The 54780-nt window shown below is 69.7% G+C and carries 40 protein-coding genes and 1 pseudogene; 23 read left to right on the top strand and 18 right to left on the bottom strand.

Annotation, left to right across the window (positions count from 1 at the left end; translation table 11 throughout):
- From B0W88_RS35280 to B0W88_RS02215, 3 genes and pseudogenes are all read right to left on the bottom strand, one after another.
- Positions 1-162 (bottom strand): catalase (locus B0W88_RS35280; protein WP_369973837.1); only part of this gene is annotated, 162 nt, incomplete at its 3' end.
- Positions 162-347, bottom strand: a pseudogene (locus tag B0W88_RS35275) (catalase); the annotation flags it as partial. The pseudogene B0W88_RS35275 and the gene B0W88_RS35280, both read right to left, overlap by 1 nt.
- An 857-nt stretch (positions 348-1204) precedes the next feature.
- Positions 1205-2152 (bottom strand): AraC family transcriptional regulator, encoded by a 948-nt coding sequence (locus B0W88_RS02215; RefSeq protein ID WP_198937745.1) that lies wholly within the window; start codon positions 2150-2152, stop codon positions 1205-1207.
- Between the two features lie 65 nt (positions 2153-2217).
- Here B0W88_RS02215 and B0W88_RS02210 point away from each other — a divergent pair, with 65 nt between their 5' ends.
- The 5 genes from B0W88_RS02210 to B0W88_RS02190 are packed head-to-tail and all read left to right on the top strand — an operon-like array spanning position 2218 to position 9814.
- Positions 2218-3006 (top strand): ThuA domain-containing protein, encoded by a 789-nt coding sequence (locus B0W88_RS02210; protein ID WP_077033018.1) that lies wholly within the window; start codon positions 2218-2220, stop codon positions 3004-3006.
- Positions 3003-4043, top strand: a complete 1041-nt coding sequence (locus B0W88_RS02205) for a Gfo/Idh/MocA family protein (protein WP_077033013.1) — start codon at positions 3003-3005, stop codon at positions 4041-4043. Before B0W88_RS02210 ends, B0W88_RS02205 begins: the two co-directional genes overlap by 4 nt.
- Positions 4040-5209 (top strand): MFS transporter, encoded by a 1170-nt coding sequence (locus tag B0W88_RS02200; RefSeq protein ID WP_233151597.1) that lies wholly within the window; start codon positions 4040-4042, stop codon positions 5207-5209. The genes B0W88_RS02205 and B0W88_RS02200 overlap by 4 nt, the downstream gene beginning before the upstream one ends.
- A 47-nt stretch (positions 5210-5256) precedes the next feature.
- Positions 5257-8457, top strand: coding sequence for a glycoside hydrolase family 15 protein (locus B0W88_RS02195; protein ID WP_077033012.1), 3201 nt, complete (start codon positions 5257-5259; stop codon positions 8455-8457).
- 4 nt (positions 8458-8461) lie between these two features.
- Entirely contained in the window at positions 8462-9814 is a 1353-nt protein-coding gene (locus B0W88_RS02190) for an MATE family efflux transporter (RefSeq protein ID WP_077033011.1), read from the top strand.
- 13 nt (positions 9815-9827) lie between these two features.
- On the opposite strand, the gene B0W88_RS32790 is transcribed toward B0W88_RS02190, so the two are convergent.
- From B0W88_RS32790 to B0W88_RS02180, 3 genes are all read right to left on the bottom strand, one after another.
- Positions 9828-10106 carry a hypothetical protein gene (locus B0W88_RS32790; protein WP_144006546.1) on the bottom strand — a complete coding sequence of 93 codons (279 nt, stop codon included), beginning with the start codon at positions 10104-10106 and terminating at the stop codon, positions 9828-9830.
- Between the two features lie 117 nt (positions 10107-10223).
- The gene (locus B0W88_RS02185) at positions 10224-11216 is read right to left on the bottom strand and encodes an HD-GYP domain-containing protein (RefSeq protein WP_077033010.1); all 993 of its coding nucleotides are present in this window, start codon (positions 11214-11216) and stop codon (positions 10224-10226) included.
- Complete coding sequence (locus tag B0W88_RS02180) at positions 11213-14191, bottom strand: MHYT domain-containing protein (RefSeq protein ID WP_083748511.1); 2979 nt, start codon at positions 14189-14191, stop codon at positions 11213-11215. Before B0W88_RS02180 ends, B0W88_RS02185 begins: the two co-directional genes overlap by 4 nt.
- A gap of 227 nt (positions 14192-14418) precedes the next feature.
- Here B0W88_RS02180 and B0W88_RS02175 point away from each other — a divergent pair, with 227 nt between their 5' ends.
- The 16 genes from B0W88_RS02175 (at position 14419) to B0W88_RS02100 (ending at position 36551) form a co-directional block, all read left to right on the top strand.
- A complete protein-coding gene (locus B0W88_RS02175) occupies positions 14419-15447 on the top strand; it encodes a substrate-binding domain-containing protein (protein WP_077033009.1) in 1029 nt (342 codons plus the stop codon).
- Between the two features lie 135 nt (positions 15448-15582).
- Positions 15583-16833 (top strand): ABC transporter substrate-binding protein, encoded by a 1251-nt coding sequence (locus tag B0W88_RS02170; RefSeq protein WP_077033008.1) that lies wholly within the window; start codon positions 15583-15585, stop codon positions 16831-16833.
- Between the two features lie 86 nt (positions 16834-16919).
- Positions 16920-17834, top strand: a complete 915-nt coding sequence (locus B0W88_RS02165) for a carbohydrate ABC transporter permease (RefSeq protein ID WP_077033007.1) — start codon at positions 16920-16922, stop codon at positions 17832-17834.
- Positions 17831-18682, top strand: a complete 852-nt coding sequence (locus B0W88_RS02160; RefSeq protein ID WP_198937744.1) for a carbohydrate ABC transporter permease — start codon at positions 17831-17833, stop codon at positions 18680-18682. Before B0W88_RS02165 ends, B0W88_RS02160 begins: the two co-directional genes overlap by 4 nt.
- Positions 18683-18965: 283 nt before the next feature.
- A complete protein-coding gene (locus B0W88_RS02155) occupies positions 18966-20603 on the top strand; it encodes an alpha-glucosidase family protein (RefSeq protein WP_077033005.1) in 1638 nt (545 codons plus the stop codon).
- A 5-nt stretch (positions 20604-20608) separates the two neighbouring features.
- Complete coding sequence (locus tag B0W88_RS02150; RefSeq protein ID WP_077033004.1) at positions 20609-22321, top strand: alpha-glucosidase family protein; 1713 nt, start codon at positions 20609-20611, stop codon at positions 22319-22321.
- Positions 22322-22373: 52 nt separating this feature from the next.
- Positions 22374-23510 carry an ABC transporter ATP-binding protein gene (locus B0W88_RS02145; RefSeq protein WP_077033003.1) on the top strand — a complete coding sequence of 379 codons (1137 nt, stop codon included), beginning with the start codon at positions 22374-22376 and terminating at the stop codon, positions 23508-23510.
- A 13-nt stretch (positions 23511-23523) separates the two neighbouring features.
- The gene (glgB, locus tag B0W88_RS02140; RefSeq protein WP_077033002.1) at positions 23524-25698 is read left to right on the top strand and encodes a 1,4-alpha-glucan branching protein GlgB; all 2175 of its coding nucleotides are present in this window, start codon (positions 23524-23526) and stop codon (positions 25696-25698) included.
- 11 nt (positions 25699-25709) lie between these two features.
- Positions 25710-26972 carry a glucose-1-phosphate adenylyltransferase gene (gene glgC / locus B0W88_RS02135; protein ID WP_077033001.1) on the top strand — a complete coding sequence of 421 codons (1263 nt, stop codon included), beginning with the start codon at positions 25710-25712 and terminating at the stop codon, positions 26970-26972.
- Complete coding sequence (gene glgA, locus B0W88_RS02130; RefSeq protein ID WP_077033000.1) at positions 26969-28417, top strand: glycogen synthase GlgA; 1449 nt, start codon at positions 26969-26971, stop codon at positions 28415-28417. The genes glgC and glgA overlap by 4 nt, the downstream gene beginning before the upstream one ends.
- A 38-nt stretch (positions 28418-28455) precedes the next feature.
- Positions 28456-30048: an alpha-D-glucose phosphate-specific phosphoglucomutase gene (locus B0W88_RS02125; protein WP_083748513.1), complete on the top strand. Its 1593-nt coding sequence runs from the start codon at positions 28456-28458 to the stop codon at positions 30046-30048.
- 2 nt (positions 30049-30050) lie between these two features.
- On the top strand, positions 30051-30650 hold the full coding sequence (locus B0W88_RS02120; protein WP_077032999.1) for a hypothetical protein: 600 nt from the start codon (positions 30051-30053) through the stop codon (positions 30648-30650).
- 46 nt (positions 30651-30696) lie between these two features.
- Positions 30697-32781, top strand: a complete 2085-nt coding sequence (gene glgX, locus B0W88_RS02115; protein ID WP_077032998.1) for a glycogen debranching protein GlgX — start codon at positions 30697-30699, stop codon at positions 32779-32781.
- Positions 32782-32832: 51 nt separating this feature from the next.
- On the top strand, positions 32833-33420 hold the full coding sequence (locus B0W88_RS02110; protein ID WP_077032997.1) for a biliverdin-producing heme oxygenase: 588 nt from the start codon (positions 32833-32835) through the stop codon (positions 33418-33420).
- Positions 33417-35579, top strand: a complete 2163-nt coding sequence (locus B0W88_RS02105) for a GAF domain-containing protein (RefSeq protein WP_077032996.1) — start codon at positions 33417-33419, stop codon at positions 35577-35579. Before B0W88_RS02110 ends, B0W88_RS02105 begins: the two co-directional genes overlap by 4 nt.
- A gap of 123 nt (positions 35580-35702) precedes the next feature.
- The gene (locus tag B0W88_RS02100) at positions 35703-36551 is read left to right on the top strand and encodes a diguanylate cyclase (RefSeq protein ID WP_077032995.1); all 849 of its coding nucleotides are present in this window, start codon (positions 35703-35705) and stop codon (positions 36549-36551) included.
- Between the two features lie 71 nt (positions 36552-36622).
- On the opposite strand, the gene B0W88_RS02095 is transcribed toward B0W88_RS02100, so the two are convergent.
- From B0W88_RS02095 to B0W88_RS02085, 3 genes are all read right to left on the bottom strand, one after another.
- On the bottom strand, positions 36623-37462 hold the full coding sequence (locus B0W88_RS02095; protein WP_077032994.1) for a diguanylate cyclase domain-containing protein: 840 nt from the start codon (positions 37460-37462) through the stop codon (positions 36623-36625).
- A gap of 137 nt (positions 37463-37599) precedes the next feature.
- Entirely contained in the window at positions 37600-38235 is a 636-nt protein-coding gene (locus B0W88_RS02090; RefSeq protein WP_077032993.1) for a response regulator transcription factor, read from the bottom strand.
- Positions 38232-39620 carry a CHASE3 domain-containing protein gene (locus B0W88_RS02085; RefSeq protein WP_158080778.1) on the bottom strand — a complete coding sequence of 463 codons (1389 nt, stop codon included), beginning with the start codon at positions 39618-39620 and terminating at the stop codon, positions 38232-38234. Before B0W88_RS02085 ends, B0W88_RS02090 begins: the two co-directional genes overlap by 4 nt.
- A 455-nt stretch (positions 39621-40075) precedes the next feature.
- Between B0W88_RS02085 and B0W88_RS02080 the strand changes: the two genes are divergently transcribed.
- Positions 40076-40546: an Lrp/AsnC family transcriptional regulator gene (locus tag B0W88_RS02080; RefSeq protein ID WP_077032991.1), complete on the top strand. Its 471-nt coding sequence runs from the start codon at positions 40076-40078 to the stop codon at positions 40544-40546.
- 1 nt (position 40547) lies between these two features.
- Here the strand turns inward: B0W88_RS02080 and B0W88_RS02075 are convergent, their stop codons facing one another.
- A complete protein-coding gene (locus tag B0W88_RS02075) occupies positions 40548-42602 on the bottom strand; it encodes an ATP-dependent helicase (RefSeq protein WP_369973836.1) in 2055 nt (684 codons plus the stop codon).
- 50 nt (positions 42603-42652) lie between these two features.
- On the opposite strand from B0W88_RS02075, the gene B0W88_RS02070 reads away from it, so the two are divergent.
- Positions 42653-43597, top strand: coding sequence for a DUF72 domain-containing protein (locus B0W88_RS02070; protein ID WP_077032989.1), 945 nt, complete (start codon positions 42653-42655; stop codon positions 43595-43597).
- On the opposite strand, the gene B0W88_RS02065 is transcribed toward B0W88_RS02070, so the two are convergent.
- From B0W88_RS02065 to B0W88_RS02030, 8 genes are all read right to left on the bottom strand, one after another.
- Positions 43594-45645: a prolyl oligopeptidase family protein gene (locus tag B0W88_RS02065; protein WP_077032988.1), complete on the bottom strand. Its 2052-nt coding sequence runs from the start codon at positions 45643-45645 to the stop codon at positions 43594-43596. The two genes, B0W88_RS02070 and B0W88_RS02065, sit on opposite strands and share 4 nt — an antisense overlap.
- A gap of 11 nt (positions 45646-45656) precedes the next feature.
- On the bottom strand, positions 45657-46520 hold the full coding sequence (locus tag B0W88_RS02060; protein WP_144006544.1) for a hypothetical protein: 864 nt from the start codon (positions 46518-46520) through the stop codon (positions 45657-45659).
- A 16-nt stretch (positions 46521-46536) separates the two neighbouring features.
- Positions 46537-46866 (bottom strand): co-chaperone YbbN, encoded by a 330-nt coding sequence (locus B0W88_RS02055; RefSeq protein WP_077032986.1) that lies wholly within the window; start codon positions 46864-46866, stop codon positions 46537-46539.
- Positions 46867-46905: 39 nt separating this feature from the next.
- Complete coding sequence (locus B0W88_RS02050) at positions 46906-48606, bottom strand: ABC transporter ATP-binding protein/permease (protein WP_083748508.1); 1701 nt, start codon at positions 48604-48606, stop codon at positions 46906-46908.
- An 18-nt stretch (positions 48607-48624) separates the two neighbouring features.
- Positions 48625-50940 (bottom strand): TonB-dependent receptor, encoded by a 2316-nt coding sequence (locus B0W88_RS02045; RefSeq protein WP_077032985.1) that lies wholly within the window; start codon positions 50938-50940, stop codon positions 48625-48627.
- A 134-nt stretch (positions 50941-51074) separates the two neighbouring features.
- Positions 51075-52079 carry a FecR domain-containing protein gene (locus B0W88_RS02040; protein WP_077032984.1) on the bottom strand — a complete coding sequence of 335 codons (1005 nt, stop codon included), beginning with the start codon at positions 52077-52079 and terminating at the stop codon, positions 51075-51077.
- Complete coding sequence (locus B0W88_RS02035) at positions 52076-52651, bottom strand: RNA polymerase sigma factor (protein ID WP_077032983.1); 576 nt, start codon at positions 52649-52651, stop codon at positions 52076-52078. The genes B0W88_RS02040 and B0W88_RS02035 overlap by 4 nt, the downstream gene beginning before the upstream one ends.
- A gap of 78 nt (positions 52652-52729) precedes the next feature.
- Positions 52730-54736 carry a M3 family metallopeptidase gene (locus tag B0W88_RS02030; RefSeq protein ID WP_198937743.1) on the bottom strand — a complete coding sequence of 669 codons (2007 nt, stop codon included), beginning with the start codon at positions 54734-54736 and terminating at the stop codon, positions 52730-52732.
- Positions 54737-54780 lie beyond the last annotated feature (44 nt).

Here is a 54780-nt window from a genome sequence, read left to right as displayed (position 1 = left end):
GATCAGCGGCATCGACGACACCCTCGTCCGGCGCCGCGCCAGCCGCCTGCAGCAAGGGTCGTTCGAGAAATCGATGGCCAGCTCCCATTCGGGGAAATTGCCGGCCGTTATCGCCTGGAACAGGTCGCGGCGCTGGAAGTCCGGGTCGGCGCCGGCCAGCACGTTGTTGCCGACCCGATCCCAGTTGCCCTCCCGAACACCGGCGTGCGCACGCCGGGCTCGGTGAGGAGCCTCGCGGTGGCGACTTCGGCGAGCGGGTCAGTCGGCGCGAAGAAGCCATGGGCCGCCGTGCCGCGTCCATGGACGATGCGCTCGGGGATGTGCTCATGGTCGAAGTGGGTGAGTCGGTGGAAGAAGCCGGCTTGCGGGCCATCGTGCGGTACTCCTTGCTTGCTGCCGGGCGGAGCCGCCATCCTCGGGCGGCGCCGCCACGGCGGGTGTCGGAAGGCTCGCCAAGGCGCCGTAGGAGAAGCTGCTGCATTTCGTGGCAATGCAGGGAATGCCCTGCAGAAACAGCCACTTGCGACGCTTGTGGGGCGCTTGCGCACGAACTTGTCCACAGATCGCAGGGACAAATACCGAACGATATGCCTGCCTCATTTGTAGGCAATCCAGAAAATCACTTTATCAATCAAAAGCTTGTGCGTGTTTTTGAAAGCTGCTCCACGGACTTGTCCACATCAGGGGTGGATATACCCGGCTTCAAGCGCCTGCTGCATATTTAGGCAATGCAGAGAATCAGTTTTAAAATCAATGATTTGTAGAATCTTTTGAAAGCTTCTTCACGGAGATTTCCACAGCCGGCGGGGATAGATCGATGCTCGCAAGCTGTTGAAAAGCAGCGGGTGCCGCATCCGCCGGAAGTCGTGATTTCACCTTTTTAATCATGAGCTTGTGAACGTTTTCTCCAGCTTTCCCAAGGGCTTGTGCACAAGTGCTGTGGATGGAGAGCGAGCCTCGAAGCAAGAAATATCCCGTGCGCGCGGCCTGCCACATTTGGAGGCATGGTAGATAAATAACAATTGAATCATTGACTTGCGCAAGCTTTATAAAGCTTCTTCACGGACTTGCCCACAGCAGGCGGGGATAGTTCCGGCGACGCTGCCGCAATTCGCGGCAGGGACGCTTTTCCCTGTCGAATCATGGGCTTGCGGGGGCCGTCAGCAGCTTGCCCACCCGCTTGTCCACAGCCCCGCTGGATAACTCAGCCAGCCGCCACTTCGCGCCACTGCTGCGGCGTCACGCCATGGTGCTGGCGGAACACGCGAATGAAGTAGTTGTGCGCGGAGAAGCCGCAGGCCCAGGCCACCTCCTTGCCGGCCAGCGAGGTCTCGCGCAGCAGCCGCGCCGCCCGCTCGATGCGCAGGCGGTTGATGCAGGCCAGCAGGTTCTCGCCACTGCTCTGGCGGAAGACCTGGGAGAGGTGGTCCGGGCTGCAGCCGGACTGCTCGGCCAGGCGGGCCACGCTCAGGGCCTGGTCGCCCAGCTGGTTCTGGATCAGCACGCGCAGCCGGGTCACCAGCGCCGGCTCGGCCGGGGCGTCGTCGGGCGGCGCGGCCAGCACGTCCAGCAGGCCGGCCACCGCGGCGGCCACCAGCGCCCGGCCCTGCGCCGGCGCCCAGGGCGTGCCGGCACCGCCGGCCGAGCAGGCATCGAACAGCAGGTCGTGGATGCGCGCGGCCTTCGGGTGGTCGCCGGCCTGCAGGTGGGCCACGCCCGGGCGGCCGGGCTCGATCTCGCGCGCCAGGTGGCAACTGACCCGGGGCCCTTCGGCAAAGGCGACGATGTTGGCGAAGGCCTCGCCGCGCTTCGCGCCGACCCATTCGTCATGGCGCAGCTGCGGCGGCACGACCAGGGCCTCGCCGGCCTTCAGCCGCAACTGCTGGCCGGGGAAAGTGAAGTCGGTCCAGCCTTCGAGCTGCAGGAACAGCTCCGGCGAGAGATGGAAATGCCCTTCGCCGCGCGCCACCGGCGCGCTCAGGGTCTGCGGCAGGTGCAGCCGCAACGAGCCATCGGCAGCGGCCGCCAGGAAGCCCGCCAGACCTTCGCGCAGGTGCGCCGCGTCGCCTGGCCGCTCCGCCTCGGGCTGCACGGAACAGGGCCGGGTGTCGGCCTCTTCGGTGTGTTCACGGAGATCCCGGATTTTTGCCATCGTTACCGTCTTTCTGACATTGGCTTCGCTTCATCGCCCATGCGCAGCATCCTATGCTGCTGCCCATGAACTCAAAGATTTCTGTCATCGTCTGGAACGAATTCCAGCACGAACGCCAAAGCCCCGCCATCGCCGCGATCTATCCGGACGGCATGCACCAGGTGATCGCCCAGGCGCTGCGCGTCGGCGACGCCGAGCTGGACGTCGGCACCGCCACGCTGGACCAGCCCGAGCACGGCCTGAGCGAGGAACGCCTCGCAGGCTGCGACGTGCTCGTCTGGTGGGGCCACAAGGCGCACGAGCAGGTCAGCGACGAGATCGTCGAGCGGGTGCAGAAGCGGGTGCTCGAAGGCATGGGCCTGATCGTGCTGCACTCGGGCCACTTCTCGAAGATCTTCCGCCGCATGATGGGCACGAACTGCTCGCTGAAGTGGCGCGAGGCGGACGAGAAGGAACGGGTCTGGGTGGTCGAGCCCTCGCACCCGATCGCCGCCGGCCTGGGCGAATACTTCGAGCTGCCGTATGAAGAGATGTATGGCGAGCGCTTCGACATCCCCAAGCCGGAGAGCACCGTCTTCATCTCCTGGTTCGAGGGCGGCGAGGTGTTCCGCTCGGGCTGCACCTGGGAGCGTGGCCATGGGCGCATCTTCTACTTCCGCCCCGGCCACGAGGCCTACCCGACCTACTACGACGCGAACGTGCAGCGGGTGCTGAACAACGCGGTGCGCTGGGCCGCGCCGCGGGTGCAGATCGTGGACAGCTGCCCCAACGCACAGCCGCTGGAGAAGCTCGGGAAAAAGGAGCTGAACTTCGCCAAGGTCGGCATCGTGCAGAGCGTGAAGGACGTCCAATGACGGCCCGCCTCAAGGTCGGCGTCGTCGGCCTCGGCATGGGCCGCGCCCATATCGAAGGCTGGAAGGAGCATCCGCAGGTCGACCTGCTCGCCATCGTCGACCCGGACCCGAAGCGCCTGGCCGAGATCGGCGACAAGTACGGCATCGAGGGCCGCTACGCCAGCCTCGAGGCGATGCTGGCCGCCCACAGGCTCGACGCGGTGAGCATCGTCACGCCCAACAAGTTCCACCGCGAGCAGACGCTGGCCGCGCTGGAGGCCGGCTGCCATGTGCTGTGCGAGAAGCCGATGGCGATGTCCGCCGCCGAAGGCCGCGAGATGCTGGCCGCCGCCGGGAAGGCCGGCAAGCGCCTGATGATCAATTTCTCCTACCGCTTCTCCGCCCAGTCGCGCGCGCTGAAGGCGCAGGTGGATGCCGGCGTGTTCGGCGACTTCTACTTCGGCCGCAGCGTCTGGCACCGCCGGCGCGGCATGCCGGGCTTCGGCGGCTGGTTCGGCACCAAGGCGCTGTCCGGCGGCGGGCCGCTGATCGACCTGGGCGTGCACCGCCTGGATCTGGCGTTATGGCTGATGGGCTACCCGAAGCCGACCTGGGTGATGGGCGCCACCTACGACCCGATCGCCCGCGCCGCCGCCGACAAGGCCGGCAAGACCTACGACGTCGAAGACCTGGCCGCCGCCTTCATCCGCTTCGACAACGGCGCCACGCTGGCGCTGGAAGCCTCCTGGGCCGCCAACATCCAGGAGGCCGAGCTGATGGAGACTCGCCTGCTCGGCACCAAGGCCGGCCTGCTGCAGAAGAACCTCGACGAGGGCTACGTCTTCGACGCCCACATCTTCACCGAGCAGCACGGCGCGCAGTTCGACATGCACCTGAACCCGCCGGCCGCCAAGGCGCCCTCGGCGATGTTCGACTATGCGGACGCGATCCTGAATGGCAAGCCGCATCCGGCGCCGGGCGAGCAGGGCCTGCTCGTGATGGAGATCCTCGATGCGATCTACGAGAGCGCGCGCAGCGGCGCGCCGGTGAAGGTATGAGCACCACGACGATGAGCGCCGGCCCGGCGCCGCACACGCTCTCCCGCGCCCGCTGGGCCAGCCGCACGCAGTTCGCCGCCCTGGGTGTCTTCGGCGGCGTCTGGGGCGTGCACATCCCCTCGGTGAAGCAGCAGTTCGAGCTGAGCGAGAGCGGCCTGTCGATGGTGCTGCTGTCGATCGCCTGCGGGGCGGTGCTGTCGCTGTTCTTCGCCGGCCGGGTGATCGGCCAGCTCGGCGCGCGGCGGGCGACGATGCTCGCCTCCGCCATCATGGGCCTGCTGCTCGCGGCCATCCTGCACTGGCCGGGCCTGGCCTGGGTGCTGCCGGCCGGCATCGTCTTCGGCGCGGCAATGAGCCTGTTCGACGTGGCGATCAATGCCGACGGCACGGCGCTGGAAGCAGCCAGCGGCAAGGCCGTCATGGGCAGCCTGCACGGTTCCTTCAGCCTCGGCGGCATGGCCGGCGCGGCGCTGGCGGCCGCGATGCTGCGCGCGGACATCGCGCCGGAGTGGCAGCTGGCCGGCACGGCGCTGGCCGTCGTCGCCATCGTCTGGAACGCCGCGCGCAGCATGCTCGACGCGCATCCGCCGGCATCCAGTGACGAACCCGAGGCCCATTTCGCCTGGCCGCGCGGCACGCTGCTGGTGATCGGCCTCTTGATCTTCAGTGGCATGACCGCCGAGGGCGTGATGTACGACTGGAGCGTTCTGTACCTGAAGCAGGAACTGGCCATGCCGCAGGACGCCGCGGGCCTGGGCTTCGCGGTCTTCTCGGCGGCCATGGCCGCGGCCCGCTTCGGCGGCGACGCGCTGCGCGCCCGCCATCCCGAACACCTGCTGCTGCGCAATGGCGCGCTGCTGGCGGCGGTGGCCATGGCGGCCGTGCTGCTGATCGGCCAGCCCTGGGTGGCGCTGGCGGGCTATGCCTGCGTGGGCGTGGGCCTGGCGCTGTGCGTGCCCATCCTGTTCAACGCGGCGACGCGGGTGCCGGGCGTCAGCCGGGCGGCGGCCATCGCCTCGGTCTCGTCGATCGGCTACTCGGGCTTCCTGATCGGCCCGCCGCTGATCGGCTTCGTGGCCCACCATGCCTCGCTGACGGCGGCGCTGGGCCTGGTGGTGGTGGCCGCAGGGGCATTGGCATTGGGAGCGAGGCGCGCTTCTTGCTGAGGGATGGCGACATGGCGCCCCGTGCGCGCCAGACGCTAGAGTCAGCCATGCTCGCCCCTTTTCCCCTCCATGCCGACGTCGCCCGCCTGGCGGCGTTCGAAGCCCAGGTCCGCGACATCATCCTGGCCCGCCAGGACCCGCACACCGGCCTGCTGCCGGCCAGCACCGCGATCACCGTCCACGGCGACTACACCCACGCCTGGGTGCGCGACAACGTCTACAGCATCCAGGCCGTCTGGGCGCTGGCCCTGGCCTGGCGGCGCGCGGGCGCAGAGGGTGGGCGCGAGCGGGCGCAGCCGCTGGAGAACGCGGTCGAGAAGCTGATGCGCGGCCTGCTGGCAGCCATGATGCGCCAGGCCCACAAGGTCGAGCGCTTCAAGCACACGCAGAACCCGCTGGACGCGCTGCACGCCAAGTACGACACGCGCCGTGGCGAGGTGGTGGTCGGCGACAACGAATGGGGCCACCTGCAGCTGGACGCCACCGCCGTCTTCCTGCTGATGGTGGCGCAGATGAGCGCCTCGGGCCTCACCATCGTCGAGACGGCCAGCGAGCAGGCCTTCGTGCAGAACCTGGTGCACTACCTGGCCAAGGCCTGGCGCACGCCGGACTACGGCATCTGGGAGCGCGGCCACAAGCGCAACGAGGGCGTGGCCGAGCTGAACGCCAGCTCGCTGGGCATGGCCAAGGCGGCGCTGGAGGCGATCGACGGCTTCGATCCCCTGGCCGATTCCACCGGGCAGGCGCAGCCGGTGCTCGTCGTCGGCGACGACGTGGCGCGCGCCCGCGAGGCGCTGGCCGCGCTGCTGCCGCGCGAGTCGGAATCGAAGGAGACCGACGCGGCGCTGCTCTCGGTCATCGGCTTCCCGGCCTATGCGGTGGACGACGCCAAGCTCGCCGAACGCACCCGCGCCGACATCCTCGCCAAGCTCGGCGGCCACTACGGCTGCAAGCGCTTCCTGCGCGACGGCCACCAGACCATGGTCGAGGACCATGCGCGGCTGCACTACGAGCCGGGCGAGCTGACCCAGTTCGCCGACATCGAGTCCGAGTGGCCGCTGTTCTTCTGCTACCTGCTGGTCGACGCCGCGATGCGCGGCGACACCGCCGAGGCCGCCCGGTGGCGCGACAAGCTCGAGAACCTCATGGTGGAACGGGACGGCCAGCGCCTGCTGCCCGAGCTCTACTACGTGCCCCGCGAAGCGGTGGAAGCCGAGCGCGCCGCGCCAGGCAGCCAGACGCGCCTGCCCAACGACAACGTGCCGCTGGTGTGGGCGCAGAGCCTGTACATCGTCGGCGCGCTGCTGCAGGAAGGCCTGCTGACCCCGGGCGACCTGGACCCGCTGGGCCGGCGCTTCAGCTTCCCGCGCCAGACCCGCGTGCAGCTGGTGCTGCTGGCCGCGGACGAACTGACCCGCTCGCGCATGGCCGCCCACGGCGTGGCCGCGCAGACGCCCGAGCAGCTGGGCGCCGTGCGCGTGCGCGAGGCCCAGCAGCTGGCCAGCCTGCTGCATGGCCTGGGCCGCTGCGACGCACTAGGCCTGACCGGCCGGCCGCTGCACCGCCTCGGCAGCATCGCCACCGCGCGGCTGTACTGGCGCGCCGGCGATGCCGGGCCCTCGCTGGTGCTGTCTCCCTTGTTCTGGCGGCGCAATGCCTATTTCGCGCTGGACAACCGCCTGCTGGCCGACGAGGTGGCCAGCGAGATCGCCACGCTGCGCCGCCAGTGGCAGGGGGTGGGCCAGCCGGTGTTCGCGCTGCTCCTCACCGCCCGCATGCTGGACGCGCCCGGCAGCGACGCGCTGCTGGCGCGTCTCGCGAAGCTGGCGGCCGACCCCGGCGTGCAGGCTGGCCCGCTGCAGCAGCTGATGCCGCAGATCAGCGCCAGCCGGCTCGACGGCCACGACGACTGGCCGCCGCTTCCGTGCAATGACCCCACGCCGGCGATCGAGCACCCGCCCGAATGGGAGGAGGCCGCCACCCGCCCGCTGTGGGCCGAGCGCGCCGCCGCGCTGGCGAGCACCCTGCACGCCAACCCCGACACCGAGGCGATCCGCCGCCAGGCCGAGCGCAGCCGCAACCCCTACGAGCAGATCGAGATCGTCGCGATGCTGATGCGCCGGGCCGAGCTGACGCAGGACCACGAGCTGCAGGTGGCGATGCAGCAGCTGGCCCGCGCCATCCATGCCCGCGCCAGCCGCGAGGGCCGCTGGGGCGTGATCCGCCGCGCCGCCGGCCTGCTGGACCTGCACGACCTGGGACTGGAAGACGCGGTGGCCGAGCTGGTGGCCCACGGCAAGCGGGTGGCGCTGGGCCGCGCCTACAGCGCCGCTGCCGTCGTCACCCGGCCGCTGGCAAATAACGAGTTACTTGAGCGCATCCGCCAGTTCGGCGGCGACGACCCGCGTGGCCGCGTGCTGATCGAGGAGACCGTGCTGCTGATGGGCATGCTGATCAAGGCCGAGCCGGGCCTGTTCGACGGCACGCTGACGCTGCGGCCCTGGCAGTCGCTGCGGCTGCTGTCGGGCTGGCTGGCGCGCGAGCACGAGCTGAACCCCTCGCGCGCCTTCGACATGCTGCACGACCTGAGCCCGCACGCGATCCTCGGCCGGCTGCAGGAGGTGATGCGGCGCGAGCAGGAGATGAACTCCAACATGATGCGGCTGCAGACGCTGCACACGGTGGACAGCACCGGCGCGATCGCCCGTGTCGATTTCCCTTCGCATCTCGACCCGCAGCTGGATGCCGACCAGGGCGGCTGGCTCGGCTGGCGCGAGATGGCCGGCGTGATGGGCCGCGTGCCGGAGGATTTCCACGAGCGCATCAGCGACCTGCTGTCCCACTGCGCGGGCCTGGTGATCGGCGACCAGCTCGACGGCGCCAACCGCGTGGACAGCGCGCTGGCCCTGGCCGACAACACCCGCGGCGAGCACGGCTTCGCGCTGCAGGTGGACGAGCGCCTGTCGAAGATCCATGCCCCCGAATACCGGCAGCTGAACATCGAGGCGCTGGCCGCGCTGCAGGCGATCGTCAACGCCAACCCCGAGCTGAAGATCGACGGCGCGCTGGTGCTGGACGTGCTGATCGGCCACGCGGTGCGCATCGGCTGGGAGCAGTCCTCGGACCACAGCCAGCCCTACACAGAGCAGGTCCCGCAGGCCTGGGCGGCGTTCTACGCGAGCCCGCCGCACCGGGTGGCGAACCTGGTGATGGCGGCGGTGCTGTACCTTTTGGAAGTGCCTCAGTGACACCATGAACCCGCGCGTCCGCCTGAACCCGATCGCCGGGCCCATCCTCGGCGAATTCCTGCTGACGATGACCGTCGCGCTGGCCGGCCTCTGGCTGGCCTCGCACGAGTCCGATGCCGCCGGCGGCGCCTTCGGCATGGTGGCGCAGATGCAGGAGACGATGTACGTCGTGTTCCGCGTGCTGGCGATCGGCCTGGGCGTGGTGATCACGCAGGCGCTGGGCGGCGGGCAGGTGGACGGCGCGCGCCGGACCGCGCTCGGCGCGCTGGGTGCGAGCACCTGGGCCGGGCTGGTGGTCGTCTCGGCCCTGCTGCTGGGGGATGACGCCGCGCTCGATGCCTTGAACGCGCCGGCCGAGGTGCAGCAGCTCGCCGGCCCCTTCCTGATGATGCTGGCGCCGGCCATGCTGCTGGACGCCTACAACCTCAGCATGGCCGCGATCCTGCGTGCCCATCTGCATGCGCGCGAGTCGCTGCGGGTGATGGTGGTGATGCACGCCACCCACCTGGCGCTGGCCTTCGTGCTGATGCGCGGCATCGGGCCCTGGGACGGCTGGGGCCTGAACGGTTATGCGGTGGCGATGGTCATCAGCCGGGCGATCGGCCTGGTGCTGCACCTGGCGCTTTGGAAGCGCCTGATGGCGCTGAAGCCGGTGCGGCGCGACTGGGTCGTGGTGCACTGGCGGCTGGTGCTGCCGGTGCTGCGCATCGGCGGGCCCGGCGCGGTGGTGGAGGTGGTCTACCGCTCGATGTTCATGGTCTCGCTGGCCAGCACCGCGCGGCTGGGCGTGGAGGCGCTGGCCACCCACGCCTACACGCTGCAGATCCTCAAGTACGTGCTGCTGACCAGCAACTCGATCGGCTGGGCCACCGAGATCATGGTGGGCCGCATGATCGGCGCCGGCCGGCTGAAGGAGGCCGACCGGCTGGTCCGCAAGAGCGTGCGCAACGGCGTGCTCGCCTCCGGCAGCCTGGCCCTGGCCTGCGCGCTGGCCGCGCCCTGGCTGCTGCGCGCCTTCACCAAGGACCCGGCCATCATCCACGCGGCCCAGCTGCTGCTGTGGCTGTCGGTGCTGCTGGAGACCGGCCGCGTCTTCAACCTGGTGCTCAACGGCGCGCTGCGCGCCACCGGCGACGCGATCTTCCCCGCCCTCTCCTGCATCGCCTCGCTGCTGCTGGTGCTGGGCCTGGGCTCGTTCTGGATGGGCCGCTGGTGGGGCCTGCCGGGCATCTGGCTGGTCTATGCCAGCGATGAATGGATCCGGGGCATGCTGATCCTGTGGCGCTGGTTGAAGCGGGGGTGGCTGGCGCAGGCGCGGAGTACGCAGCGGCGGATACGCGGCAGTAGCGCGAGTTGACTCGTTGGCCTGTCTACTTGGGATCTGCAGCCTTGAGGATGCGTCGACGGGCAGCAGCAAAGTAGCCGTGGTTGGCGGCCGCTACAAGAGGTGAACCTGCGCCGGCAAACACCAAGTCTCGAAGCTGACGGCGCGGCTTGGCGGATGGAGGAAGGTCCTGCGGCCCCGGTGCCGGGATGCCGTTGTCGCGCGCGGAGCTGCTCAGCGGGGTCTTGAGCTTGGGCATGACGAACTCGAACTGCTGGGGAGGCTTCCGCTTGCCATTGGCGCTGGCGTCGAGCAACCAAATCATGGCCGGAGCCGCCTGGCATTCCGGGCCGAGCGCCGGGCCGCCGCAAGCATCGGCGTCCCCTCGGGGACCGACTGCGCCAGCGCGTTCAGCGCCGCAGGACTGGGCGAGGGGTCAACTTCAATCTGCTTCGAGGAACCTTCCTCGCACCTCGATGATCTCCGGCATCCTCTCCAGGAACAGCTCCACCAGCCGCGGGTCGAAATGCTTGCCGGCTTGGCTGCGTAGCTGTTCGCACGCATCCTCGACGCTCCACGCGCCCTTGTAGGGGCGCACGCTCGTGAGCGCGTCGAACACGTCGGCAATGGCGACGATGCGGGCCTCGATCGGGATGTCCTCGCCGGCCAGGCCGTTGGGGTAGCCGCTGCCGTCCCACTTCTCGTGGTGGGCCACGGCGATGCTGCGCGCCATGGCCAGCAGGCCGCTCTGGTGGGCGCCCAGGATCTCGGCGCCGATCAGCGGGTGGCGGCGCATGATGTCCCACTCGCGCTCGTCGAGCTTGCCGGGCTTCTGCAGCACCGCGTCGGGGATGCCGATCTTGCCGACGTCGTGCATCGGCGCCGCATGCATCAGGTCTTCGGCCTCGGCCTCGCCGAAACCGGCGGCCAGGGCCAGGATGCGCGAGTAGTGGCTCATGCGCAGCACATGCCAGCCGGTCTCGTTGTCCTTGTACTCGGCGGCGCGGCCCAGGCACAGCACGATCTCCAGCCGCGTCTGGCGCAGCGACTCGACCCGCACCAGCTGCAGGTGGGTGCGCACGCGGGCCCGCACGATGGCCGGGCTGATCGGCTTGCCGATGTAGTCGACCGCGCCGGCCTCGAAGCCCTGGGTCTCGTCCTGCACGTCGGCCAGCGCGGTGACGAAGATGACCGGGATGGCCGCCGTCGCCGCCTGGGCCTTCAGCGTGCGGCAGACGTCCAGGCCCGACAGGCCCGGCATCATCACGTCCAGCAGGATCAGCTGCGGTGCTTCGGTCCTGGCCAGTTCCAGCGCCTTGTGGCCGTCGCGGGCGTAGAGCAGCCGGTAGTCCTCCTGCAGCACCTGGCGCAGCACCTGCAGGTTGGCGGGCTCGTCGTCGACGAGCAGCAGCGTGGGGCGCTTGTCGGCGCTCATTGTTTCAGGGCCTGCAGCGCCTGGCGGGCTGCATCGAAGTCGAACTGGTCGAGCGCATCGACCATCGGTGCGCAGCGTGCATTGCCGATGCGCTGGACCAGCTCGGCCAGGGCCGAATCATCCAGTTCGCCGCGGCTCAGCGCCCTGTCGATCCGCTCCAGCAGGGCCGGCGGCACCGCCGTGTCGCCGGCCGGAAGATCCGACATCAGCGGCGCCGGCGCCGTCGCGGCGGCGCGGGACAGTTCGGTGATCTCCTCCAGCACCTCGCCCAGCGCGGCGGCCAGGGCTTCGCCGGCGCGCAGCGCCTCGTCATGGCGGCCCTGGCGCAGCAGGTCCTCGACCGGCTTGCTGGCCTCCAGCAGGCGCGGCAGGGCCAGGCTGCCGGCCACGCCGCGCCAGCGATGCACCAGCGAGCGCGCATCCAGCCATTCGCCGCTGCGCAGCAGGGCCAGCAGGCGCGGGCCGCCCTGGGCCTGCTCCTCGGCAAAGCGCCGCAGCGCGCGGCGCCAGGCGCTGGCGTTGCCCCACAGGCGGATGCCGTGGGCGAAGTCCAGCGCGGTGTTGTGGTGCTCCCCGTCGTCGCCGCGGGCGCGGGACGGCGCGGGAGCGCTGTTGTTCGTCGCCAGCCCCAGCACGCGGGCGATCTCGGCGCGCAGCAGCGCCGCCTCGATCGGCTTGGTGGCAAAGCCGTCCATGCCGGCGGCCAGCGCGGCCTGGCGGTCTTCCTCCAGCACGCTGGCGGTCAGCGCGATCACCGGCGTGCGCATGCGGGTGTGGCTCAGCTCGAACTGGCGGATGCGCCGCGTGGCGCCCAGGCCGTCCAGCTCGGGCATGTGCACGTCCATCAGCACGACGTCGAAGTCTTCCCCGCAGAACACCTGCAGCGCCTCGATGCCATTGGCAGCCAGGCGCACCTGGTGTCCGTCGCGGCCCAGCATCAGTTGCAGCAGCTCGCCGTTCTGCGCCACGTCGTCGGCGACGAGGATGCGCAGCGGCGGCAGCACCATCAGCTCGCCTTCCTCGGCGATGGCCACCGCCTCGCCGGCCGGCAGCGGCAGCCAGATGTGGAAGGTGCTGCCCACGCCGAGTTCGCTCTCGACCGTGATGCGCCCGCCCATGCGCTCGACCAGCTGGCGCGAGATCGTCGTGCCGAGGCCCGTGCCGCCGAAGCGGCGGGTGGTGGACGCGTCGGCCTGAGCGAAGGCGTCGAAGATGCGGTCCAGCCGGTCGGCGGCGATGCCGATGCCGGTGTCGATCACGCGCAGGTGGACCTGCTCCTCGTCCATGTGGACGGACAGCGTGACCGCGCCGGTCTCGGTGAACTTGATCGCATTGCCGACCATGTTGACCAGCACCTGCTGGATGCGCAGCGGGTCGCCCTTGAAGAAGCGGGGCTCGCTGTCCGGATAGTCCAGCTGCAGGGCCAGCCCCTTGCGCTGGGCGCCCAGGCGCAGCGAGTTGAAGGTCTGCTCGCAGACCGCGTGCAGCGAGAAGTCGAGCCGCTCCAGCTCGATCGCACCCTTCTCCAGCTTGGCGGTGTCCAGGATGTCGTTGAGCAGGCCCAGCAGCGAGCGGGCAGAGCCGCGCACGGTGCTCAGGTGCTTGCGCTGCAGCTCGGAGAGCGTGGTGTCCAGCAGCAGCTCGGTGAAGCCGAGGATGGCATTCATCGGCGTGCGGATCTCGTGGCTCATGTTCGCCAGGAAGGCGCCCTTGGCGGCCACTGCCGCCTCGGCGCTTTCCTTGGCGGCCGTCAGCTGCTGCTGCAGGCGCTTGGCCTCGCTGATGTCGACGATCACGCCGTCGATGAAGCGGGCCACGCCCTGCGCATCGCGCGCGCCGCGGCCGGTCTCGGAGACCCAGCGCTCGCCGCCGTCGCGGCGCAGCAGCCGGTATTCGATCGAGTAGGACTCGTTGGCGGCGACGGCCGCGTGGATGGCGCCATTGACGCGATCGCGGTCGTCCAGGTGGACCAGGTCCCCGCAGTGGATGACGCCGGACAGGAAGTCCTCCGCCGGCCAGCCGGACAGCGTCTGCATCGCCTCGCTGACCAGCACCATGCTCCACTTCTCGTCGATGCGGCAGCGGAAGGTCACGCCGGGGCTGTTGGCGATCAGGCTGCGGTACTGCTCCTCGCGCTCGCCCAGCGCCAGCATCAGGTTCTGGATGCGTTCCTTCTCCTTGCCGAGCTCGCGGTTCAGCGTGCGATAGCGCAGCAGGCCGTTGGCGCCGGCGGTCAGCAGGCTGATGGTCAGCGTCACCATCGTGATCGCCAGGGCCATGTAGCCGTTGCGGTCGACCCGGTCGATGCAGAGTTCGTCCGGCGCGCCGACGAAGCGGGCCGCGCCCATCGCCGTGTAATGCATGCCGGCGATCGCGCAGCCCATCACCAGGCCGCCCAGCAGCACCGCCGTCAGCCGCGACACCCGATGCTCGAGCCCGAAGCGCACCCACAGCGCCAGCATCGCCAGCAGCACCGCCACGACGATCGAGGCGGCGAACCACCAGGGGTCGTAGCGCAGCTGCGCCGTCAGCTCCATCGCCGCCATGCCGGTGTAGTGCATCGCGCCGATGCCGGCGCCCACCAGCACGCCGCCCAGCACCCACAGCGGCCGGCCCAGCGTGCCGCGCGAGATCAGGTTCAGCGCCACCCAGGAGGCCAGCACGGCGGGCAGCATCGAGGCCACGGTGATGCCGGTGCTGAAGTCGACGTGGGTGCACAGGTTGAAGGCCAGCATGCCGATGAAGTGCATGGCCCACACGCCGCCGCCCATTGCGAGGGCGCCACTGAACAGCGTGACCTGGCGCAGCCGGATCACGTCGATCGAGCGCGCCATGCCGGCCAGCTGCAGCGCCAGCGCGGAGGTCATCGTGGCCACGAGGACCGAGAGCGCGACCAACCAGGGCTGGTACTGGGCGATCAGCAGCGCGGTCGGGCTGCCGTCACGGAAGAGGAAATATTGGGTCAGGAAAGACACGGCGAGGGGCTTGCAGGGGCCAATCACCCTGCCGAAATGTCAAGTGCCGACATCTTGCCGCGTGTGGTGGATATTCCCCTCATTCTTGGGTGTAACCGTCCCTGAAATGCGCTGCTTTTTAACGAAGCTAGGGGCTTGACCGTGCGGCAATCGCACGACTTCCAAAACGCATTGGAAGACTGCCACAATCGCTCGCCTCACCGGCAGACATCTCCGAGAAGAACAAGATGGCCATCGACCTGAAGCAGCTGGCCGCGCAGCTGAAGCTCTCCCCGACGACGGTGAGCCGCGCGCTGAACGGCTATTCGGACGTCAGCGAAGCGACGCGCGAGCGCGTGGCCGCCGCCGCCAAGGCCGCCGGCTACGAGCCCAGCCCGGCCGCGCGGCGCCTGGCCACCGGGCGGGCCGACGCGGTGGGCATCGTCTACCCGGTCGAGGCCGACTTCATGGGCAACCCGCTGTTCCTGGAGATGATCGGCGGCGTGTCGGACCGGCTCGACGGCGCCGGCTACGACGTGCTGCTGGCCGTGGCCCGCAAGAAGACCGAGCTGCGCACCTACGAGCGCCTGGTCAAGGGCCGCCGGGTGGACGGGCTGATCGTCGCCCACACCCGCGTCGCCGACGAGCGCATCGACTACCTGCGGGGCACCCGCATGCCCTTCATCGGCTACGGCCGCACCGGCGACTGCGACGACTTCCCCTGGCTGGACTTCGACAACGAGGCCTGCACGCGGCTGGCGATGGCCGAGCTGACCGCCCGCGGCCACCGCCGCATCGCCTACATCCACTCGCCGCTGAACCTGAACTTCGCCCAGCAGCGCTACGACGGCTACCTGAAGGCGATGCAGCTGGCCGGCCTGACACCTAACCCCGAGCATGTGCTGACCGGCGGCCACGACCGCCGCGGCGGCTACGAGGCCACCAGGCGGCTGCTGGCGATGGACGCGCAGCGGCCCACCGCCATCCTGGTGGACAGCAACCTCTGCGGCGTCGGCGTCGTGCGGGCGCTGTTGCAGGCCGGCGTGGCGATCGGCAGCGAGATGTCGGTGATCGTCATCGACGGCCTGCCCACCGACACGCCGCTGTACGACCAGGACATCGCCGCCATCGCCCAGCCCACCGCGCACGCCTCCGGCTGGACCATGGCCGACATGCTGCTGAAGATGATCGAGGGCAAGCCGCTGGAGGAACCGCACGTGCTGCGCCAGCCGCAGTTCGTCAACGGCCGCTCGCTGGGTCTCGCGCCGGCCGGCTGAAAGCAAGTTAAAGGGAAAACCCCAATACTTCACATCCCCCTTGTCCGTAAAGTCCAAAGCGCTTTTGATCATCACCAAAGCGCTGTGGAACAGACAAACAAATCGTCCACGGCACGAACCTACGGAGACAAGACGATGAAAGCCCGCTTCCTCACCCCCCTCGCTGCCGGCCTGCTGCTGGCTGGTTTCAGCACCGCCCACGCCGCCTCGCTGACGATCGATTGCGGCGCCACCGCCAACGACGTCCAGAACTGCCTGCCCTACGCCGAGGAATGGGCGAAGAAGACCGGCAACACGGTCAAGGCCTACACCGCCCCGACCAGCTCCACCGACAAGCTCGCGCTGCTGCGCCAGCAGTTCGCCGCCAAGGCCACCGAGATCGACGTGCTGTCCATCGACGTGGTCTGGCCCGGCGTGATCAAGGACCACCTGGTGGACCTGGGCAAGTACAGCAAGGGCGCGGAGTCCAAGTACTTCCCGGCGATGGTCAACAACAACGTGGTGGGCGGCAAGCTGCTGGCCATGCCCTGGTTCACCGACGCCGGCCTGCTGTTCTATCGCAAGGACCTGCTGGACAAGTACAAGATCGCCACGCCCCAGACCTGGGACGAGCTGGCCGCCGCCGCCAAGAAGGTGATGGACGGCGAGAAGAGCGCCGAGCTGCAGGGCTTCGTCTTCCAGGCCAAGGCCTATGAAGGCCTGACCTGCGACGCGATCGAGTGGGTGTACAGCGCCGGCGGCGGCACCATCATCGACAAGCAGGGCAACATCACGATCAACAACCCGAAGGCGGCCAAGGCGCTGGACACGGCCGCTTCGTGGATCGGCACCATCGCCCCGGGCGGCGTGCTGAACTACGGTGAGGAAGACGCCCGCGGCGTGTTCCAGAACGGCCACGCGGTCTTCATGCGCAACTGGCCCTATGCCTGGAACCTGGCGCAGGACAAGGACAGCGTGATCAAGGGCAAGGTCGGCGTGGCCGCCCTGCCCTCCGGCGGCAGCAGCAAGGCCGCGGCTCTCGGCGGCTGGCAGCTGGCCGTCAACAAGTACTCGAAGAACGTGGACGCCGCCGCCGACCTCGTGATGTATCTCGCCAGCGCCGAGGTGCAGAAGAAGCGCGCGATCAACGGCTCCTACAACCCGACGATGCCCGAGCTGTACAAGGACGCCGACGTGCTGAAGGCCAACCCCTTCATGGGCCAGCTGCTGGAAGTGTTCACCAGCGCCGTCGCCCGCCCGGCCACCGAGACCGGCCTGAAGTATCCGCAGGTGTCCAACGCCTTCTGGGACGCCGCCCACGACGTGCTCGAGAAGAAGAGCACCGGCACCGATGCCGTCAAGAAGCTCGAAGCCAAGCTGAAGACGATCAAGCGCGACAAGTGGTAATCCGCTGACCGAGTGGCCGGCGGCGTGCCTGTGAAGGCAGGCTGCCGGCCTGTTGTCCCTGTTCATCTCGTTCAGAGGGGTTGTTCATGAACGATCGGACCCGGGTCGCCTGGACCTTTCTCGTGCCGATGCTGGTGCTGATGGCCGCCGTGGCCGGCTGGCCGCTGGCGCGCTCGATCTGGTTCAGCCTGACCGACACCAACATCAACGACATCTCGGCCGGCAGCTTCGTCGGCCTGTCGAACTACTTCGGCGAGTTCGGCTTGTTCTTCAACTCCAACTACACCGAGGGCTTCTGGGCCAGCGACTGGGGCGTGGCCATCGGCAACACCTTCAAGTTCTCGATCATCTCGGTGCTGCTGGAGACGCTGTTCGGCCTGGGCGTGGCGATGCTGCTGAACCAGGAGTTCCGCGGCCGCATGCTGGTGCGCACCGCCGTGCTGGTGCCCTGGGCGATCCCGACCATCGTGTCCGCCAAGATGTGGGGCTGGATGCTGCATGACCAGTTCGGCCTGATCAACCAGCTGCTGCTGGACTGGCACCTGATCGACCACAAGATCGCCTGGACGGCGGACCCGGCCTACGCGCTGTGGACCGTCGTCGCGGTGGACGTGTGGAAGACCACGCCCTTCATGGCCCTGCTGATCCTGGCCGCGCTGCAGACCCTGCCCAAGGACTGCTACGAGGCCGCCAAGGTGGACGGCGTGCATCCGCTGCGCGTGTTCTGGAAGGTGACGCTGCCGCTGATCAAGGGCCCGCTGTTCGTGGCGGTGGTGTTCCGGCTGCTCGATGCGCTGCGCATCTTCGACCTGATCTTCGTGCTCACGTCCAACAGCGGCAGCACGATCAGCATGTCCGGCTTCGTGCGGCGCGAGATGGTGGACAACGGCAACCTCGGCTTCGGCTCGGCGGCCTCGACCTCGCTCACCATCATCATCTTCGTCACCGCGGTGCTGTTCCTGCGGGCGGCGCGGGTGAAGCTGTCGGAGGAATCGTCATGATTGCCCAGGGAGACACCCAACGCCCGATGTGGGGCTCGATCGCCTTGTATTCGCTGGCGGCGCTGGTGGTGGTGATTTCGGTCTATCCGTTCCTCTACACGATCACCACTAGCTTCAAGACCGGCACCGCGCTGTTCGACGCCTCGCTGTGGCCCAAGTCGCCGACCTGGAAGAACTACATCCAGCTCTTCGAGGGCCGGCAGCCGTTCGGCCGCCACCTGATGAACTCGATCATGGTGTCCACCGTCACCGTGGCGATCTCGCTGCTGATGGCGATCACCGCCTCCTACGCGCTGGGCCGCATCCAGTTCCGCGGCAAGGCCACGCTGCTGCTGCTGATCCTGGCGGTGTCGATGTTCCCGCAGGTGGCGGTGCTCTCGGGCATGTTCGAGCTGATGCAGGCGCTGGGCCTGTACAACCTCTCGATCGGCCTGGTCGTGCCCTACACGGTGTTCACGCTGCCCTTCACCGTCTGGGTGCTGACCACCTTCATGCGCGGCCTGCCCAAGGAACTGGAAGAGGCCGCGATCATGGACGGCTGCGGCCCGACACGGGTGATCTTCCAGGTCTTCATGCCGCTCTTGTGGCCGGCCCTGGTTTCCACCGGCCTGCTGGCCTTCATCGGCGCGTGGAACGAGTTCCTCTTTGCACTGACCTTCGTCAACGACGACCTGCAACGGACCGTGCCGGTCAGCATCTCGCTGATCACCGGCGCCACGGCGTATGAGGTGCCGTGGGGCAGCATCATGGCGGCGTCGGTGATCGTGACGGTGCCCTTGGTGGTACTGGTGCTGGCCTTCCAGCGCAAGATCGTTTCTGGACTCACGGCTGGCGCTGTGAAGGGGTGATTCTGGTGTTGTCTATCGCCACCAGCGCAGGAGCACCGGGAGGCCTGGTGCTCCGTGTCCCCCGGCCGCTCCGCGGCCTCCTCCTTTTACCTGCGCACCAGGCCTCCCGGTACTCCTGCTCGCCACGTCTTCGCGAACGCCCCTCGCGCGCGCCGACTGCAACGGAAGCCGGACTGCGGGTTCGCGATTACGCAGGTAAAGGAGGAGGGAGCGCAGCGACCGGGGGACACGGAGTAATCGCGAACCCGCAGTCCGGCGATCAGCCAAAACGTCGAAGAACCAAATGAGCAGCAAAAACGAATGGTGGCGCGGCGGCGTCATCTACCAGATCTACCCCCGCAGCTTCGCCGACAGCAACGGCGATGGCATCGGCGACCTGCGCGGCATCACCGCTCGCCTGGAGCATGTGGCCAAGCTGGGTGCCGATGGCATCTGGCTCTCGCCCTTCTTCAAGAGCCCGATGAAGGACTTCGGCTACGACATCAGCGACTACTGCGATGTCGACCCGATGTTCGGCACCCTGGACGACCTGCGCCAACTGATCGCCAAGGCCCACGCGCTGGGCCTCAAGGTCATGATCGACCAGGTTTATTCGCACAGCGCCGACACCCACCTCTGGTTCGTCGAGAGCCGTTCCAGCACCACCAACCCCAAGGCCGACTGGTACGTCTGGGCCGACGCCCACGACGATGGCACGCCGCCCAACAACTGGCTGTCCATCTTCGGTGGCAGCGCCTGGCAGTGGGACACGCGGCGCAAGCAGTATTACCTGCACAACTTCCTCACCAGCCAGCCCGACCTCAACTTCCATCACCCCGAGGTTCAGCAGGCCGTGCTCGACTCGGTGAAGTTCTGGCTGGACTTCGGCGTGGACGGCTACCGGCTCGACGTCGTCAACTTCTACTTCCACGACAGGCAGCTGCGCAGCAACCCCGGCCGTGGCATGCCCGATGGTTCCGACCCGGCCGTGACCGCCGTCAATCCGTACTCCTGGCAGCGCCACCTCTACGACAAGAGCCAGCCCGAGAACCTCGAGTTCCTGAAGAAGCTGCGCGCGCTGCTCGACACCAAGGCCGACACCACGATGGTCGGCGAGATCGGCGACGACGACGGCCTGGCCCGCGTCGCCGAGTACACCTCGGGCGGCGACAAGCTCCACATGGCCTACTGCTTCGACCTGCTCGGCGAAGCCCATTCGGCGCCCTACCTGCACCAGGTGTTCACCCGCTTCAACGAGGTGGTCGGCAGCGGCTGGCCCTGCTGGGCGATCACCAACCACGACATCCCGCGCGTGGCCACCCGCTGGGGAGGGAAGCAGGCGCCGCTGGCGCTCGTCAAGCTCGCCGCCGCGCTGCAGCTGAGCCTGCGCGGCACCGCCTGCCTCTACCAGGGCGACGAGCTCGGCCTGCCCGAAGCCGAGATCGCCTTCGAGGATCTGCAGGATCCCTACGGCATCACCATGTGGCCGGAGTTCAAGGGCCGCGACGGCTGCCGCACGCCGATGCCCTGGGATTCGACCGCCAAGGATCTCGGCTTCTCCAGCGCCGACCCGAATGCGAAGCCCTGGCTGCCCGTGGCCGAAGCGCACCGCGCGCTGGCCGCCGACGTGCAGGAACACGACCCCGCCTCGGTGCTGAACTTCTACCGCCGCTTCCTCGCCTGGCGCCGCACGCAGCCGGCGCTGATCGACGGAACGATGAGCCTGCTGCCGGCCCACGAGCAGGTGCTGGCCTTCGTCCGCGAGCACGATGGGCAGAAGCTGCTCTGCGCCTTCAACCTCAGCGACAGCGCCGCAGCGCTCACGCTGCCCGCTGGCACGGCGCTTGCACAGCCCTCCCCGATGAGCGACGGCGCCTGGACCACCGACCCCACCACCGTCAGCTTCGCACCCTACGGCGTGCTGCTGGCGCCACTGAACTGAACACCATGAGCAAGACCGCGAAGACCGCAGCAGCAGCAGCAGCAAGACCTGGCACCGACTGGTGGCGCTCCGGCGTCATCTACCAGGTCTACCCGCGCAGCTACCAGGACAGCAACGGCGACGGCATCGGCGACCTGCCCGGCATCACCCGGCGGCTGGACTACATCGCCAGCCTGGGCGTGGACGCGGTCTGGCTCTCGCCCTTCTTCAAGAGCCCGATGAAGGACTTCGGCTACGACGTCAGCGACTACTGCGACGTCGACCCGATGTTCGGCAGCTTGGACGACTTCCGCGAGCTGATCGCCAAGGCGAACAAGCTGGGCCTGAAGGTGATGATCGACCAGGTGCTCTCGCACTGCTCAGACCAGCACGCCTGGTTCGTCGAGAGCCGCGCCAGCCGCACCAACCCCAAGGCCGACTGGTTCGTCTGGGCCGACGCCAAGCCGGACGGCAACCCGCCGAACAACTGGCTGAGCGTCTTCGGCGGCAGCTCCTGGCAGTGGGACACGCGCCGCCGCCAGTACTACCTGCACAACTTCCTGACCAGCCAGCCCGACCTCAACTTCCATAACCCCGAGGTTCAGCAGGCCCTGCTGGACTCGGTGAAGTTCTGGCTGGACCTGGGCGTGCACGGCCTGCGGCTGGACGCCATCAACTTCTGCTACCACGACGAGAAGCTGCGCAACAACCCCGGCACCGGCGAGCCCGCCACCGGCCCCGGCACCGCACCGTCCACCAACCCCTACTCCTGGCAGAAGCACGTCTACGACCGCAGCCGCCCCGATGCACTGAAATTCCTGCAGCGCATCCGCGCGCTGACCGACCAGTACCCGGACACCGCCATGGTCGGCGAGGTCGGCGACGAGTCCGGCATGCTGATGGTCGCGAAGTACACGGCCGATGGCGACAAGCTGCACATGGGCTACTGCTTCGACCTGCTGACCGACGACTTCAGCGCCGGTTACATCCGCGGCGTGATCGACAAGTTCGAAAAGGCTGCGCCGACGCCCGACAAGGGCTGGGCGTGCTGGGCCATCTCCAACCACGACGTCAAGCGCATCGCCACCCGCTGGGGCGGCGCCGATCCCGACCCGCGCCTGACCCGCCTCGCCGCCGCGCTGCAGCTGAGCCTGCGCGGCGCCTCCTGCATCTACCAGGGCGACGAGCTGGGCCTGCCCGAGGCCGACGTGGCCTTCGAGGACCTGCAGGACCCGTACGGCATCACGATGTGGCCCGAGTTCAAGGGCCGCGACGGCTGCCGCACGCCCTTCCCCTGGAAGTCCGACAAGACCGACCTCGGCTTCTCCTCCGGCAAGAAGCTCAAGAAGGCCAAGAAGGACAGGGCCAAGCCCTGGCTGCCCGTCTCCGAGGCGCAGCGACCGCTGGCCGTCAACGAGCAGGACGACGACCAGACCTCGCTGCTGAACCACTACCGCCACCTGCTCGCCTGGCGCCGCACGGTGCCCGAGCTGATGCAGGGCGACCTGACACTGCTGCCCGCGCACCCGCAGGTGCTGGCCTGGGTGCGCGAGCATGAGGGCAGCCGGGTGCTCTGCGCCTTCAACATCGGCCCCGAGGCGGTCAAGCTCGATCTGCCGGCCGGCATGAAGACGGCTACCCTGTTGGGAGACAGCCACGCCACGGGCGCCAGGCCCACGGCGAAGGGTGACAAGATCACCTTCGAGCCCTGGGGAGTGCTGTTCGCCAGACTCGCCTGACAAGAACGACGATCGCACACAAAACGACAAGCAGTACGACAGGAGACAAACCGTGTCACGCATCGAACTGAAGAACATCAGCAAGCGCTATGCGCCTACGCTGCCGCTGACGATCAACGACGCCAACCTGACCATCGAGGCGGGCGAGTTCTGCGTCTTCGTCGGCCCGTCGGGCTGCGGCAAGTCCACGCTGCTGCGCATGGTCGCCGGCCTGGAGACGATCAGCGCCGGCGATCTCTCGATCGGCGGCAAACGCATGAACGACCTGCCCCCGGCCAAGCGCGGCGTGGCGATGGTGTTCCAGAGCTACGCGCTGTATCCGCACATGACGGTGGCCGAGAACATGGCCTTCGGCCTGCGCGTGCTCGGCGCCGACAAGGCCTCCATCGACGCCAAGGTCAAGAAGGCCGCCGACATCCTGCAGCTCTCCGCCCTGCTGGACCGCCTGCCCAAGCAGCTCTCCGGCGGCCAGCGCCAGCGGGTCGCCATCGGCCGGGCCATCGTCAAGGAGCCGGACGTCTTCCTGTTCGACGAGCCGCTGTCCAACCTCGACGCGGCGCTGCGCGTGCAGACCCGGCTGGAGATCGCCAAGCTGCACCACGACATCGGCCGCTCCAGCATGATCTACGTCACCCACGACCAGGTGGAGGCGATGACGCTGGCCGACAAGATCGTGCTGCTGCGCGCCGGCAAGGCGGCGCAGGACGAGGGCAGCGTGGCCCAGTTCGGCTCGCCGATGGAGCTGTATCACCGCCCGCAGAACCTGTTCGTCGCCGAGTTCATCGGCAGCCCGAAAATGAACGTGATGCCGGCGCGGCTGGTCAGCGCGGAGGCGGACTACGCCGTGGTCGCGGTGCACGGGATCGAGCTGAAGGTGGCCGTGGACGCCCGCAGCGCCAAGGCCGGCGATGCGGTGACGCTGGGCATCCGGCCGGAGCACCTGCTCTGCGGGGACGAGGCGGTGGGTAGCGCGCTGCCCGCCGCGCTGCGCCAGATGGAGCGCCTAGGCAACGAATCGCTGCTCTACGTGGACATCGCGCCCGATGCCCCGCTGGCCACGCTGCGCCTCGAAGGCCACGCGCTGCACGAGCCCGGCGAGAAGCTCACCCTGCGCCTGCGCGCCGACCAATGTCACCTCTTCGACTCAAAGGGACAGGCATTCCGCCGCACCGTGGACCTCCCGGGCTGATACAACCGTACCCATGATCCACGCCGCCGCCGTCGCCGCCCTGCTCGCCGCTCGACACGGCGATCCGTTCTCCTTGCTGGGCCCCCATGCCGATCCGGACGGCAAGCGCTGGCTGCGCGTGTTCCTGCCCAAGGCGCGGCATGTCGAGGCCTGGTCCGGCAGGAAGCTGGTCACCACGCTGCGACAGCTGCACGACGAAGGCTTCTTCGAGGGCGAGTTGCCGGCCGACGCGCCCGCCGACTACCGGCTCCATGTCAGCTGGGACGACGGCAACAAGTCCGAACTCGACGACCCTTACCGCTTCCCCCAGGTGCTCGGCGAGATGGACGCCTGGCTGCTCGGCGAGGGCCGGCACCTGCGGCCCTACGAGGTGCTGGGCGCCACGCCGCGCGAGATGCTAGGCGTGGCGGGCACCGCCTTCGCGGTCTGGGCGCCCAACGCCTCCAGCGCCGCCGTCATCGGCGACTTCAACTACTGGGACGGCCGTCGCCATCCGATGCGGCTGCGCCGAGAGTGCGGCGTCTGGGAGCTGTTCATCCCGGGCGTGGCCGAAGGCGCGCGCTACAAGTTCGAGCTGCACGATGCCGCCGGCCGCCTGCTGCCGCAGAAGGCCGATCCCTACGCGCTGCAGTCCGAGCTGCGGCCGGCCACGGCGAGCGTCGTCGGCCACCTGCCGACGCTGGTGCCGCCGTCGGAAGATCGCCAGCGCGCCAACGCGCTGGACGCCCCGGTCAGCATCTACGAGGTTCACCTCGGCTCCTGGCGCCGCCGCGACGGCATCCACTGGCTCACGTGGGACGAACTGTCAGAGGATCTTGTCAGTTATGCCGTCGACATGGGCTTCACCCATCTCGAGCTGCTGCCGATCACCGAGCACCCCTTCGACGGCTCCTGGGGCTATCAGCCGATCGGCATGTACGCCCCGACCTCGCGCTTCGGCGATGCCGCCGGCTTCCGCCGCTTCTGCGATGCCTGCCGCCAGGCCGGCCTGGGCCTGATCCTCGATTGGGTGCCGGCCCATTTCCCGACCGACACCCACGGCCTGGCCAACTTCGACGGCACCCACCTCTACGAATACGCGGACCCACGCGAAGGCTTCCACCAGGACTGGAACACGCTGATCTACAACCTCGGCCGCACCGAGGTGGCGAACTTCCTGGTCGGCAACGCCCTGTATTGGCTTGAGCGCTTCGGCGTGGACGGGCTGCGGGTGGACGCCGTGGCCTCGATGCTCTACCGCGACTACAGCCGCAAGGCCGGCGAGTGGCTGCCCAACGTCCACGGCGGGCGCGAGAACCTGGAGGCGATCGCCTTCCTCAAGCGGATGAACGAGGTCGTCGGCGGCGAGCGGGCCGAGGCGATGACGCTGGCCGAGGAATCCACCGCCTTCCCCGCCGTCTCGCGTCCCACCTTCGCCGGCGGCCTCGGCTTCCACTTCAAGTGGAACATGGGCTGGATGCACGACACGCTGCAGTACATGCAGCGCGACCCGATCCACCGCCGCTACCACCATGGCGAGATCACCTTCGCCATGGTCTACGCCTACAACGAGAACTTCGTGCTGCCGATCTCGCACGACGAGGTCGTGCACGGCAAGGGCTCGATGCTCACCAAGATGCCGGGCGACGGCTGGCAGAAGTTCGCCAACCTGCGCGCCTTCTACGGCTTCATGTGGGCGCACCCGGGCAAGAAGCTGCTGTTCATGGGCTGCGAGTTCGCCCAAGGCGCCGAATGGAACCACGACCAGAGCCTGGACTGGCACCAGCTCGACATCCCGCTGCACCACGGCATGCAGCGGCTGGTGCGTGACCTGAACAAGCTCTACCGCGAGGCCCCGGCGCTGTACCAGCGCGACTTCGACCCCAGCGGCTTCGAGTGGATCGAGCACGGCGACGCCGAGCGCTCGGTGATCGCCTTCGCGCGCCGCGGCCACGGGGGCGATGACCGCCTCTTCGTGATCGCCAGCAACTTCACGCCCACCGTGCACCACGGCTTCCGCATCGGCGTGCCGCGGCCGGGCGTCTACCGCGAACGGCTGAACACCGACTCCGCCTTCTACGGCGGCAGCAATGTCGGCGCGCCGTTCGGCGAGATCACCGCACAGGCCTTGCCTTGGAACGGCAAGCCCTATTCAATCGAGTTGTCACTGCCCCCGCTGGCGACCGTCTATTTCGAGTTGATGCCGTAAGGAGACCGGACATGACCCCGAGCAACCGCAGCAATCGCCTGGCCCGCGATGCCATGGCCTTCGTACTCGCCGGCGGCCGCGGCAGCCGCCTGATGGAGCTGACCGACACCCGCGCCAAGCCGGCCGTCTACTTCGGCGGCAAGACGCGGATCATCGACTTCGCCTTGAGCAACGCGCTGAACTCCGGCATCCGCCGCATCGGCGTGGCCACGCAGTACAAGGCCCACAGCCTGATCCGCCACCTGACGCGCGGCTGGAGCTTCATGCGCGCGGAGCGCAACGAGAGCTTCGACATCCTGCCGGCCAGCCAGCGCGTGTCCGAAGACGCCTGGTACCGCGGCACCGCCGACGCGGTGTTCCAGAACATCGACATCGTCGAAAGCTACGCGCCGCGCTACATCGTCGTGCTCGCCGGCGACCACATCTACAAGATGGACTACGAGGTGATGCTGCAGCAGCACGTCGACTCCGGCGCCGACGTGACGCTGGGCTGCCTCGAAGTGCCGCGCATGGAGGCCACCGGCTTCGGCGTGATGCACGTGGACGAGAAGGACGTGATCCACACCTTCATCGAGAAGCCCGCCGACCCGCCCGGCATTCCCGGCAACCCGGACATGGCGCTGGCCTCGATGGGCATCTACGTCTTCAACACCGACTACCTGTTCGAGCTGCTGAAGGAAGACGCCGCCAACCCGAGCTCCAGCCACGACTTCGGCAAGGACCTGATCCCCTGGGTCGTCAAGCACGGCAAGGCGGTCGCCCACCGCTTCTCCACCTCCTGCGTGCGCAGCGAGTACGAGGCCGAGGCCTACTGGCGCGACGTCGGCACGGTGGACGCCTACTTCGACGCCAACATCGACCTCACCGCCGTCACCCCGGCCCTGGACATCTACGACACCGAGTGGCCGATCTGGACCTATTCGGAACTGACCGCGCCCTGCAAGTTCGTCCACGACATCGAGGGCCGGCGCGGCATGGCGATCAGCTCGCTGGTCTCGGGCGGCTGCATCGTCTCGGGCAGCACGCTGCGGCAGTCGCTGCTGTTCACCGGGGTGCGGGTGCATTCGTACGCGGCGATCGAGGAGGCGGTGATCCTGCCCTACGTGACGATCGGCGCGCATGCGGACCTGAGCCGGGTGGTGATCGACCGCGGGGTCACGATCCCCGAAGGGCTGGTCGTCGGCCAGGATCCTGAACTCGATGCCTCGCGTTTCCGCCGGACCGACCAGGGCGTGTGCCTGATCACCCAGGACATGATCAACAAGATCGCATGAAAGTCCTCAGCGTCGCATCGGAGATGTTTCCGATGCTCAAGACCGGCGGCCTGGCCGACGTGGTCGGTGCGCTGCCCGCGGCATTGGCACCGCTGGGCGTCGACGTACGCACGCTGCTGCCCGGCCATCCGAAGGTGATCGCGGCGATGAAGGCGCCGAAGCCGGTGGCCGAGTGGCCCGACTGGTTCGGCGGGCCGGCGCAGTTGCTGGCGTCCGAGAACCTGCTGGTGCTCGATGTGCCCCATCTCTACGACCGCCCCGGCAACCCGTACCTCGACGCCGGCGGCCGCGACTGGCCCGACAACGCCCAGCGCTATGCCGCGCTGTCCCACGCCGCCGCCCGCATCGGCTGGGGCGAACTCAAGGGCTACGCGCCTGACCTGCTCCACGTCCACGACTGGCAGGGCGCCCTCGTCCCCGCCTACCTGCACTACCTCGGCGAGGGCAAGCGCCAGCCGCCCACCGTCCTGACCATCCACAACCTCGCCTTCCAGGGCCAGTTCAAGACGGCCGTCTGGCCGCAGCTGGGCCTGCCGGACGAGGCCTTCTCGATGCACGGCCTCGAATACTGGGGCGACATCGGCTACCTGAAGGCCGGCATCCAGTTCGCCACGGCGATCACGACCGTCAGCCCCACCTACGCCCACGAAATCCGCACGCAGAAGGACGGCATGGGCCTGGACTCGATGCTGCGCTGGCGCCAGGCCGCCGTCAGCGGCATCGTCAACGGCATCGACCTGGACGTGTGGAACCCCGCCACCGACACGCTGCTGCCCGCCCGCTACGGCGCGCAAGACCTGAGCCCGCGCCTGTCCAACAAGCGCGAGATCGAGCGCGTCTTCGAACTGCCGGCCGACGACTCCTCGCCGCTGGTCTGCATGATCACGCGGCTGACCGACCAGAAGGGCATCGACCTCGTCGCCCACCACATGGCCGCCGTGGCCGCCACCGGCGCGCGGCTGGCGATCCTGGGCAGCGGCGATGCGGGCCTGGAAGCCGCGCTGCGCGCCGGCGCGCAGTCGCACCCGCGGCGCGTGGCGCTGAAGATCGGCTACGACGAGCCGCTGTCCCACCTGCTGCAGGGCGGCAGCGATGCGATCCTGGTGCCCTCGCGCTTCGAGCCTTGCGGACTTACACAGCTTTACGGGCTGCGCTACGGCTGCGTGCCCGTCGTGTCGCGGGTCGGCGGGCTGGCCGATACGGTCATCGACGCCAACGACGCCGCGCTGAAGGCCGGCGTGGCGACGGGCATCCAGTTTGCCGAGGTCACCGCCGAGGGCCTGCTGGAAGCGCTGCGGCGCACGGTCCAGCTCTACCGCCATCATCCCGGGCACTGGCAGCAGATGCAGCGCAACGGCATGAAGGCCGACGTCGGCTGGCAGGCCTCCGCCGCGGAGTACGCGGCGCTCTATGCCTCGCTGCTGCAGAAGGGAAGCCGCAAGTGAACGCTGTCCACCACATCGCCACCGCACCGATCGCCGGCATGAAGCCCGGCACGAGCGGGCTGCGCAAGCGCGTCACCGAGTTCCAGGCCGGCCACTACCTGGCGAACTTCGTCCAGTCGGTGTTCGATGCGGTACGGCCCGGCGAAGGCTTCGGCGGCCTGACGCTGGTGGTCGGCGGCGACGGCCGCTACTTCAACGACACCGCGATCCAGCTGGTGCTGAAGATGGCCGCGGCCAACGGCTTTGCTCGCGTGCTCGTCGGCCAGCACGGCATCCTGTCCACGCCGGCCGCATCGAACGTGATCCGCAAGCACCAGGCCTTCGGCGGCCTGATCCTCTCGGCCAGCCACAACGCGGGCGGGCCCGAGGGTGACTTCGGCATCAAGTTCAACGGCGACAACGGCGGCCCCGCGCCCGAGAAGATCACCGATGCGATCTACGCCCGCACGCAGGTGATCAACGAGTACCTGACGACTGATGCACCCGACATCGATCTCGCCATCATCGCCAAGCACCAGCTCGGCGGCATGCAGGTCGAGGTGATCGACTCGGTGGCCGACTACCTCGAGCTGATGAAGTCGCTGTTCGACTTCCCGGCCCTGAAGGCGCTGTTCGCGGGCGGCTTCCGCCTCGCCTTCGATGCGATGCATGCGGTCACCGGCCCCTACGCCCATGCGATCTTCGAACAGGAACTCGGCGCCGCGCCCGGCACGGTGATGAACGGCACGCCGTTGACCGACTTCGGCGGCGAGCACCCCGACCCGAACCTCGTCCACGCCCACAAGCTGCACGCGCTGATGATGGGCAAGGACGCGCCCGACCTCGGCGCCGCCTCCGACGGCGACGGCGACCGCAACCTGATCATCGGCCGCGGCCTCTTCATCCCGCCGTCCGACTCGCTGGCGATGCTGGCCGCCAATGCCCACCTGGCGCCGGCCTACGCAGCAGGCATCGCCGGCGTGGCCCGCTCGATGCCCACCAGCGGCGCGGTCGACCGCGTGGCTCAGAAGCTCGGCGTGCCCTGCTTCGAGACACCGACCGGCTGGAAGTTCTTCGGCAACCTGCTGGACGCCGGCAGGATCACGCTGTGCGGGGAGGAGAGCGCCGGCACCGGGTCGAACCATGTGCGCGAGAAGGACGGTGTCTGGGCGGTGCTGCTGTGGCTGTCCATCCTCGCCGCGCGCAAGCAGAGCGCGCTGCAGATCGCCCACGAGCACTGGGCCACCTACGGCCGCAACTACTACACGCGGCACGACTACGAAGAGATCGACTCGGCCGCGGCCAAGCAGCTGATGGCCGACCTCGGCACCCAGCTGGTCACGCTCAAGGGCGAGCTGCCGAAGCTGAAGCTCGCCGACGACTTCAGCTACACCGATCCGGTGGACGGCAGCGTCTCCAGCCACCAGGGCCTGCGCATCGTCTTCGAGGACGGCTCGCGCATCGTCTACCGACTCTCCGGCACCGGCACCACCGGCTCGACGCTGCGCGTCTACATCGAGCGCTACGAGCCCGATCCGGCGCGCCACGAACTGGACACCCAGATTGCGCTGGGCGACCTGATCCAGCTGGCGGACCGCATCGCGGGCATCCGCGAGCGCACCGGGCGCGAGAAGCCCGACGTGATCACCTGAAGATGCCGGTACGGACGCTCGGCGCCCTCGCTCTCGCGCTGGCGGCCGTCCTTCCGGCGCCGGCCCGGGCCCGGCCGGACACGCGGCTCGAACCCCGCCCCTGGCCCGCGGAGCGGCGCTGCGAGTCCTGCATCCCGCTGCGCTTCGGCCGGCTGCTGATGCAGCTGACGCCGTCCGAGATCGCCGAACTGCTGCTGACGGAAGACGAGGAAGCGCCCGCGCCGACAGTGCGCCAGGGCCTGCAGTTCCTCATGCTGAGCCCCGGCGGGCTGCTGCGCCCCTACCAGCGCGACGGTTTGCTGAAGCCGCTGGGCGTGCACACGAACCGCCAGTTCCTCGAAGCCATCGGCCGGCCACCGCGCGCCGGCGAGCGGGCGCTGGCCCGGGCCCGACAGGGCGAGGGCATCGACAACTGCGAGAGCTACACCCGCAGCAGCCAGGGTGCCATCAGCGCCTTCTGGATCAAGTCCCCCAGCCCCGGCCGGCAGCGCATCTACTTCCTCGTCGACGGCTCTCCCACCGTCTACCTGCTGGCCGGCGAGGTGACGCCGGCCTTCCTCGACGCGCTGCTGTCGGGCCTGCGCATCGCCGAGCTGCCCTGAGGTTTGCCCCGGCGCTGGCTCGCAAGTTGCATGCTTCAATGAAGCCATGCAGACGACAACGACAGCAAGACTCGACGAGGGCCGCCCCTGGCCGCTGGGCGCGCACTGGGACGGCCACGGCGTCAACTTCGCCGTGTTCTCCGCCCATGCCTACAGCATCGACCTCTGCCTGTTCGACGAGGCCGACGGCCGCGAAGTCTCGCGCACGCCGCTGCCCGGCCGCAGCCGCGACATCTGGCACGGCTACCTGCCCGAGGCCGGCCCGGGCCTGGTCTACGGCCTGCGCGCGCAGGGCCCCTGGCGGCCCGAGCGCGGCCACCGCTTCAACCCCAACAAGCTGCTGCTGGACCCGTATGCGCGCGAGATCGTCGGCGCCTTCGAGTGGCGCGACGAGCACTTCGGCGCCGACCTGAACTTCCCCGCCCACATGGACCCCAGCGACAACGCGCGCTGGGCGCTGAAGGCCCGCGTCGTGAACGGCTTCCCCGGCGCCTTCGACTGGGAAGGTGACCAGCACCTGCACCGCCCGCTGGCCGAGACGGTCATCTACGAGATGCACGTCAAGGGCTTCTCCAAGCTGAACCCCGCCGTGCCCGAGAACCTGCGCGGCACCTACGCCGGCCTCGCGCACGAGGCCTCGATCGCCCACCTGCAGCGCCTGGGCGTCACCGCCGTGCAGCTGCTGCCGGTCCACCAGCGCATCGACGAATACCGGCTCGCCCAGCTGGGCCTGAGCAACTACTGGGGCTACAACACCGTCGGCTTCTTCTGCCCCGACCCGCGCCTGGCATCGGGCGAAGGCCCCGCGCGGGACGAGTTCCGCGAGATGGTCAAGCGCCTGCACGCCGCCGGCATCGAGGTGATCCTCGACGTCGTCTTCAACCACAGCGCCGAGAGCGACGAGCGCGGCCCGACCCTCTCCTTCCGCGGCCTGGACAACGCCAGCTACTACCGCCTGCAGCCCGAGGCCAAGGCGCTCTACGAGAACGACACCGGCTGCGGCAACACGCTGGACCTGCGCCAGCCGCGCGTGATGCAGCTGGTGCTGGACAGCCTGCGCTTCTGGGCCGGCGAGATGCATGTGGACGGCTTCCGCTTCGACCTCGCCACCTCGCTGGGCCGGGGCGACCACGGCTTCGACGCCCGCGCCGCCTTCTTCACCGCGCTGGCGCAGGACCCGCTGCTGTCCACGCTGAAGATGATCGCCGAGCCCTGGGACATCGGCCCCGGCGGCTACCAGCTGGGCAACTTCCCGCACGGCTGGCTGGAGTGGAACGACCGCTTCCGCGACACGATGCGCAGCTTCTGGGTCGAGGGCAAGGCCACCCGTGGGGAGTTCGCGCAGCGCCTGTGCGCCTCGTCCGAGGTGTTCCAGCCGCGCGGCCGCCAGCCGGCCGAATCGCTGAACTACGTGGTCTCTCACGACGGCTTCACGCTGCAGGACCTGGTCAGCTACTGCCATCGCCACAACCACGCCAACGGCGAGCACAACCGCGACGGCCACGCCCACAACCACAGCGCCAACTTCGGCGCCGAAGGCCCCAGCAAGGACGCCGCCGTGCTGGCCAGGCGCGACCGGGTCAAGCGCGCGCTGCTGGCCAGCATGCTGCTCTCGCAGGGCACGCCGATGCTGGCCGCCGGTGACGAGCTCGGCCACGGCACCGGCGGCAACAACAACCCCTACTGCCAGGACAACGAGACCAACTGGATCGACTGGTCGCGCGCCGACGAATCGCTGAGCGCCTACGTCGCCAGGCTGCTGGCGTTGCGCCGCCAGATGCTCCCCTTCGCCAACCGCTGGTACGACGGCGTGCCCGACCGCCTGGGCCTGCCCGACCTGTCCTGGCTGCGCGCCGACGGCCGGCCGATGGAGATCTCCGACTGGGGCCTGGCCGGCAACCCTGCGCTCGGCTGCCTGATCGGCAAGCCCGGCCGCGCCGCCACGCCGCTGCTGCTGCTGTTCAACGGCAGCCAGAGCGAGACGCCCTTCCTGCTGCCCGGTGGCGTCTGGCAAATCGAGGCCGCCAGCTTCGACGCAATGGAGACCCGCCGCTGGCGCGAGGGCGACAGCGAGATCTCGCTGCCGCCGCGGGGCTTCGCGGCGCTGTCCGCCGCCGGCATCGCGCTCTGACCCTGGGCATGCCGATTGCCGGGGTGTTCCGTCGGACACCCTGCGCGATCCATGACTCCCCCTTCCGTCCTTGCCGAGCTGCGCGCGGCCACGCAGCCTCAGCATGAGCGCATCGAGCGTCTGCTGGCGCTGGATGCGCCCATGCCGCTGAACCGGTACGCCGCCATCATCGGCGGCTTCCACACCTTCCTGCACCGCTGGGAGCAGGACGTCCAGTCCGCCCTGCCGGTGCGGCTGCGCCCCTGGTTCGGGCTGCGCCGGCGCGCCCGCTTCGCGGCCGACGACCTGGCCTGGCTGCAGGCCGCCGCGCCGGCGCCGCCACCCGCCACGGCCGAGGAGGCCTGGCATCCGGACATCACGCTGCCGGCGCTGTTCGGTTCCATGTACGTGGTGGAGGGCTCGGCGCTGGGCGGGCAGGTGATCACGCCATGGCTGCGCCGCGAGCTGGGCCTCGCGCCCGGCGCCGGGGCCAGCTACTTCCACGGCTTCGGCGAGCGCACCGGCGCGATGTGGCGCGAGTTCCGCGAGCTGGCGCAGGCCGAGATCGGCGCCGGCACCAGCGAGCGCTACACCGCCTGCGCGGCCGCCCAGGCCACCTTCGGCGCGCTGCTGCACCGCTTCGAGGGGCTGAGTTCATGATCGACCAGGCCACGCTGGACACCTGCGCCAGCGAGCCCATCCACATTCCCGGCTCGATCCAGCCGCACGGGGCGCTGCTGGCCTTCGACCGCACCGGCAGCCTGGTGGCGATGAGCGCCAATGCCAATGCGATGCTGGGCCTGGCGCTGCGGCCCGGCACCATCCCCGGCCCCGGCGGCCTGGGCGGTTCGGAAGGCCCGGCGTGGCCCGCCATCCGCGAGGCGCTGGCCGCGCTGGCCGCCGGCGAGCCGATGCCGGACTCGCGCGAGCTGGTGCTCTCCGGCCGGCCCTTCGACCTCGTGATCCACGCCCACGAGGGCCTGTGCCTGTGCGAGTTCGAGCTGCGCGAGGCCGACGGCGTCGGCCGCTTCGCGCAGCTGGCCTACCGCGCCATGGACAAGCTGCGGCACCAGCCCTCGATCGAGCGCCTGCTGGACACCGCCGTGGCCGAGCTGCGCGCGCTGACCGGCTTCGACCGGGTGATGGCCTACCGCTTCCGCCACGACGACAGCGGGGACATCGTGGCCGAGGCGCGCCGCGCGAGCCTGGAGTCCTATCTCGGCCGCCGCTACCCGGCCAGCGACATCCCGGCGCAGGCCCGCCGCCTGTACCTGCTGAACACGCTGCGCCTGATCGCCGACGTGGGCGACCAGCCCGTGCCCCTGCTGGCCGCGCCGGACCGCACGGCGCCGCTGGACCTCAGCCACAGCGTGCTGCGCAGCGTCTCGCCGGTGCACATCGAATACCTGCGCAACATGGGCGTGGCCGCCTCGATGAGCATGTCCATCGTCGTGGGTGGGCGGCTCTGGGGCATGCTCGCCTGCCACCACATGGCGCCGCTGCGCGTGCCCTTTCCGATCCGCATGGCGGCGGACGTGATCGCGCAGCTGCTGGCCGCGCAGGCGCAGACCCTGGCGGCCCGCGAGCGCGAGGCGGCGATGGCGGAAGCCGCCCTGCTGCGCAGCGAGATCGGCGCCCAGATCGGCCAGGGCCACGAGGCTGGCGACGTGCTGACGCGCGAGGCCGCGCCGCTGTGCGCCAGCCTGGATTGCGAGGCGCTGGTGGTGGCGATCGACGGCCGGCTGCGCTGTCACGGTCCCGTGGACGAGCACTGGGCCGCCGCGCTGGTCGAGACGCTGCAGCAGCGCGAGCGGGCGCTGGTGCACATCGAGCTCGAGTCCGAACTGCCGCTGCAGCCGGAGCCGGCCCGCTGGTGCGGTGCGCTGGGCCTGCGATTCGACGGCCCGCGCCGCGGCTGGCTGGTGGCGCTGCGGCCCGAGCAGATCCAGACCATCCGCTGGGGCGGCAAGCCCGAGAAGGTGATCGCCCACGGCCCGCTGGGCCCGCGCCTGACGCCGCGCGGCTCCTTCGACGAGTGGCGCGAGACGGTGCGCGGCACCGCCGTGCCCTGGAGCGCCACCCAGCTGGAGTCGGCCGCGCTGCTGCTGGACGCGGTCAGCCGCGCCCATGCGGGCCGGGTGCTGGAGCTGGACCGGCTGCGCTCGCAGCTGTGGGCCGTGCTGGGCCATGACCTGCGCGACCCGCTGCACACGCTCTCGGTGGCCTCCTTCGCGCTGGACCGCCAGCACGCCGCCGAGCGCATCAGCACCGTGATCCGCACCTCCACCAATCGCATGCAGCGCCTGCTGCGCGACCTGCAGGACATCACCCGCATCCAGAACGGCCTGGGCCTGTCCATCGAGCCCGAGGCCACCGACCTGGCCGCCCTGCTGGGCCAGCTGCTGCGCGACCAGCGCGCGGCCTACCCCGACATGCAGCTCGACGCCACCCTGCCCGAGGCCCTGCCGGTCACCGTCGACCCGCAGCGTTATGTGCAGATGGCCGCCAACCTGCTCAGCAACGCCCGGCACCACGGCAAGGGCCGCATCCGCATCGAGCTCGCGCGGGTCGGCGACGAGCGGGTGCACCTGCGCGTCGCCAACCCGGCGGAGCCGATTGCGCAGGAGCTCGTCGAGGGCCTGTTCGATCCCTTCAAGCGCAGCTCGCTGGAGCACCGCAACGCGCGCAACCCGGGCAGCATGGGCCTGGGCCTGTACATCGTCCACCAGATCGCCGCCGCGCAGGGCGGCTCGGTGCGCTACGAGGCGCGCAACGGGGAGGTGATCTTCGAGCTGGAGCTGCCGCTGCCGCAGGTGTAGGCAAGTTCCCTACACGCGCTGCCGGCATTGCTGCACCGGTGCTGCCGTCAAAGCCCGCTGTGCGGCCGGGGGCCGCCTTGCCAACATGCCATGCATGCGAATCGGAGCTGCGGGAGCGGAACAATGAAGGTCTTTCTGGTTGAGGGGTGCGCGACGAGCCGACGCCGGCTGGTGCGCCAGCTGCGCGGCAGGCCAGGCCTGCGCCTGGTCGGCGAGGCCGGCGGCGAGACCGAGGCAATGGCGCTGATCGGCTGGACCGCGCCGGACCTGATCCTGCTGGCCCTGCCGCTGATCGAAGGCTCCGGCCTGCACCTGATCGAGGCCTTGCGCCGCGGCGGCTTCGCCGGCCGCATCGTCGTGCTGCTCGACGCCAAGGCCCAGCCGCAGGTGAGCCGCGTGGACTGCCTGGCGGCTGGCGCCGATGCCTTCATGGACAAGGCCGGCGAGATCGACATCGCGCGCCTGTTCGACGTCGCGGCCCCGGCCCGCGGCCATGCCACCGAGCCGACCGCGCTGCTGCGCGACGGCCTGGCCGCGCTGCACAACCAGTCGGGCCTGTGCCGTCGCCTGGCCCAGTGCGCCAGCAGCGAGCTGCGGCCGGACATCAAGCTGGCCGTCTTCGTGCTGCGCCTGGTGTCCACCCGCAGCCTGCCTGCGGTGCATGCGGAGCTGATGGCCCACATGCTGGTGGAGCGGCTGCGCCAGGCCGGTGGCCAGGAGGCCGACCTGGCCGACGTGGTGGTGCGCCGCTCGGGCTCGCAGTTCAGCCTGGTGATGCCGGTCTTCGACGCCAGCATGGCCGCGGCCGAGCGCGCGCGGCAGATCGCCGCGGCGATGGGTGAGCCGCTGTCCACCGACGACCGCGGCTCGGCGCTCAAGGTGGAGCTGGGCCTGGCGCTGTTCGCCATCGACCAGGTGCCGACCCGCGAGCCGGTGCAGCTGGCCCAGGCCCGCGCCTTCGCAGCGATGTAGCACCAGCGGATCCGGAACCCGGCAAGAAGAAGGGCCCCCGCGGGGGCCCTCTTCGCTTTGGGACCGATGTTTCAGACAGCGCCGCAGGCCGCCGCCTCCGCCAGCGTCAGCAGGCCGCTGGCCGAGACGGCATCGGTCGGGAAGCGGGCCATGCCGATCTTCACCACCGGCTTCAGCGCGCGGCGATCGTGCATGAAGGGCTCGCTCATCAGCTCATGCAGCCGGGCCGCGAACACACCGGCATCGCGCGGCTCGTCCAGCCGGGTCAGCACGACGCAGTACTGGTCGCCCGGGAGGCGGGCCACGATGTCGGCCGCGCCGCAGGCCTCGCCCAGGCGGCGCGACAGCTCGAGCGCCATCGGGTCGGCCAGGCCCGCGCCCAGCTCCGCCAGCCCCTCCAGGCGCAGCACATAGACCGCCAGGCCGAGGTCGTCGCGGGTGGCGGCGCGGATGCTCTGGTCCAGGCGCTCGCGCAGGGCCTGCTCGTCGAACAGGCCGGTCAGGCGGTCGCGCAGCGGCCAGAACGGCAGGTCGTCCGCGCCGCGGGTGCGCGTCGCCCTCTCCGCCAGATCGTCGAACAGGGTCTCCAGGCCACTGCCCTTGTCGTAGAAGGCATCGGCCCCCAGTTCGAGGCAGCGCCGGCGCAGCAGGTCGCCGTCCTGGCTGGTCAGCACCGCGATGTGGCCGGTGAAGCCGCTGCTGCGCAGCACCGGCAGCACGCGCAGGCCGGAGCCCCCGTCGGCCAGCGAGAGATCGAGCAGCACCACCTCGGGCTCCGCCCAGGGCACCAGCGCCAGCGCATGGGCCTCCGTGGCGGCCTCGCCGACCAGGTGCAGCCCCTCGATGGCCTCGAGCCTTCTCACGACCAGGCGGCGGATGGACACCGAGTCCTCGACCAGAAATACCTTCATGACCACTTCTCCGGACAGTCTTTGTTTCCAACTGTCCGCATGGTCCCAAGGCCGGCGTCCGCGCTGCAGCGGGCGATGCTGGAAGGCCGGGTGCGGGGTTCCCGCATTCGCGTGCAGGTGTTTTACCTACAGCGTGCCTACAGCGTGGTGAGGCCGTGCTGGACGCAGTACTTGGTCAGCTCGGTGTTGTTCTTCCAGCCGGCCTTCTCGAAGATGCGCGCGCGGTAGCTGCCCACCGTCTTCACCGACAGGTGCATGGTCTCGGCGATCTGCGCCGGCGTGGCGCCCGAGGCCATCAGCAGCATCACGCGGTACTCCTGCGCGGAGAGCTGCTCGTGCGGCAGGCTCTCCGGCGCCTTGCCGCTGAGCAGGCCCAGCAGGTGGTCCGCCATCGAGGCGGTGACGTAGCGCCCGCCCTGGTGCAGCCGGCGCAGCGCGGTGCGCAGCTCGTCGGCGGCGCGGTCCTTGGGCAGGTAGCCGGCGGCGCCCATCTGCATCAGCCGCGCCGCATAGGCGGCCTCGGCGTTGAGGCTCAGCACCAGCAGCGGCACGCCGGGCAGCGCGCGCAGCACGCGGCTGGCGCCCTCCAGCCCGCTGGCATCGGGCAGCGAGAGGTCGAGCACGACCAGGTCCGGCTTGTGGGCGGCGATGCGGGCCAGCGCGGCGGCGATGGTGTCGGCCTCGTCGATGGCGATGTCCGGCCATTCCTCGCGTACCAGGTGGCTGACGCCGACGCGCATCAGCGGATGGTCGTCGACCAGCAGCAGTCTCATGGGCTCGCCGGCGCGGGCGCCGCCTTCCTGTTGTCGTTGTGGTCGTTGTTGTCGTGTTGCCCGGCCAGCGGCAGCCAGACGCGCACGCGGGTGCCGCGCCCCGGCGCCGGGCCGAACTCGAAGCTTCCGTCGGCCAGCGCCGCGCGCTCGCGCATATTGCGCAGGCCGGAGGCGTCGGCGCGGGTGTCGCCCGGGCCGCGGCCGTCGTCGATGATGTCCAGGCGGAAGCCCTCGCGCCCGTCCACCTCGACCGGCTCGCCCTCGATCGTCAGCGTGCGGGCCTGGGCATGGCGCAGCACGTTGGTGCAGGCCTCCTGGATGATGCGGAAGAGCTGGCTCGCCTGCTCGGGCGTGAGCAGGCCCGCATCGGGCAGGCCCAGCCGGGTGGCCAGGCCGGACTGGCGGCCCAGCTGCTGCAGGTAGTGCTCGGTGGCGGCCTCCAGGCCCAGCTCGTCCAGCAGCGGCGGCCGCAACGCGGCGGCGATATGGCGCGCCACGCGGATGGTCTCGTCCGCCATGCCCTGCAGTTCGTCCACCAGCGGCTCGACCTTGGGCTTGAGCTTGTTGCGCAGCGCGACCACCAGCATCTTCATCGCGGTGCCGACCTGGCCGATCTGGTCGTGCACCTCGCGCGCCAGGCGCCGCCGCTCCTCCTCGACGCCACGGTCCAGCTCCACCGCGAAACCCTGGATGCGCCCCAGCGCCCGGCTCAGCGCCGAGGTGCGCTCGCCCACCAGGCGCTCGAGGTTGGCATTGGCCTCCCGCAGCGCGGTCTCGGCGCGGTCGCGCCGGCGCTGTTCGCGGGTCAGCGCCACCAGCGCCAGCACCAGCGCGAGCAGGCCCACGCCGGGCAGCAGCCGGGTCAGCTCCAGGGTGTGCTGCTGCACCGCGCGGGTGGCCTGGTCGGCCTCGGCGATGCGCCACTGCTGCACGCGCTGCAGCTCCTCGATCTCGTAGCGCAGCTGGTCCATCAGCCGCTTGCCGTCGGCATAGCTGGCGAGATCGCGCATCACGACCGGGCCCTCGCGCTCGCGCCGCGCGATATTGCTCTCGACCTGGGCCAGCCGCTCCTCCAGGAAGCCGTCCAGCCGCTGCAGCTGGGCCTCGCTGGTGCCCACCTCCACCAGGCGCTTGCGCACGTCGCCATAGGTCTGGTCGAGGTCGTGCCGCGCCGCCTCGTAGGGCTGCAGGAAGGGCCGCTGGCCGGTGATGATGAAGCCGCGCACGCCGGTCTCGATGTCGACCAGCAGCGTGAGCAGGCGTTGCAGGTCGGTCTGCGTGCGCAGGGCGCTGCTGCGCTGTGCGTCGCGCCGCACCAGGTCGTCAAGGCTTTGCGCGGCACCCACCGCCGTGCCCACGAAGGCAAGGAATACGGCCAGCAGCAACAGCAATGGAATCCATGACCTGCGCATCTTGTACAGCAAGCAAGTCGACGTTCATGGACCGGCCGCGTGACAGCGGCTCGCGCATCGATGACAGGCTGCGCGTACGGACCACACCTCCCTTAGCGGGGCCGCTCGCCGACATCTCGGTCCGGCTGGGCGACCGGGACAGGCTAAGGCCCGGGCTGTCAAATTGCAAGCGCAATGCTGTGTGAATAACTCGTTATGTTGACGGAGCCCGCGGGGGCAGGTCTTGCTGCCGATCGGCCAGGAAAGCGAAAACCCCAGGGCCTGTTGCGGCGCCTGGGGCTGCTGGCGGCGGGCTGGTGGCCTGCCTGGAGTGACTTGGTCAGTCGATGGATGAAAGTGTAGGGAGCCCCGTGCGGCAGCGGATTGCGCAGTTGCCTCGATTTCCGATTCCTGCGCAATAATCTGCCAACATCAGCGAAATCAACGATATGGCACCCGTCATCGACAAGTTCGACCGGCAGATTCTCGACATCCTGCAGCGCGAAGGCCGCATCAACAACCAGGAACTGGCCGACCGCATCGGCCTCTCGCCCTCGCCTTGCCTGCGCCGCGTGAGGGCGCTGGAGGAGGCCGGGCTGATCACCGGCTACCGGGCCGTCGTCGATGCGCGCAAGCTGGGCCTGACGCTGACCGCGCTGGTCTCGATCTCGATGGACCAGCACACGCCGGAGCGCTTCGCCGGATTCGAGGCGGTGATCGCGACGCTGCCCGAGGTGGTCGAGTGCCTGCTGATCACCGGCCAGAGCGCCGACTACCAGCTCAAGGTGGTCGTGCGCGACATGGACCACTACCAGTCGCTGCTGCTGGGCCACCTGACGCGCATCCCGGGCGTCAGCGGCGTGCACAGCAGCTTCGTGCTGCGCCAGGTGGCCACCGACGGGCGGCTGGCGGCGGCCTGACTCAAGACCACAGGCTGCGGACCCGCGCCGCCACGTCGATGGCCGGCGCGGCGGGCGCTGCATCCGCCGCGGGCACCGGCCCGCGCGGCGCCGCCCCCACCTGCTCGAACAGCCGCGCCACCTTGCCGGGGATGAAGCGGCTCAGCGTGGCGTAGACGTGCACGTCGCCATGGCGCCGCTGCTGGCGCACATAGAAGCGCTGCGGCGCGATCAGGGCCAGGTGTTGCTTCGCGCGGGTCATGGCGACGTAGAGCAGGCGGCGCTCCTCCTCGATGTCGGCCTCCTGGCCGGTGGCCATGTCCGAGGGCATGCAGCCGTCGACCACGTTGAGCACATGGACCGAGGTCCATTCCTGGCCCTTGGCGGAGTGGATCGTCGAGAGGATCAGGTAGTCCTCGTCCAGGTGCGGCACGCCGGATTCGTCGCTGCTGGCATTGGGCGGGTCCAGCGTCAGCTCGGTGAGGAAGCGCTCGCGGTCGCCGAAGCCCTGGGCGATGCGCAGCAGCTGCTCCAGGTCGGCCAGGCGCACCGTCGCGTCGTCCGGGTGCAGGCGTTCGAGCTGCGGCTGGTACCAGTCCAGCGCGCGTTCCAGGTCGCCAGGCCAGGCGCTGCCGGCGGCCAGTGCCAGCATCAGCTGGCGCAGCGCCTGCCACTCGATCGCCGCGGCCGGCGGCGGCGTGAACTCGCGCAGCGCCAGCCAGGGATCGACGGCGCCTTCCATCGCATCGAGCAGGCGCCGCGCGCTGGCCGGCCCGAAGCCCGGCAGCAGCTGCGCCACGCGGAACGCCGAGAGCCGGTTGCGCGGGTTCTGCGCCCAGCGCAGCACGCCCAGCAGGTCCTTCACATGGGTGCTCTCGAGGAACTTGAGCCCGCCGTACTTGCGGAAGGGGATGTTGCGGCGGGTCAGCTCCAGCTCCAGCGGCGCGCTGTGGCTGGCGGTGCGGAACAGCACGGCCTGGTGGATCAGCCGCAGGCCCTCCTCGCGGCGGCGCAGCACCTCGTCGGCGACCCAGGCGGCCTGGGCGGCCTCGTCCTGCAGCACCACCAGGCGGGCGCGCTCGCTGGCTGCCCTGTCGGACCAGAGCTGCTTGGCATGGCGCTGGCGGGCCAGCGCGATGACGGCATTCGAGGCTTCGAGGATGGGCTGGGTGGAGCGGTAGTTCTGCTCCAGCGTGACGATGCGCGCGGGCGGCTGGAACTGCGCGGGGAAGTCCAGGATGTTGCGCACCTCGGCGGCGCGGAAGGAGTAGATCGCTTGGGCGTCATCGCCGACCACGGTCAGCCGCTGCCCCTGCGGCTTCAGCGCCAGCAGGATGGACGCCTGCAGCCGGTTGGTGTCCTGGTATTCGTCGACCAGCACATGCTGGAAGCGCTCGCCCAGCTCGGCGGCCAGCACCGGCTCGGCCATCATGTGGACCCAGTAGAGCAGCAGGTCGTCGTAGTCCAGCACCTGCTGCTGCAGCTTGGCCTCGGCATAGGCACCGAACAGCTGCTTCAGCCCGTCCAGGCAGCCGAAGCACCAGGGGTAGAACTGCTGCAGCACCTGGTCCAGCCGCGCCTGGCTGTTGACCACGCGCGAGTAGATGGACAGGCAGCTGGCCTTGAGCGGAAAGCGCTGCTGCTTCTCGGACTCGGCCAGGCCCAGCGCCTGGCGCTGCAGGCCCATCAGGTCCTCGGCGTCGGCGCGATCGAGGATCGTGAAGTTGGGCGCCAGGCCGATGCGCTCCGCGTATTCGCGCAGCAGGCGCGCGCCGACGCCGTGGAAGGTGCCGGCCCAGGGCAGCTGCGGCGGCGCCTGCGTGGCACCGTAGCCCAGCGCCCGGTGCAGCGCGCGGCCGACGCGCTGCTGCATCTCGGCCGCCGCGCGGCGCGAGAAGGTGAGCAGAAGGATGCGGTTCGGGTCCGCGCCGTCCAGCACCAGGCGCACGACGCGCGCGGCCAGCGTCTTGGTCTTGCCCGAGCCGGCGCCCGCGATCACCAGCAAGGGGCCGAGCTGGTGATCGACCGCCTCGCGCTGCTGCGCATTCAGGTCCTCGAAGGGGTCATTGCCGGACATGCGCGAATCATATACTGTACGCATATCCAGTTATTTCCACGGAGTGTTCGATGAGCATCCGCATCGGCACCGCCTCCTGGGCGGCCAAGACCCTGATCGACACCGGCCGCTTCTACCCGCCCCAGGCGAAGACCCCGGCCCAGCGCCTGCGCTACTACGCCACGCAGTTCCCGCTGGTCGAGGTGGACACCAGCTTCTACGGCATCCCCGCAGAAGACACGGTTCGTCAATGGGCCCTGCAGGTGCCGGCCGGCTTCACGATGAACGTCAAGGCCTTCCGCCTGTTCACCAACCACCAGACCTCCCCCGCCGTGCTGCCGGCCGACCTGCGCGACGCCCTGCCCCCGGCGCTGAAGACCAAGGCCGTCATCTACTACCGCGAGCTGCCGGCCGAGTTGCTGGAGGCGCTCTGGCAGCGCTTCGAGCAGGCGCTGCGGCCGCTGCGCGAAGCGGGGCTGCTGGGCCTGGTGCACTTCCAGTTCCCGCCCTGGCTGGTGCGCAACCGGGCCGGCCAGGCCCATGTGGCGCTGTGCGCCGAGCGCATGGCCGGCTGCCGGCTGGGCGTCGAGTTCCGCAATCGCAGCTGGCTGGACGAGGCCCACGCGGCCGACACCCTCGCCTTCCAGCGCTCGCTGGGCGTGGTCCACACGATCGTCGACGAGCCCCAGGGCTTCACCAACAGCGTGCCCGCCGTCTGGCAGACCAGCACCGAGGGCCACGCGCTGGTGCGCCTGCACGGGCGCAATGCCGGCAGCTGGAACATCAGCGGCGCCGTCTCGTCCTCGGCCCGTTTCGACTACGACTACGACGACGCCGAACTGGAAGGCCTGGCCCACCGCATCATCGAACTGGACCGGCCGGGCCTGGACCTGCAGGTCGTCCTGAACAACAACGCCGAGGACCAGGCGCAGCGCAACGGCCGCACGCTGATGAAGCTGTTTGCGGAGCTCGGGGCGAACCTCGTCACCCCGGGCGCCCAGCGGGCAGCGGCTTAGGCGAGACGCTCCCAGAGGAAGGCATAGCCGAGCGCTTCGAGGCGCGCGCGCTGCGCCGCATCGGCCGCGCCGCCATGGCCGCCTTCCACGTTCTCGAAGTAGGCCACCTGCTGGCCCAGGGCCTGCATCCGCGCCGCCATCTTGCGCGCATGGCCCGGGTGGACCCGGTCGTCGCGCGTGCTGGTCAGGAAGAACACCGGCGGGTAGCGGACCTCGGGCTTGAGGTTCTGGTAGGGGCTGTAGCGCGAGAGAAAGGCCCAGTCGGCCGGCTCGTCCGGGTTGCCGTACTCGGCCATCCAGCTCGCGCCGGCCAGCAGCCGGTGGTAGCGGCGCATGTCCGTCAGCGGGACGAAGCTCAGCACGGCGTTGAACAGCTCCGGCCGCTGCACCATCACCGCGCTGACCAGCAGGCCGCCGTTGCTCTCGCCGCGGATGCCCAGGTGCGCCGGCGAGGTGATGCCCGTCTCTACCAGGTGCTCGGCGACGGCGATGAAGTCGTCGAAGGCCCGTTGCCGGTGTTCGCGCAACGCCGCCTGGTGCCACAGCGGCCCCTGCTCGCCGCCGCCGCGGATCGCCGCGACGACGAAGACGCCGCCCCTCTCCGTCCAGGCGATGCCCTGCGTGGCCGAGTAGCCGGGCCGCTGCGAGACCTGGAAGCCGCCGTAGCCGTAGAGCAGCGTCGGGTTCGAGCCGTCGCGCTTCAGGTCGCCGCGGTGGACGATGAAGTAGGGCACTTTCGTGCCGTCGCGGCTGGTCGCCTCGCCCTGCTCCGCCACCAGGCCGGTGGCGTCGAAGGCCGGCGGCAGCGTCTTCAGCGCCTCGCAGCGGCCGGTCGATGCGTCGCACAGGCTCAGCGTCTCGGGCGTCAGCGGGCCCGAGAAGACCTGGAGGTAAGCCTCGGCCAGCGGATCGTCCGCGATCAGCGGATCGTGCAGCGCGCCCACGCTCAGGGTGCCCAGGCCCGGCACCGGCGCCGTGCTGCCCTGCCAGCGGCCGGCCGCGTCGCAGCGCCACATCTCCAGCTCGCAGCTCCCCTGCCGCTGCGTGACCAGCAGCATGGTGCTGGCCGTCATCGACATGCTGGCCAGCGTGCGCCCGTCCTCGGGGAGGAACACTGGCTGGAATCGGTCACGCTCGCCGCGCAGGTATGAGGCGGCCGGACACAGCAGCACGCTGCCCGGGGGCCAGGTCTTGCCTGCCACCGTCCATTCGCTGCGCAGCGAGAGCATCGCCCAGTCGCGCCAGAAGCCCAGGCCGGCGTCGGCCGGCTTGTCCAGCAGCTGCGGCCGGCCGTCCACCAGCAGGTAGCTGCGATGGTGGAAGAAGTCGGTCTGGCACTGGATCATCGTGCGCTCGAAGCCCGGCGTGCGGTCGCGCGCGGCGCTGACGCGGATATCGCTGCGCTCGGCCTCGAACACCAGCTCGGCCGCCGCCAGCGGCGTGCCGCGACGCCAGCGCCGCACCTGGCGCGGGTAGCCGGACTCGGTCAGCGAGCCGGGACCGAAGTCGGTCCACACGAGCAGCATGTCGGCATCCACCCAGCTCAGGCCGCACTTGGCCTCGGGCAGCGCGAAGGCGTCCGTCGACACGAAGGCGCGCGAGGGGATGTCGAACTCCCGCACCGTCGTTGCGTCGGCGCCGCCGCGCGAGAGCTTCACCAGCACGCGCTCATAGGCCGGCTCCAGCCAGACGAAGCCGCCCAGCACCCAGTTCTCGCCCTCGGCGGCCGCCAGCGCATCGAGGTCGAAGACCGGCTCCCAGGCGGGCGTGGCCTTGCGGTACTCGTCCAGCGTCGTGCGGCGCAGCAGGCCGCGCGGATGGGCCGCGTCGCGCCAGAAGTTGTAGAAGAAGGCGCCCCGGCGCTGGATGCCCGGGATGCGATCGGGCGAGGTCAGCGCGGCGGCGATGCGCTCGCGCATCGGGGCGAACGAAGGCGCGGCTTCGAGCCGGGCCGTGGTCAGCGCGTTCTGCGCGCGCACCCAGTCCATCGCGGCCTCGCCGTCGATGTTCTCCAGCCAGAGCAGGTCGTCGTCGTGGTCAGTCTGCATGCATCGTTACCTCAGCGCAGGGCGCTCAGCGCCAGCACCTGGCGGCAGGCCGCGGCGAGCAGCGCGAGGCTGGCGGCCTGGTCAACCGGTTCTTCCAGCCCGGGCGCCGGCTCGGGCTTGGGCTGGTTCAGGTACCAGGCCATCATGTCGAAGCCCGGTGCCTCGGCGGCGCGGCGGAAGCGCCGCGGCTGCTCGGCCGATTCACGCGCCGCCGCCTGCTGAACGGCATTCATGCCGGGCAGCGTCGCCAAGGTCTGTCGCAGCGACAGCAGCTTCTGCAGCGCAGCCAGGGCTTCGCCCTCCAGCTGCGCAGGCGGCCAGGCGACGGAAGAAAGGATCTCGGCCAGCGAGGCGGCGAAGGCGTCGTCCAACGAATCGGAGAGACCCACCGCCTCCTTGCGTCGCGTTCGCCATTCATCGGCGTCCGCCACGTCGCCGCCCAGCGCGCGCTGCCACAGCAGCGCCAGGTCGCGGCTCAAGCGGCGAACGGCTGCGTCGGGCGGCAGTTCGGGCCACTCGGCCAGCTCGGCGAGCTGCCGGCCGATGATCTCCGGCATCACCGGCCCGAGATCGGCTCCGGGCCGCAGCGCGCCGAGCCAGCGCAGGTAGAAGCCGTCCAGGCCCTGCGCGGCGGCGAATTCGGCGGCGGCCTGGCGGCCGACGGCGCCGTCCAGCAGCTCGGCCCATTGCGACAGTTCCAGCGGCAGGCCGGTCAGCTCGGCGAAGCGCGCCGCGTCCTTGTCCTGCGCCAGGGCGCCGCTCAGCGAACCGTTCTCGCCGTTCCACGCCAGCTTCGGCGAGGGCTTGGCCGCGCCGGCGGCGATCAGGCCGCGCAGGCGCTCGATGCGCTGCTGCTTGAGATCCCGGGATTCCATCGACACGTTCTCCATCTCAAGCAAGGTGCTTGTCCAACTCGACGCAGATGCGCGTCTTCGTCTGCGCATGGATGCCCTGCAGCACCTCGCCCTGCTTCAGCAGGAACAGCGCCGGGATGCCGCGCACGCCGAAGCGGTCGGCCAGTTCCTTCGATTCGTCGAGGTTGGCCTTGACCACCTTGACGCGGCCTTCGTACAGGGCGGCCACGGCGTCGATCGTCGGGTTCAGTGCGATGCAGGGGCCGCACCAGGGCGCCCAGAAGTCGATCAGCACCGGCAGGTCGGACTGGACGACCTCGGCGTCGAAGTTCTGGTGGTCAACGGATGTGATGAGGGCGGATGCCATGAGGAGTCCTTGTCGAAAGGGAGGAAATCAATCAATCAATCAGCAGGCGGAGGCGGCCAGCGGCCGCGTCGCGGCGCGGCCCTGCGCCAGCTCGAGCGCCTGGTCGTGGTACTTCTCCAGCGTGGCGCGGTGCGCGACGCTGATGACCGCCGCCTCGCCGAGCTGCTCGCCCAGCGCCGTGTAGAGCGCGGCCTCGGTCGGGTTGTCGAGCGCGCTGGTGGCCTCGTCCAGGAAGATGAAGCCGGGCCGCGCCAGCAGCACGCGGGCGAAGGCCAGGCGCTGCTGCTCGCCGCCGGAGAGGCGGTGCGCCCAGCGCGCGCTGTCGTGCAGTTCGCCCACCAGTTGCGGCAGCCGGCAGGCCACCAGCGCGCGGCGGCAGGCCTCGTCGCTGAACTGGTCCACCGACTTCGGATAGCAGAGCGCTTCCTTCAGCGTGCCCGCCGGGATGTAGCTCTTCTGCGGAACGAACATCATCGAGCCGCGCGGCGGCAGCTCAACGCTGCCGCGGCCGTAGGGCCACAGGCCGGCCAGCGTGCGCAGCAGCGTGCTCTTGCCGGCGCCGGACGCGCCCTTGATCAGCCAGCGGCCGCCCGGCTCGAAGCGCAGTGCGCCGATGTCGGCCAGCGGCGCGCCGTCGGGCAGCGCCATCTGCAGCTCGCGGGCCTTGAGCACCGGCTGCTTCGCCTCGGCCAGGGCGATGCCGCGCTGCTCCTGCTCGTCCAGCGCCGCGTTCAGGCCGATCAGGCGGCGCGTGATCGCGGACCAGCTCACCAGCGAGCCATACGAGTTGGCGAACCAGGAGACGGCCATCACCGTGGCGCCGTAGGCCATGTTGTTCTGCATCATCTCGCCCAGCGTCAGCTCGCCGCTGAACAGCTTGGGCGAGATCACCAGGATGGGCACCAGGCTCGAATACGAGTTGACGTTCAGGTGCACGAAGTTGAGCTTCAGCGTCTGGCGCATGACCTGGCCCCAGTTCGCCGCGATGTGGCTGAACAGGTGGCGCAGCCGGCCCAGCTCGACCGGGCCGCCGTCGTAGAAGGCGATCTGCTCGGCGTACTCGCGCTGCTGCGAGAGCGCGAAGCGGAAATCGCCCTCCACGCGCTGCTGGTTCATGCGGATCGTCGACAGCCTGCGGCCGGCCCAGTGCGTGATGCCGGTGTTCGACAGCCCGAAGCCGATCGCGACCCAGAACATGTAGCCGTGGATCGTCACGCCGGCTATCGTCACCGAGCCCGCCACCGTCCACAGCAGGTAGCCGAAGCTGGAGAGCAGGCCCAGGTTGGTGATGAAGGAGAAGCCCAGGCCCACGGTCTGCTCGGTGAACAGGCGCACGTCCTCGGCGATGCGCTGGTCCGGGTTGTCGGTGCGCTGCTGGCGCTCCAGCCGGTAGAAGGTGTTGCCCGCCAGCCAGCGACTGGCGAAGACGTCGGTCAGAGATTTGCGCCAGTTGAACTCCACCCACTGCTTGAGCCAGGTGTCGAAGGTGAACAGCGCCGCCGACAGCGCGAAGGCCATCATCGACTGCGTGACCGCCACCTTGAACAGCGCGAAGTCGCGCTTCTCGATGGCGTTGTACGAGTCGCGCGTGAAGTGGGTGATCCAGGCGTTGAAGGCGCTGCCGCTGAGCAGCACCGCCACCAGGATCACCAGCACCACGATGGCCTGCCTGTTGCGCAGCGACCAGTAGGGGAAGAACAGCCGCTTGACTTCGCGCGGCGGGAGTTTCATCTGCTGCATGGTGAGGGCGCCGATCGATCAATAGAAGCTGTAGCGGCCGGTGAAATAGAACTCGCGCTGCTGCTGCAGGTAGCCGGTGCCGAAGAAGCCCGACTCGACCGTGTAGAGGCTGCGGCCGAAGGCGTTCTTGACCCCGCCGACCAGCGACCACTGCTTCGCGTCGTAGCCCGCGTTCATGTCCACGCGCAGGTTGCCGGGATTGGCGGCGCTGAAGCCGTCGTCGTTGCGCTTGCCGCGGCCCATCAGGCCCAGCGCGGCCCAGGCGCCGCGGTTGGGTTCGCCGTCGAAGCGCCAGGTGGCCCAGAGGTTGCCGGTGTTGTGGGCGTAGTAGATGCCGGCGCTCTTGCTGGCCGAGACCTTCTTGTCCACGTAGGCATAGCCCACGCGCAGGTCGAGATGGCGGGTCAGCTGGCCGGAGAGTTCGATGTCGGTGCCGGTGGACTTCACGCCCGACACGCTGATGTAGCAGGAGCCGTTGACGCAGCCGCTCTTGTGCTGCGGGTCGGTCACCGCGACGTTGTGCTGGTCGATGCTGAACAGCGCGCCGGTCAGCGCGATCGTGCTCTGCGCGAACAGGGCCTTGAAGCCGACCTCGGTCTGCACCGCGTCCTGCGGCTGCACCTGCGTGCCGTCGAACTGGAACATGCCCGAGTTCGACGAGAAGCCCTTGGCGCCGCTGCCGTACAGCGACAGCGTCGGCGACCAGCGGTAGACCAGGCCCAGCGAGGGCAGCGTCGCGTCGAAGGTGCGGCCCTTCTTGGCCACGTCCGGCTCGTAGTGGATGCGGCGCAGGCCGATATTGCCGGCCCAGTTGCCGATGACGAAATGGTCCAGCGCGAGCAGGCCCTTCTCGTAGGAGATCGAGTCGGAGCCGGAGCGCTTGCCGGGCAGCGTGCGGTAGCCCAGCATCGGGCCCAGCGTGGCGCTGGCATCGGTGGCCTTGCCGCTGGCGATGTCCACCGTGTACAGGGACAGCGTGGACCCGTAGAAGTCGTAGATCTGGCGCATGTCGTCATAGGCCAGCAACACCTTGTGCTCGACGGGACCGGTCTCGAACTCGCCGTTGAGTTCCAGCTTGCCGGTCTTGGTGCGCGCCGTGCCGTCCACCGCCGAGGTGGTGGACAGCACCTGCTGGTCCGACAGGCCGAACAGGCTGCCCAGGTAGGCCGCGGCGACGACGGTGTTGAAGGTCTGGTGGTTGTCCGAGTACTTGAAGTCCACCGACCAGCGGTCGAACAGCTTCTTCTTGCCGCCGATGGTCATGATCTTCGAGGTCTGGTCGGCGAACTGCCGGTCCGGCGGGATGTGCAGCGGCGGCGCGTCGGACGGCAGGCGGTCGGTGTCGGTGAAGACCTGCAGCCGCGGCGGCTCGTTGCCGGACTGGTATTCGTAGGACAGCGTCAGCTCCGCGCCCAGCGCCTTGCTGCGCCAGGTGGCCGAGGGGCCGAGGTATTTCTTCGAGGCGCCGGGCAGGCCGTCCCAGGTGGTGCCGGCGCCCTGCTTGTCGGCGACGAGCCGCACCAGCAGGCTCTTGTCCTCGGTCACCGGCGTGTTGGCGTCGACGCCGACGTCGTAGTAGCCGCGGCTGCCGATGGAACTCGCCACCTCCAGGATCTTGCGCGGCTCGGGTGTCTTGCTGATCACGTTGATCACGCCGCCGTAGCCGGCCGACAGGCCCGCGACAATCGCGTCCGGGCCCTTGACCACCTCCACGCGGGAGATCGTCATCAGCGGCGCGTCGAACGATTGCGCGGAGCTCTGCACGTCGCCGTTGCGCGCGATGGCCGCGTAGAAGCCGCGCATCGCGTAGGAGCCCTGACCGGTCTGGTCGCTGATGCCGGCGAAGTTGCTCAGCGCGTCGCGCAGGCTCTTGGCCTGCTGGTGGGCCAGCACATCCTGCGAGACCGAGGTGACCGACTGCGGCAGCTCCATCGGATCGATGTCCATGCGCGTGCCGGTGCGCGCCAGGTCGCCCAGGTGCAGGTTCTGGCCGCGCACCAGCACCACGTCCAGGCGCTGTAGTTCCTCGTCCGTGAAGACATGGTGGGCACCCGCCACCAGCACGACGCCGTTGGGGCTGCGCAGGATCTTCAGGCCGCTGCCTTCGAGCAGCTTGTCCAGCGCCGCATCGGCCTCGAACGAGCCCTGCACGCCCTTGCTGGCGTGGCCCTTGAGGTCATCGACCTTGTAGACCAGCTGGCAATCGCACTGCGCCACATAGGCCTCGATCGCCGCCTTCAGATCACCTGCCGGGATGTTGAACGCGCGCGGCGCCGCCTGTGCCGCCAGGCTCAGCAAGGCGCCGGAACAGGCGATCGCGAGCTTCGTCAACATCCTCTTTCCTGTCGTCATGTCCACTCCTCATCCTCGATGCCAGCAAGCCGCTGGTACTGTTCCAGGACGGGTGGGCTGTCATGGTCCCGTAATGATTTTTCGCCGGCGAGGGAAAACACCGAGCGGGACTTTTCTCAATTGCGAAGGACGATCTGCTCGTTTTCGTAGCTCGCCTTGATGCCGAAGCCGGTGCTCAGCAGCTCGATGAAACCCTGCAGGTTGTTGGGGTCGAAGCTGCCGCCGAGCTCCAGCCGCGCGGCCTCGCCCTGCACCACCAGTTGCCGCCGGTTGTAGCGGTTGAACTCGGCCGCGATCTCGGCCAGCGACTGCCGCTCGAAGACCAGCCGGCCGCTGCGCCAGGCCAGCCGGTTCTCGACCTCGCGGTCGCTGCGCTGGACCACCAGCATCGAGTCCTTGTCGGCCACGGCGACCTGTCCGTGCAGCATCACGGCCGAGGCGTCCGGCGGGCCCTCGGGCGACTCGACGCGCACGCGCCCCTCCAGCACGGTGACCTGCGTCTGCTCGCCCTTGCGGTAGACCGAGAACTTGGTGCCGAGCACGGTGATGCGCTTGTCGCCGGCGATGACGACGAAGGGGTGCTCCGGGTCCTTGGCCACGTCGAAGAACACCTCGCCCTGGTCGACCCAGACGCGGCGCTCGCTGCGCGTGACGGCGACGCGCACCTTCGATCGCGTGTTGAGCGTCAGCCGCGTGCCGTCTTCCAGCGCCACCATCTGGCGGCTGCCGAGCTCGGCGACATAGCTGGTGGGCCGGGCGCTCGGCGCCTGCTGCGCACGCCATTGCTGCACGCCGACGATGGCCACGAGCGCCAGCGCCGCGGCACCGCCCGCCAGGCCCCAGGCGGGCCGTGGTGCCGCCAGGTCCTGCAGCGCCCAGCCCCAGCGGCGCAGGCGCTCTCGCCACGCACGTGGCCGCCCGGCAGCGGCGCCCCGCAGCGCCTCCATGCCGTCGGCCCGCTGCCAGCCCTGGCGCAGCCGCAGCCAGGCCACGCGATGGGCCAGGTCGGCGGCCAGCCAGGCCTCGAATTCCTGCTGCGCCTCGGGCGGCAGCGTGTCGGCGTCCTGCCGGGCCAGCCAGGCAGCGGCCTGCGCCTCGATCTCCAGGTGCCTCGTGCTCATCGTTCGGTCTCCCTGCGGCGGCGTTTTTGTGTCCACGCCTGTGCCAGTTCCTTGGCCGGCCCGCCCAGGCTCTGCGCCAGCGCGCGGATGCCCAGCGTGACCTGCTTCTCCACGGTGCCCAGCGCGATGCCGAGCTTCTCCGCGATCTCCTTCTGCGACAGACCCTCGATCTTGCGCAGCGTCACCACCTCGCGGCAGCGCGGCGGCAGCGCCTCCAGCGCCTGCTGAAGGCGGCGCAGCTCGCGGCGCGAGTCGGCGACGCGGTCCGGGCCGATGTCGTCGCTCAGCGCACCGAGCGCGTCGGGCTCGGCGACCAGCTCGATGTCCACCACCTGCAGGCGGCGGACGCGGTCGATGATCAGGTTGCGGGCGACCGCGAACAGGAAGCTGCGCGGGTTCTCGGGCAGGCCGCTGGCGCGGGCCGCCTCGTAGACGCGCACGTACACGTCCTGACGCAGGTCGGTCAGTTCATCGGAATGCCGCCAGTGGCGGCCGAGCAGGCGCATCAACGCCGGCTCCTGCGGGAGCACCTCGGCGATGAACCAGTCATCGAGCGCCTGCGGATCGGGCATGGGAGCCTTCGGGGAAAGATCAAGCATCGTCCCGGAAGAGACGAACGAGCCGGAAAAAACCCGTAAGCGCCTTCCCGTTCAGGCGGGTGCCAGGCCTCGCTGGCGCAACAGGGCATCGATCGCCGGCGCGCGGCCGAGGAAGGCCCGCACGCTGTCGGCCATCGGCCGGCTGCCGCCGACCTCCAGCACCTGTTCGCGCCAGCGGCGGCCGGCTTCGACGCCCTGGGCCTCGAAGGTCTCCCAGGCATCGCAGGCCAGGACTTCCGCCCACAGGTAACTGTAGTACCCCGCCGCGTAGCCGCCGGCCCAGATGTGCGAGAAGGCGTTCTGGAAGCGGTTGTAGCCGGGCGGCGCCAGCAGCGAGACCTCGGCCCGCACCTCGTCCATCACCGACTGCGCTGCGCCGGCGCGGGCCGGGTCGGCATGCAGGCGGATGTCGAACAGCGAGAACTCGACCTGGCGCAGCAGGGTCAGTCCATTCTGGAAGTTACGGGCGGCCGTCATCCGCTCGAACAGCTCGCGCGGCAGCGCTTCGCCGGTGTCCGCGTGGGCGGAGATCCGCTGCAGCGTCTCCCACTGCCAGGCGAAGTTCTCCATCCACTGGCTGGGCAGCTCGACCGCATCCCACTCGACGCCGGAGATGCCGGCCACGCCCGGCACCTCGACGGTGGACAGCAGGTGATGCAGGCCGTGGCCGAACTCGTGGAACAGCGTCACGACCTCGCCGTGGCGCAGCAGCGCCCGCCGGCCCTCGACAGGCGCGGCCGAGTTGGTCACCAGGTAGGCCAGCGCGGTGCGCAGCGAGCCATCGGGCCGGCGCCAGCGGGCCTGGGCGCCGTTCATCCAGGCGCCACCGCGCTTGGCTGCGCGGGCGAAGGGGTCGAGCAGGAAGCGGCCCAGCAGCGCGCCGGCGCGTGTCTCGATGCGCCAGCCGCGCACGCTAGGGTGCCAGGCGGCGGTGGCGCTGTCGTCGGCGGTGATCGTGATGTCGAACAGCGATTCCGACAGGCGGAACAGCCCGTCGAGCACGCGCTCCAGCGGGAAGTACGGCGTCAGTTCCTGCTCGCTGAAGGCATGGCGCTCGCGGCGCAACTGCTCGGCGGCGTAGGCGAGGTCCCAGGGCTGCAGATCGTCGATGCCCAGCCGCTCGGCGGCGAAGGCGCGCAGCTCGGCCAGTTCCTGCTCGGCCATCGGCCGCGCGCGGCGGGCCAGGTCGAGCAGGAAGGTTTCGACCTGCGCAGCGTCCTCGGCCATCTTGCTGGCCAGCGAGGTGGCGGCGTGATGCGGCAGGCCGAGCAGCGCGGCGCGTTCGTGGCGCAGCGCGAGGATCTCGGCGATGACCGGGCCGTTGTCCAGCGCGGCCGGGCCCAGCTCGCTGGCGCGGGTGACGTTGGCGCGGTAGAGGGTCTCGCGCAGCGCGCGCTTGCGGGCGTACTGCAGCACCGGGCCGAGGCAGGGTTGTTGCAAGGTCAGGCGATAGCGGCCGTCGGCGGCGAGGCGGTCCAGCACGTCCTGAGGCAGGCCGTCCAGATCGGCGGCATCGACGTGGAGGACGAAGGCGTCCGTGGCGTCCTGGACATGGTTGGCGAACTCGCGGGAGAGCACGGCCGAGCGCTGCACGCTGGCCTTGAAGCGGGCCTGGCCGGCGGCGTCGAGCTCGGCGCCGCCCAGGCGCAGCGAGCGCAGGCTGTTGGACAGGGCCTGGCGCTCGGCAGGCAGGAGCGCTTCGCCGCCCTCGGCGCCGCGCAGCAGCGCGAACAGCTGCGAGTCGCTGGACAGCCGTGCGTACAGGCCGGTGACCCGCGGCTGCGCCGCCGCGATGGCACTGCGCAGCGCCGGCGTGTCGAGCACGCCCTGCAGGTGCTGCACCGTGTCCCAGGCGAAGGCCAGCGCCTGCAGCGGCGGGTCCAGCGTCTCGCCGAGCTGGCGGAAGTCGGGCGGGAAGCCCGGCGCGGCGAGGCGGGCCAGCGCCTGTTCGCAGCGCGACACGAGCTCGTCGATCGCGGGCCCGATGTGATCGGGGCGGATCGCATCGAAGGCGGGCAGCCCGCTGTCCGACGCGAGCAAGGGGTTCTTGTCGTCCATGTTCAGGCGCCCTGCTGTTCGAGGAAGCGCTGCGCGTCCAGCGC

Origin of the sequence: Pelomonas sp. KK5 (genome assembly GCF_001984095.1) — a bacterium.
In the GTDB taxonomy this organism is placed as follows: Bacteria; Pseudomonadota; Gammaproteobacteria; order Burkholderiales; family Burkholderiaceae_C; genus KK5.
The sequence above is the reverse complement of the archived record's forward strand: the minus strand, read 5'-3'. Positions and strand labels throughout refer to the sequence as shown.

What these genes read in the sequence shown, in the direction of transcription:
- glgX (WP_077032998.1), top strand. Translation starts at nt 30,697, where the DNA reads ATGCAGACGACAACGACAGCAAGACTCGACGAGGGCCGCCCCTGGCCG.
- B0W88_RS02205 (WP_077033013.1), top strand. Translation starts at nt 3,003, where the DNA reads ATGACGGCCCGCCTCAAGGTCGGCGTCGTCGGCCTCGGCATGGGCCGC.
- B0W88_RS02065 (WP_077032988.1), bottom strand. Translation starts at nt 45,645, where the DNA reads ATGCAGACTGACCACGACGACGACCTGCTCTGGCTGGAGAACATCGAC.
- glgC (WP_077033001.1), top strand. Translation starts at nt 25,710, where the DNA reads ATGACCCCGAGCAACCGCAGCAATCGCCTGGCCCGCGATGCCATGGCC.
- B0W88_RS02045 (WP_077032985.1), bottom strand. Translation starts at nt 50,940, where the DNA reads ATGTTGACGAAGCTCGCGATCGCCTGTTCCGGCGCCTTGCTGAGCCTG.
- B0W88_RS02030 (WP_198937743.1), bottom strand. Translation starts at nt 54,736, where the DNA reads ATGGACGACAAGAACCCCTTGCTCGCGTCGGACAGCGGGCTGCCCGCC.
- B0W88_RS02080 (WP_077032991.1), top strand. Translation starts at nt 40,076, where the DNA reads ATGGCACCCGTCATCGACAAGTTCGACCGGCAGATTCTCGACATCCTG.
- B0W88_RS02110 (WP_077032997.1), top strand. Translation starts at nt 32,833, where the DNA reads ATGACTCCCCCTTCCGTCCTTGCCGAGCTGCGCGCGGCCACGCAGCCT.
- B0W88_RS02185 (WP_077033010.1), bottom strand. Translation starts at nt 11,216, where the DNA reads ATGAGCGCCGACAAGCGCCCCACGCTGCTGCTCGTCGACGACGAGCCC.
- glgA (WP_077033000.1), top strand. Translation starts at nt 26,969, where the DNA reads ATGAAAGTCCTCAGCGTCGCATCGGAGATGTTTCCGATGCTCAAGACC.
- B0W88_RS02155 (WP_077033005.1), top strand. Translation starts at nt 18,966, where the DNA reads ATGAGCAGCAAAAACGAATGGTGGCGCGGCGGCGTCATCTACCAGATC.
- B0W88_RS02210 (WP_077033018.1), top strand. Translation starts at nt 2,218, where the DNA reads ATGAACTCAAAGATTTCTGTCATCGTCTGGAACGAATTCCAGCACGAA.
- B0W88_RS02190 (WP_077033011.1), top strand. Translation starts at nt 8,462, where the DNA reads ATGAACCCGCGCGTCCGCCTGAACCCGATCGCCGGGCCCATCCTCGGC.
- B0W88_RS02060 (WP_144006544.1), bottom strand. Translation starts at nt 46,520, where the DNA reads ATGGAATCCCGGGATCTCAAGCAGCAGCGCATCGAGCGCCTGCGCGGC.
- B0W88_RS02035 (WP_077032983.1), bottom strand. Translation starts at nt 52,651, where the DNA reads ATGCCCGATCCGCAGGCGCTCGATGACTGGTTCATCGCCGAGGTGCTC.
- B0W88_RS02105 (WP_077032996.1), top strand. Translation starts at nt 33,417, where the DNA reads ATGATCGACCAGGCCACGCTGGACACCTGCGCCAGCGAGCCCATCCAC.
- B0W88_RS02040 (WP_077032984.1), bottom strand. Translation starts at nt 52,079, where the DNA reads ATGAGCACGAGGCACCTGGAGATCGAGGCGCAGGCCGCTGCCTGGCTG.
- glgB (WP_077033002.1), top strand. Translation starts at nt 23,524, where the DNA reads ATGATCCACGCCGCCGCCGTCGCCGCCCTGCTCGCCGCTCGACACGGC.
- B0W88_RS02090 (WP_077032993.1), bottom strand. Translation starts at nt 38,235, where the DNA reads ATGAGACTGCTGCTGGTCGACGACCATCCGCTGATGCGCGTCGGCGTC.
- B0W88_RS02070 (WP_077032989.1), top strand. Translation starts at nt 42,653, where the DNA reads ATGAGCATCCGCATCGGCACCGCCTCCTGGGCGGCCAAGACCCTGATC.
- B0W88_RS02175 (WP_077033009.1), top strand. Translation starts at nt 14,419, where the DNA reads ATGGCCATCGACCTGAAGCAGCTGGCCGCGCAGCTGAAGCTCTCCCCG.
- B0W88_RS02055 (WP_077032986.1), bottom strand. Translation starts at nt 46,866, where the DNA reads ATGGCATCCGCCCTCATCACATCCGTTGACCACCAGAACTTCGACGCC.
- B0W88_RS02160 (WP_198937744.1), top strand. Translation starts at nt 17,831, where the DNA reads ATGATTGCCCAGGGAGACACCCAACGCCCGATGTGGGGCTCGATCGCC.
- B0W88_RS02100 (WP_077032995.1), top strand. Translation starts at nt 35,703, where the DNA reads ATGAAGGTCTTTCTGGTTGAGGGGTGCGCGACGAGCCGACGCCGGCTG.
- B0W88_RS02125 (WP_083748513.1), top strand. Translation starts at nt 28,456, where the DNA reads ATGAAGCCCGGCACGAGCGGGCTGCGCAAGCGCGTCACCGAGTTCCAG.
- B0W88_RS02200 (WP_233151597.1), top strand. Translation starts at nt 4,040, where the DNA reads ATGAGCACCACGACGATGAGCGCCGGCCCGGCGCCGCACACGCTCTCC.
- B0W88_RS02095 (WP_077032994.1), bottom strand. Translation starts at nt 37,462, where the DNA reads ATGAAGGTATTTCTGGTCGAGGACTCGGTGTCCATCCGCCGCCTGGTC.
- B0W88_RS02215 (WP_198937745.1), bottom strand. Translation starts at nt 2,152, where the DNA reads ATGGCAAAAATCCGGGATCTCCGTGAACACACCGAAGAGGCCGACACC.
- B0W88_RS02120 (WP_077032999.1), top strand. Translation starts at nt 30,051, where the DNA reads ATGCCGGTACGGACGCTCGGCGCCCTCGCTCTCGCGCTGGCGGCCGTC.
- B0W88_RS02150 (WP_077033004.1), top strand. Translation starts at nt 20,609, where the DNA reads ATGAGCAAGACCGCGAAGACCGCAGCAGCAGCAGCAGCAAGACCTGGC.
- B0W88_RS02195 (WP_077033012.1), top strand. Translation starts at nt 5,257, where the DNA reads ATGCTCGCCCCTTTTCCCCTCCATGCCGACGTCGCCCGCCTGGCGGCG.
- B0W88_RS02170 (WP_077033008.1), top strand. Translation starts at nt 15,583, where the DNA reads ATGAAAGCCCGCTTCCTCACCCCCCTCGCTGCCGGCCTGCTGCTGGCT.
- B0W88_RS02050 (WP_083748508.1), bottom strand. Translation starts at nt 48,606, where the DNA reads ATGCAGCAGATGAAACTCCCGCCGCGCGAAGTCAAGCGGCTGTTCTTC.
- B0W88_RS32790 (WP_144006546.1), bottom strand. Translation starts at nt 10,106, where the DNA reads ATGATTTGGTTGCTCGACGCCAGCGCCAATGGCAAGCGGAAGCCTCCC.
- B0W88_RS02075 (WP_369973836.1), bottom strand. Translation starts at nt 42,602, where the DNA reads ATGTCCGGCAATGACCCCTTCGAGGACCTGAATGCGCAGCAGCGCGAG.
- B0W88_RS02165 (WP_077033007.1), top strand. Translation starts at nt 16,920, where the DNA reads ATGAACGATCGGACCCGGGTCGCCTGGACCTTTCTCGTGCCGATGCTG.